43 protein-coding genes and 1 tRNA gene (2 of these 44 running past the window's edge) are annotated in these 57,671 nt (G+C 54.3%); 27 read left to right on the forward strand and 17 right to left on the reverse strand.

Going from position 1 to position 57,671, the window contains the following annotated elements; translation table 11 throughout:
- Together LEPIL_RS12185 and LEPIL_RS12190 are read right to left on the reverse strand one after the other, a co-directional pair.
- On the reverse strand, positions 1-574 hold the beginning of the coding sequence (locus tag LEPIL_RS12185) for a SpoIIE family protein phosphatase (RefSeq protein WP_002772818.1). The gene continues 2,165 nt to the left of window position 1, outside the view; only the first 574 of its 2,739 coding nucleotides appear in the window; its start codon is at positions 572-574; its stop codon lies beyond the left edge, outside the window.
- Complete coding sequence (locus tag LEPIL_RS12190) at positions 571-1,929, reverse strand: tetratricopeptide repeat protein (protein ID WP_002772819.1); 1,359 nt, start codon at positions 1,927-1,929, stop codon at positions 571-573. The genes LEPIL_RS12185 and LEPIL_RS12190 overlap by 4 nt, the downstream gene beginning before the upstream one ends.
- A 148-nt stretch (positions 1,930-2,077) precedes the next feature.
- Between LEPIL_RS12190 and LEPIL_RS12195 the strand changes: the two genes are divergently transcribed.
- From LEPIL_RS12195 to def (LEPIL_RS12205), 3 genes are all read left to right on the forward strand, one after another.
- A tRNA-Ala gene (locus LEPIL_RS12195) sits at positions 2,078-2,150 on the forward strand.
- Between the two features lie 121 nt (positions 2,151-2,271).
- The gene (gene def, locus LEPIL_RS12200; RefSeq protein WP_002772820.1) at positions 2,272-2,802 is read left to right on the forward strand and encodes a peptide deformylase; all 531 of its coding nucleotides are present in this window, start codon (positions 2,272-2,274) and stop codon (positions 2,800-2,802) included.
- A 4-nt stretch (positions 2,803-2,806) separates the two neighbouring features.
- Positions 2,807-3,361 carry a peptide deformylase gene (gene def / locus LEPIL_RS12205; protein ID WP_002772821.1) on the forward strand — a complete coding sequence of 185 codons (555 nt, stop codon included), beginning with the start codon at positions 2,807-2,809 and terminating at the stop codon, positions 3,359-3,361.
- 55 nt (positions 3,362-3,416) lie between these two features.
- Here def (LEPIL_RS12205) and LEPIL_RS12210 read toward each other — a convergent pair whose 3' ends face one another.
- The 6 genes from LEPIL_RS12210 to LEPIL_RS12235 form a co-directional block, all read right to left on the reverse strand.
- Positions 3,417-4,259: an SDR family oxidoreductase gene (locus LEPIL_RS12210; RefSeq protein ID WP_002772823.1), complete on the reverse strand. Its 843-nt coding sequence runs from the start codon at positions 4,257-4,259 to the stop codon at positions 3,417-3,419.
- Positions 4,256-6,073, reverse strand: coding sequence for a DNA repair helicase XPB (locus LEPIL_RS12215; protein WP_078123342.1), 1,818 nt, complete (start codon positions 6,071-6,073; stop codon positions 4,256-4,258). Before LEPIL_RS12215 ends, LEPIL_RS12210 begins: the two co-directional genes overlap by 4 nt.
- Before the next feature lie 253 nt (positions 6,074-6,326).
- Positions 6,327-8,219 carry an AMP-dependent synthetase/ligase gene (locus LEPIL_RS12225; RefSeq protein WP_002772825.1) on the reverse strand — a complete coding sequence of 631 codons (1,893 nt, stop codon included), beginning with the start codon at positions 8,217-8,219 and terminating at the stop codon, positions 6,327-6,329.
- A gap of 79 nt (positions 8,220-8,298) precedes the next feature.
- Positions 8,299-10,230 (reverse strand): AMP-dependent synthetase/ligase, encoded by a 1,932-nt coding sequence (locus LEPIL_RS12230; RefSeq protein WP_002772826.1) that lies wholly within the window; start codon positions 10,228-10,230, stop codon positions 8,299-8,301.
- Between the two features lie 152 nt (positions 10,231-10,382).
- Positions 10,383-10,559 (reverse strand): hypothetical protein, encoded by a 177-nt coding sequence (locus LEPIL_RS23480; RefSeq protein WP_157135070.1) that lies wholly within the window; start codon positions 10,557-10,559, stop codon positions 10,383-10,385.
- 314 nt (positions 10,560-10,873) lie between these two features.
- Positions 10,874-11,881, reverse strand: a complete 1,008-nt coding sequence (locus LEPIL_RS12235) for a hypothetical protein (RefSeq protein ID WP_002772830.1) — start codon at positions 11,879-11,881, stop codon at positions 10,874-10,876.
- Between the two features lie 145 nt (positions 11,882-12,026).
- Between LEPIL_RS12235 and LEPIL_RS12240 the strand changes: the two genes are divergently transcribed.
- Positions 12,027-13,358, forward strand: a complete 1,332-nt coding sequence (locus LEPIL_RS12240) for a hypothetical protein (protein ID WP_002772831.1) — start codon at positions 12,027-12,029, stop codon at positions 13,356-13,358.
- Positions 13,359-13,367: 9 nt separating this feature from the next.
- Here the strand turns inward: LEPIL_RS12240 and LEPIL_RS12245 are convergent, their stop codons facing one another.
- Positions 13,368-13,940 carry an LA_3696 family protein gene (locus LEPIL_RS12245; protein WP_002772832.1) on the reverse strand — a complete coding sequence of 191 codons (573 nt, stop codon included), beginning with the start codon at positions 13,938-13,940 and terminating at the stop codon, positions 13,368-13,370.
- Between the two features lie 208 nt (positions 13,941-14,148).
- Here LEPIL_RS12245 and LEPIL_RS12250 point away from each other — a divergent pair, with 208 nt between their 5' ends.
- Positions 14,149-15,417, forward strand: a complete 1,269-nt coding sequence (locus tag LEPIL_RS12250; RefSeq protein WP_002772833.1) for a THUMP domain-containing class I SAM-dependent RNA methyltransferase — start codon at positions 14,149-14,151, stop codon at positions 15,415-15,417.
- Positions 15,407-16,486 carry a serine/threonine protein kinase gene (locus LEPIL_RS12255; protein ID WP_002772834.1) on the forward strand — a complete coding sequence of 360 codons (1,080 nt, stop codon included), beginning with the start codon at positions 15,407-15,409 and terminating at the stop codon, positions 16,484-16,486. Before LEPIL_RS12250 ends, LEPIL_RS12255 begins: the two co-directional genes overlap by 11 nt.
- Here LEPIL_RS12255 and LEPIL_RS12260 read toward each other — a convergent pair.
- Positions 16,483-17,382 carry a diguanylate cyclase gene (locus tag LEPIL_RS12260; RefSeq protein ID WP_002772836.1) on the reverse strand — a complete coding sequence of 300 codons (900 nt, stop codon included), beginning with the start codon at positions 17,380-17,382 and terminating at the stop codon, positions 16,483-16,485. The two genes, LEPIL_RS12255 and LEPIL_RS12260, sit on opposite strands and share 4 nt — an antisense overlap.
- Before the next feature lie 3 nt (positions 17,383-17,385).
- Entirely contained in the window at positions 17,386-20,658 is a 3,273-nt protein-coding gene (locus LEPIL_RS22140) for a PAS domain-containing hybrid sensor histidine kinase/response regulator (protein WP_002772837.1), read from the reverse strand.
- A 126-nt stretch (positions 20,659-20,784) separates the two neighbouring features.
- Here LEPIL_RS22140 and LEPIL_RS12270 point away from each other — a divergent pair, with 126 nt between their 5' ends.
- The 6 genes from LEPIL_RS12270 to LEPIL_RS12295 all read left to right on the forward strand — a co-directional run bounded on the left by LEPIL_RS12270 (position 20,785) and on the right by LEPIL_RS12295 (position 36,991).
- Positions 20,785-22,206 carry an RNA pyrophosphohydrolase gene (locus LEPIL_RS12270; RefSeq protein ID WP_002772838.1) on the forward strand — a complete coding sequence of 474 codons (1,422 nt, stop codon included), beginning with the start codon at positions 20,785-20,787 and terminating at the stop codon, positions 22,204-22,206.
- Between the two features lie 6 nt (positions 22,207-22,212).
- Entirely contained in the window at positions 22,213-24,675 is a 2,463-nt protein-coding gene (locus tag LEPIL_RS12275) for a response regulator (RefSeq protein WP_002772839.1), read from the forward strand.
- Positions 24,676-24,869: 194 nt separating this feature from the next.
- A complete protein-coding gene (locus LEPIL_RS12280; RefSeq protein ID WP_002772841.1) occupies positions 24,870-25,514 on the forward strand; it encodes a response regulator transcription factor in 645 nt (214 codons plus the stop codon).
- Between the two features lie 362 nt (positions 25,515-25,876).
- Positions 25,877-26,263: a hypothetical protein gene (locus tag LEPIL_RS12285; protein WP_002772842.1), complete on the forward strand. Its 387-nt coding sequence runs from the start codon at positions 25,877-25,879 to the stop codon at positions 26,261-26,263.
- A gap of 69 nt (positions 26,264-26,332) precedes the next feature.
- Entirely contained in the window at positions 26,333-33,070 is a 6,738-nt protein-coding gene (locus LEPIL_RS12290; protein WP_002772843.1) for a hypothetical protein, read from the forward strand.
- Positions 33,071-33,172: 102 nt separating this feature from the next.
- Positions 33,173-36,991: an LA_1737 family protein gene (locus LEPIL_RS12295; protein WP_143464797.1), complete on the forward strand. Its 3,819-nt coding sequence runs from the start codon at positions 33,173-33,175 to the stop codon at positions 36,989-36,991.
- Between the two features lie 5 nt (positions 36,992-36,996).
- On the opposite strand, the gene LEPIL_RS12300 is transcribed toward LEPIL_RS12295, so the two are convergent.
- The gene (locus tag LEPIL_RS12300) at positions 36,997-38,226 is read right to left on the reverse strand and encodes a hypothetical protein (RefSeq protein WP_002772845.1); all 1,230 of its coding nucleotides are present in this window, start codon (positions 38,224-38,226) and stop codon (positions 36,997-36,999) included.
- Positions 38,227-38,289: 63 nt separating this feature from the next.
- Here LEPIL_RS12300 and LEPIL_RS12305 point away from each other — a divergent pair, with 63 nt between their 5' ends.
- From LEPIL_RS12305 to LEPIL_RS12350, 8 genes are all read left to right on the forward strand, one after another.
- Positions 38,290-39,231: a tetratricopeptide repeat protein gene (locus LEPIL_RS12305; RefSeq protein WP_002772846.1), complete on the forward strand. Its 942-nt coding sequence runs from the start codon at positions 38,290-38,292 to the stop codon at positions 39,229-39,231.
- 318 nt (positions 39,232-39,549) lie between these two features.
- Positions 39,550-40,854 carry a 3-hydroxyacyl-CoA dehydrogenase family protein gene (locus LEPIL_RS12315; protein ID WP_002772847.1) on the forward strand — a complete coding sequence of 435 codons (1,305 nt, stop codon included), beginning with the start codon at positions 39,550-39,552 and terminating at the stop codon, positions 40,852-40,854.
- 262 nt (positions 40,855-41,116) lie between these two features.
- Positions 41,117-41,521: a DUF4332 domain-containing protein gene (locus LEPIL_RS12320; RefSeq protein WP_002772848.1), complete on the forward strand. Its 405-nt coding sequence runs from the start codon at positions 41,117-41,119 to the stop codon at positions 41,519-41,521.
- Positions 41,522-41,618: 97 nt separating this feature from the next.
- The gene (locus LEPIL_RS12325; protein WP_002772850.1) at positions 41,619-43,493 is read left to right on the forward strand and encodes a 7TM diverse intracellular signaling domain-containing protein; all 1,875 of its coding nucleotides are present in this window, start codon (positions 41,619-41,621) and stop codon (positions 43,491-43,493) included.
- 53 nt (positions 43,494-43,546) lie between these two features.
- Positions 43,547-44,383 carry a hypothetical protein gene (locus LEPIL_RS12330; RefSeq protein ID WP_143464798.1) on the forward strand — a complete coding sequence of 279 codons (837 nt, stop codon included), beginning with the start codon at positions 43,547-43,549 and terminating at the stop codon, positions 44,381-44,383.
- Positions 44,384-44,720: 337 nt separating this feature from the next.
- Positions 44,721-45,302, forward strand: a complete 582-nt coding sequence (locus tag LEPIL_RS12340; RefSeq protein ID WP_143464799.1) for an RNA polymerase sigma factor — start codon at positions 44,721-44,723, stop codon at positions 45,300-45,302.
- Positions 45,299-46,672, forward strand: a complete 1,374-nt coding sequence (locus LEPIL_RS12345) for a FecR family protein (protein ID WP_002772855.1) — start codon at positions 45,299-45,301, stop codon at positions 46,670-46,672. Before LEPIL_RS12340 ends, LEPIL_RS12345 begins: the two co-directional genes overlap by 4 nt.
- Positions 46,673-46,686: 14 nt before the next feature.
- Positions 46,687-47,262, forward strand: a complete 576-nt coding sequence (locus LEPIL_RS12350) for a phage tail protein (RefSeq protein ID WP_002772856.1) — start codon at positions 46,687-46,689, stop codon at positions 47,260-47,262.
- 420 nt (positions 47,263-47,682) lie between these two features.
- Here LEPIL_RS12350 and LEPIL_RS12355 read toward each other — a convergent pair whose 3' ends face one another.
- The gene (locus LEPIL_RS12355; RefSeq protein WP_002769088.1) at positions 47,683-48,690 is read right to left on the reverse strand and encodes an IS5-like element ISLil2 family transposase; all 1,008 of its coding nucleotides are present in this window, start codon (positions 48,688-48,690) and stop codon (positions 47,683-47,685) included.
- A gap of 236 nt (positions 48,691-48,926) precedes the next feature.
- Between LEPIL_RS12355 and LEPIL_RS12360 the strand changes: the two genes are divergently transcribed.
- Positions 48,927-49,511: a phage tail protein gene (locus tag LEPIL_RS12360; protein ID WP_143464806.1), complete on the forward strand. Its 585-nt coding sequence runs from the start codon at positions 48,927-48,929 to the stop codon at positions 49,509-49,511.
- Between the two features lie 420 nt (positions 49,512-49,931).
- Here LEPIL_RS12360 and LEPIL_RS12365 read toward each other — a convergent pair whose 3' ends face one another.
- Positions 49,932-50,921, reverse strand: coding sequence for an IS5-like element ISLil3 family transposase (locus LEPIL_RS12365; protein WP_002772858.1), 990 nt, complete (start codon positions 50,919-50,921; stop codon positions 49,932-49,934).
- An 87-nt stretch (positions 50,922-51,008) separates the two neighbouring features.
- On the opposite strand from LEPIL_RS12365, the gene LEPIL_RS12370 reads away from it, so the two are divergent.
- Positions 51,009-51,764 (forward strand): phage tail protein, encoded by a 756-nt coding sequence (locus LEPIL_RS12370; RefSeq protein ID WP_002772859.1) that lies wholly within the window; start codon positions 51,009-51,011, stop codon positions 51,762-51,764.
- On the opposite strand, the gene LEPIL_RS12375 is transcribed toward LEPIL_RS12370, so the two are convergent.
- On the reverse strand, positions 51,743-52,609 hold the full coding sequence (locus LEPIL_RS12375) for an MBL fold metallo-hydrolase (protein ID WP_002772860.1): 867 nt from the start codon (positions 52,607-52,609) through the stop codon (positions 51,743-51,745). The genes LEPIL_RS12370 and LEPIL_RS12375 overlap by 22 nt on opposite strands.
- Entirely contained in the window at positions 52,606-53,151 is a 546-nt protein-coding gene (locus tag LEPIL_RS12380) for a hypothetical protein (RefSeq protein ID WP_143464780.1), read from the reverse strand. Before LEPIL_RS12380 ends, LEPIL_RS12375 begins: the two co-directional genes overlap by 4 nt.
- 120 nt (positions 53,152-53,271) lie before the next feature.
- On the opposite strand from LEPIL_RS12380, the gene LEPIL_RS12385 reads away from it, so the two are divergent.
- From LEPIL_RS12385 to LEPIL_RS12405, 5 genes are all read left to right on the forward strand, one after another.
- On the forward strand, positions 53,272-53,874 hold the full coding sequence (locus LEPIL_RS12385) for a D-sedoheptulose-7-phosphate isomerase (protein ID WP_002772863.1): 603 nt from the start codon (positions 53,272-53,274) through the stop codon (positions 53,872-53,874).
- Positions 53,875-53,888: 14 nt separating this feature from the next.
- Positions 53,889-54,875 carry an ROK family protein gene (locus LEPIL_RS12390; protein ID WP_002772865.1) on the forward strand — a complete coding sequence of 329 codons (987 nt, stop codon included), beginning with the start codon at positions 53,889-53,891 and terminating at the stop codon, positions 54,873-54,875.
- A 33-nt stretch (positions 54,876-54,908) separates the two neighbouring features.
- A complete protein-coding gene (locus LEPIL_RS12395; RefSeq protein ID WP_002772866.1) occupies positions 54,909-55,160 on the forward strand; it encodes a hypothetical protein in 252 nt (83 codons plus the stop codon).
- Positions 55,161-55,326: 166 nt separating this feature from the next.
- Complete coding sequence (locus LEPIL_RS12400) at positions 55,327-56,880, forward strand: FHA domain-containing protein (RefSeq protein ID WP_169314813.1); 1,554 nt, start codon at positions 55,327-55,329, stop codon at positions 56,878-56,880.
- A 64-nt stretch (positions 56,881-56,944) separates the two neighbouring features.
- The gene (locus tag LEPIL_RS12405) at positions 56,945-57,145 is read left to right on the forward strand and encodes a hypothetical protein (protein WP_002772868.1); all 201 of its coding nucleotides are present in this window, start codon (positions 56,945-56,947) and stop codon (positions 57,143-57,145) included.
- A 22-nt stretch (positions 57,146-57,167) separates the two neighbouring features.
- Here LEPIL_RS12405 and amt read toward each other — a convergent pair whose 3' ends face one another.
- Positions 57,168-57,671, reverse strand: the end of a protein-coding gene (gene amt, locus LEPIL_RS12410) for an ammonium transporter (protein WP_002772869.1). 1,542 nt of this gene lie beyond the right edge of the window; the window shows 504 of its 2,046 coding nt (coding positions 1,543-2,046); its start codon lies beyond the right edge, outside the window — the gene reads right to left on this strand; its stop codon occupies positions 57,168-57,170.

Consider the following 57,671-nt stretch of genomic DNA (forward strand, 5'->3'; position numbering starts at 1 on the left):
CGGCCCGTAAACGGCCGTCCGATTCACGAGCGCGCTGATTGAGATGCGTGTTCTCAAGCAGCATCATCAGGCTGTTCTCCACTTTCAGGTAAACACCATCGCTCAAGAACAGCGCCCCTCTGAGGATCAGCGCGAAAGAAGCGGCGAGAGAACGAGTCAGATAATACTCGTTATCATAGAAATGATCGACGCCCTCCGCCTTCTGTAAAACGATCACGCCGACGTCGCCTTCAGGAATCGTAAGCAAGATGGCGGCCGATGCCCGACCTATCGGACGGCCGCGCAACTCAGCGCCTGCCCGATAGACGGAGCTCGATCGGGTCTTCAAAGTATGCCGGGCAATACGATGACGATCAGGCTCTTTTCTGTCGCCCGAATCGCTTTCGGATTTCGCCAATCCGGGTAACGATGATCCGACTAACTTTCCTTCTCGGTTATAGCGATAGAGAACGCCGATTTCGGCGCCGCCGATGCGAGCCGCTTCTTCGAGAACGACATGCACAAGCCGATCGACGTTTGAAGTCCATTGAAAGATAACCGAGCGACCTTCTGATTTAACGAGGACGGTATTCAATGAAGCGCTCCCTGGATTATGGGGACCATCGCCGCTCCGTCCATCAGATCGATGGGACGATTCGCCGCATACTCCACCGCCGACGGAGCGAACTCGCCGACGGTCATGAAAACACCTTTTGCAGCGTTCTCGGACTTCATGAGATCATGAAACTCCCGAATCTGATTCTCGTTCACCGAACTCATCTCGCGATAAATGCGAACGACCGTATTCTGGACGCGCATCTTCTGCGAGCTCTGATTGTCGGAACAGATGAGGGTTATTGCGACGTCGCTATGCAATTTCGAGCCGTTGATACGCAGCCCCATGTTCTCGGCGATAGAACGGGCGATCGTCTCAAACTGCATGCGGTTGGCGATGAGAAGCTCTTTGATCTGATCATTCGTGCGGAATTCAGCATATTGCCTGAGCTTGGAGGCCACATCGCGATACTTCGCATCGTGACGCTGGATCACCTCCCAGTGCTCGATCGCCGTTCCCACGTCTTTCAAGCGCTCGGCCGAGGCGGCGATGAGATAATGAAACTGCATCCAGATGTCTGAACCGGCTTCGGCCCAGGCCAGCCCGCGTTCCAGCTCGGTCATTGCCTGCGCATAAGAACCCTGATCGATAAACACAAGGCCTCTTGCCAGGATGGAGCGGGTACGCAGCGACTCGTCTCGCTCGGACTTCTCGAAATTCTCAAGGGCCTTTACATGCTCGCCGAGAAAGCGATGGGCCTGCCCCAGATAATAGAGGTTCTCGCGGTCGCCCGGATCAAGCTCGGCTGCCTTTGAAAGAGCCTCTCTCGCGTCCGAGTAGGCGTTCATCCCGAAATAAGTGCGGCCGAGGCCCGACCACGATCCGAAATGACGCGAGTTCAAGGCGACGGCCTGTTTGTAAAATTTCAGCGCATTGGGAAAGACCTTTCCCTTCTGAAAAAGCCGGGCCGCTTCGTAAAAGTGCGCATAGTTTTGCGGATCAAGTTTGGTCAGGATCAGATATTCGTTCTTCGCCTCGGTGTGATTCCCGGCATGACGCAGGCATTCGGCCAGGTGGTTTCTTACCTGTAGCTCGGTTACATCGTCGCGCCATCGCCCGAACTTCAAGATGCGACGGTACTGCAAGATCGCCGTCTGATAGCCGCCCATCTTCTCATGCACGGTTCCGAGCAGAAAATTGACCTTCGGATTTCTTTCATCCTTTTCGAGGATGGCCTCAAGCCGAGACATGGCATCACGAAAACGACCGCGACCGATCAGCTCCTCTATATCTTCGATCTTCCCCTGATTCAGATGCCCGAGCAGAATATAGCCGCCGAGGAACAGGGCGATCAGCAAGAAGACGCCGACGATGACTAAGACGAGAGGATCCACGACCACAACCTTTCCAGTTATTATCGGAAAGCAAGAAGTTTTATCGCAACGACAGCATCCCATAAAACGCGTGATTATGGAGCGGATGCCTGATGCGAAAAAAGGTTGCCTGAGGCATGGCGATCGGAATGCTGGCCGCAATCCGATCGGGGGCGTAGCTCAGTTGGGAGAGCGTTAGAATGGCATTCTAAAGGTCAGGGGTTCGATCCCCCTCGTCTCCATAGGTTTTTCAAGGGATTTTCGGATTATCCTCAAACTCACAATCATCTCTGTACGATAAGAGATTCAACCGACCGGAGAAAGAGCGGTCGATTCTCGTTGCAGTGATTTCCTTTTCGGATCATGTCCGTTCGTAGAATTCTCAAACTTGGCGACCCCCTTCTGCGCCGTCGCTCCGTCGACGTGCCGCTGACCGAGCTGCGCTCTAAAGAGATTAAGAATCTGATTCGCGATCTGCGAGATACGATGAAAGATGCCGGCGGCATCGGGCTTGCCGCTCCGCAGATCGGCGTTCTCAAGCGCGTCGTCATCGTCGGATTCGAAAAAAGCGAGCGCTATCCCGATCAAAAAGGCATAGAAGAACGCGTACTCATCAATCCTGAAATCGAGGCGCTTGATGGGCCCGGCGAGGGCTTCTGGGAAGGATGCCTTTCGATTCCAGGAATGCGAGGCTTCGTCGAGCGTCCGCGCAAAATCAAGCTATCCTTTTACGATACCGACGAGAACAGGCATGAAGAGATCATCGAAGGCTTTGACGCCGTCGTGTATCAGCATGAATGCGATCACCTCGACGGCATGCTCTATGTTGATCGGCTGAAAGACCCGACGATGTTCGGCTTCGAGCCTGAACTGAAAGAAGCCTCCGGAGGGTAACATCATGGCCGTACGTTCGATACTGAGAGCGGGCAATCCGCTTCTGCGCAAACGCTCGCAGGAATTCACCGAAGAAGAAATCCGCTCCCCTGAAACGGCGGCGCTCATCGCCGATATGTTTGATACGATGGAAAAGGCGCATGGCCAGGGCCTCGCTGCGCCGCAGATCGGCGTGCTCAAACGCCTGGTTATCGTAAGACTCTTTCGCGAAGAGGGTTCGGGACGGGATCGTCAGGAAAGCTTTATCGATCGAGTTCTCTTTAATCCGCAGATCGAAATCCTCGAAGGTTCAAAGCTTGGCTCATGGGAGGGATGCCTTTCCGTTCCGGGCATGGCCGGCTATGTAGAACGCAAACGTCGCATCAGACTGACCTTTCTCGATGAGACGGCCAGGAAGCACGAAGAGCTTGTCGAGGGGTATGATGCCGTCGTCTACCAGCATGAATGCGATCATCTTGACGGAGTGCTTTATGTCGATCGTCTTGCCGATCCGCGGCTCTTTGGCTTCGATGAAGACCTTGATGCAAAGGCCTTGAAGGCGATCGTCGCGGGACGATAGAGTGCGAGAAAGCGCGCTTCAAGACAATAACATCGAGAACAATGACGGCGCTCTATCAGGCAATCTCTTCGTCTTCGGGCCCTTTTAACCAGCGTTCGAGCGACAGGATGCTATGATGCCAGAGCTTCTCTCTGGCCGTCTTATCACGCGCGAGATGAGATACCTCAGAGATCCGTCGCTTTACGAAGTACTGGCCCGTAACATCTTTCAACGAGGGTGAAACGCAGAGAAAGACCGGCGTATCGGCGCCCGACTCCACCGCCGCCCCCGTCATACCGAAATTCTCACGCAGAATCTTCGTATTGATCACTCCCGGATGCAGGCTGTTGACGGTAACGCCCGTTCCGTCTAACCTCTCAGCCAGGGCGTTTGCAAACAGGATGTTGAAAAGCTTCGAATTTGCATAGGCCTGAAAGCCGTCATGCCTTGATGCCTCGGGCGATTCCAATTCAAGCCGACCGTTACTGTGCGCTACTGAACTGACGATGACGATGCGCGCACCTGACGACGCTTTAAGAAGATCAAGCAAAAGCATGACCAGAAGAAAGTGCGCATAGTGATTCACAGCAATCGTTCGCTCGAAGCCGTCGCCGGTGAGATGAAAATCTCGCTCAAAGGTTGCGGCGTTCGCAAGCAAAACGTCAAGAGCCTCATGCTTCTCTTTGATCTGACGAGCGAGCGATCGCACTTCGTCCATCGACGAAAGATCGGCTCTGTATAACTCCACGTCGCAATCCGGACTTTCGGCCTGAAGCGACTTCCTCGCCTCTTCAAGCTTTTCCTGATTGCGACCGTGAAGAAGAAGGCGGCTCTTACGCCGGCAGAGCTCTCGCGCCGCGGCCAGGCCGATGCCGTCCGTCGCTCCGGTGATCAGCACGGTGCGGCGCGAAGCTTTCATCGTCCGGCCAGGCTCTCTTCTTCTTTCTCTTTACGCTGTGAAGATTTTTTGGACGCCTTCTCGGTCTTTTTCGCCTTCTCGGCCTTTTCAGATTCGTCGACGACGATGGGCTTGCGCGGCCCCGGATTCGGAGTCTCGGGATGCATCGAGCAGTATTCGTCGTAGGTATGCAGGTTATACTCGTAACCCTGCTCGGCAAGAAAGAGCTGCCTGTTATGTGCGAAGCGCTCCTCGGTCGTATCGCGGGTTACGACCGTATAAAAGAAGGCCATGTTATCTTCGCCTTTCGGACGCAGAACCCGTCCCAGACGCTGCGCCTCTTCCTGACGCGATCCGAAGGTGCCCGACACCTGAATGGCGACGCGAGCATCGGGAAGGTCGATCGAGAAGTTCGCCACACGCGATACGATGAGACAGGGCTCGCGTCCCTCGCGAAACGCTTTATAAAGACGCTCCCTCTCCATCAGCGGAGTATTGCCGGTAATCATCGGCAGATTGAAGTGCTGCGAGATGACGTCGAGCTGCTGCAGATACTGCCCGATAATCAGGATGTTGTTACTGCCGTGCACGCCCATGATCTTTTCGATGGCATCGAGCTTCGCCGGGTTCTCAGATGCGAGGCGGTATTTCTCGCGGTCGTCAGACACCGAGTATTTGAGGCGCAGCTCTTCATCCATCTCAACGCGGATCTCGATACACTTCGCGTTGGCGATCCAGGATCGCTTCTCGAGTTCCTTCCAGGGGACGTCGTATTTCTTAGGGCCGATCAGCGAAAAGACGTCTTCTTCCAGTCCGTCCTCGCGAACAAGCGTCGCCGTCAGACCGAGGCGTCGCTTCGCCTGAAGCTCCGACGTCATACGAAAGACAGGCGCCGGTAAGAGGTGCACTTCGTCATAAACGACAAGGCCCCAGTTGCCCTCGCCGAAGATGTTGTAATGGGTGAAGGCGCCGCCCTTTTTCTTGCGATGTGTGATGATGTTATACGTGGCGATGGTGATCGGCTTGAGCTCTTTCTTCTCGCCCGAGTACTCGCCGATATCATCTTCTGAGATATCGGTCTTATCAAGAATCTCGCTCTTCCACTGTCGAATAGAAAGCGTGTTCGTCACAAGAATCAGCGTATGAGCGCCGACCAGCTGCATCACGCCGATGCCGACGATCGTCTTACCCGCACCGCAGGGAAGAACGATGACGCCCGATCCACCCTGCCGGCTACCGCCTGCATGAAAGACCTCGACGGCCTTGCGCTGATAGTCGCGCATGACGAAGTTCTTACCGGAAAGAGTCGTGCCGCGAAGATTGAAGCCGTAGGCCGCCCCTTCATCATAACCGGCAAGGTCTTCAACGGGATAGCCGATGCGAATCAGCGCCTGCTTGATATGACCGCGATAATCCTTATTAACAAGAATGCGGCCGACCTGTACGTCCTTGATATATTCCTGCACCGAACGATGATGGGCGATCTCATTCAGGAAGGCCTTTTCTTCGGAGGTGATATAAAGCTCACCGTCTTCTTCACGAACAAGCTTCACCTTGCCATAACGCGAGATCTGTTCACGAATCTCGTGCAAGACGTTCTTGGGCACCGGGTACTTCGAAAAATCCTCCAGAGCGCCGACGATGTCATCGGCCGTCATACGGCTGGAGGCGGCATTCCATAGAGAGAGGGCAGAGATACGATAGGTCTGCATGTATTCCGGGCTTTTTTCAAGCTCGGCAAAGCGTGAGATGACGGCCCGACAGTCTTCGAAGCGATCATTGTCGACTTCGAGAAACATGGTCTTGTCGGATTGTACGATAAGCGGATTATTCAAGTCTGGCATGGGTTCCCCTGTGTCTGTACCCGATGCGACGAGACAGCGGTCAAACGAAAAACCACTGTCTGAAAAAAAGCCGCACCGCCGGCTGCCGGGGCAGCCGTTCAGGCCATCATATAAACAAGAGAACGGCAAAAAGGCCGCTTAAAAAAAGCGGCCTGCATGTTCGGGTTTTTCTGCTCGGAGTCTCTTTAAAACCGCCGAATCAGTAAGTCCTCGATCTCTTTCATACAGAATCCTATCGAGAATCCTATTTGTAGATGCGATCGATCTCGGCTTGAAAGTGATCCTTGATGACCGGACGCTTCATTTTCAGGGTCTTCGTCATCTCGGTCTCCAGGTCAAACGGACGGGGCACGATATAGAACGCATCTTTTGGAACGATCTCGAAGCTTTTGAATCCGGCCTCTCTTGTGAGAAGACGTCCGATCTCATTCTGAAAAAGCGCACGCACCGCAAGGTTTTCATTCCAGCGCTCGCGGGAATCAGGAAGCGAGGGCAGATGCTCTTTCAAGCGATCGAAGGCCGGAACGATGAGCGCCGCCGGATACTTCTTATCATCGCCGACGACCATGACCTGATCGATATAATCGCTGATCAAAAGTCGATCTTCGAGAGGCACCGGCTCGAGATTCTCGCCGCTTGCCAGCACGATCGTATCTTTGGCGCGGCCGGCAAATACAAGCTCTCCGCGATGCGTGAGCATCATCAAATCCCCCGTATCAAAGAAGCCGTCTTTATCAAAGACGATATCGTTAAGCTCCGGACGTCGATAATAACCCTTCATCACCTGAACGCTTTTCACCCAGAGCGTGCCTTTTGCTCCGGGAATATGCTTCACATCGACGCCCTGCTCGTTCTTCAGACGAATCTCATAGCCGTCGAGAGGCTTCCCGATCGTTCCCGAAACGGGCCCTTCGATAAGACGGGCCGAGATCACGGCCGACGTTTCGGTCATACCGTATCCCTCGAGTACGCGAAGACCGACGGCTGAGAGAAAGCGATCGACGACGCCAGGAAGGGCGCTGCCCCCGGACAGGGAGACGCGCATCTGCCCGCCCAGCGCTTCGCGGATGCCTTTAAAGATAACCTTCGAAAGAAGCTTCAGAGGCGACAGTAGAAGAAGCACGAAGAATGCCAGCAGCCGACGCAGAAGCGATGCGATCGCATTGGGCTTCTCGATTTGAAGATCGTAGCCGAAGGCGACGGCATGCCAGCGATGCCAGGTTGCTCCGACTGAAAGGAAGAAGTTGAACACCTTCTGTTTAGCAGTCGACTCCTTCTTCACCTTGCCAATGATACCGTTATACACCGACTCCCAGATGCGCGGAACGGACGGAAAGATCGTCGGCTTGAACTCCTTTAAATCTTCTTTTAAGAGAGAGATATCGGTGATCATGAACTGCAATCCCAGGTACAAAAAGGCGTATTCGATGACCTGCTCGAACACATGCCACGGCGGCAGAAGGCTGATCGCCCGATCCCCTTTGCGAGCCTGGAGCCGCGGGATGACGTTTTCCACACAGGCGATCCAGCCCTGCTGCGTTTGCATCGCCCCTTTAGGAGCGCCCGTCGTTCCCGACGTATAGATGATCATACACAGGCTTTCCGGATCAAGCCGCTTCGCCATGTCGGCGACAAGCTGCGCATTCGCCTTCAGCGCCGCCTCTCCTTTTTTTGTAAGGGCGACGAGGCTATCGTCGCCTGTTAGCAGGTTATGGCCTTCATCCTGCATCACGTGAATCGTTTTCAGCGTGGGGATGCGGTCTTTCAGCTTCTCAAGCCGCTCCTTCGTTTTACGATTCTGCACGATGGCTCGCGTACACTCGGCGTGATTTGCGATGTAAAGAATATCATCTTCGGTGACGTCTGTGGCGCGCGGAACGGTGATCGCGCCTGCCGTAATAATCGCCACGTTCGTGAAAAGCCAGTAGCTCGACGGATCGCAGAGAAAGAGCACGCGATCGCCCCGTTTGAGTCCGTCGTCGGCGAGGCCGGCAACAAGGGCGTCGGTCCACTCTTTCCACTCCGGATAGGTGCGCCCCGAAATAGAGCCGTCGCCCATTCGTCTCAGAAATGTGCGATCGGAAGAGTTAACGCTCGCCGCATGTTCGAGCATCTGATAAAAATTCGCTGGTTTCATACAACTCTCCTTGAGTTTCTACCCGGGCTTCTTACCCGGTTTTTCTATACTCTCTTTCTATTTTGAGGCGCTCCAGAGTCTATGCGCCCGTTCTTGATCGGCCGTACATCTCGTCGATCTCCCGTGCGAAATGATCTTTGATAACGGGCCGCTTCATCTTCAATGTGCGCGTCATCTCAGTTTCCAGATCAAATTGTCGCGGCACGATATAAAAGCAATCCTTTGGAATGTGCTCGAATGCCTTGAAGCCTTTGTTGTGATTGATGAGACGACCGAGCTCGCTCTGAAAAAGCGCACGCACAGCCAGGTTTTCGTTCCAGCGTTCCCGGGAATCGGGAAGCGACGGCAGATGTTCTTTCAGACGATCGAAGGCGGGCACGATCAGAGCGCCCAGGGTTTTGCGCTCATCGCCGACGACCATGACCTGATCGATGAACTCGCTTTCAAGCAGATAGTCTTCGATCGGAACGGGCTCGATATTTTCGCCGCCGGCAAGGGCGATCGTATCTTTCGACCGGCCGGCAAACATCAGCTCGCCGCGATGGGTGAGCAGCATCAGGTCGCCCGTATCAAAGAAGCCTTCTTTATCAAAGACGACCTCGTTCAGCTCCGGACGTCTGTAGTATCCGGTCAAGATCTGATCGCTTTTCACCCAGAGCGTTCCTTTCGCTCCGGGAATATGGCTCACATCGTGTCCCTGCTCGTTTTTCAGCCGGATTGTATAACCCCCGATCGGCGTTCCCACCGTTCCGGGCGTCGGGCGGTTACGGTTACGAATCGAGATCACGGCGGACGTTTCAGTCATACCGTAGCCCTCAAGCACGGTCAGACCGATCGCCGAAAGAAAACGATCGACGACGCCGGGCAGTGCGCTGCCCCCCGAAACCGAGAACTTAATCTGCCCGCCCAGCGCCTGCCGGATCGGACGAAAGATAAGCAGGCTCAACCCGCGCAGAGGCCCCATCACCAGAAGCACGCACCACGCCGCCAGCCTCTCGATCATCGATACGATCGTAGCGGGGCGCTCTATTTGAAGCCTGTAGCCGAAGGCTCTTGCCTTCCAGCGATTATATGAAGCGCCGATACTCAGGCCTGCATTGAAGACCGCCTGCTTCAGAGCCGACTCTTTCTTAACTTTTGCGAGGATGCCGTTGTACACCGATTCCCAGATCCGCGGTACTGACGGAAAGATCGTCGGGCGATGCCACTTCAGATCATCGCGCAGACAGGAGATGTCGCTGACCATAAAGGCAAGGCCGAGATAGACGACGGCATATTCGACGCCGCGCTCGAAGGCATGCCAGGGCGGAAGCAGACTCAGGGCGCGATCGCCTTTTTGAAAACCGGTGCGCGGCAGCGTATTCAGAACGGCCGTTATCCATCCCTTCTGGCTGAGCATCACACCTTTCGGAGCGCCTGTCGTGCCTGACGTATAAATGAGCGTTGCAAGCGCCGATCCATCGACGCCGGCAAGCGTGCGCTGTACCAGGTTTGCATCGGCGGCAAGGGCCTTGACTCCGGCTTGCATCACCGAGGCCAGCGTATCGGGGCCCTCAAGCAGGTTGAAGTTCGCGTCTTCCATTACGATGATGCGCTTTATCGTCGGCAGCTTATCGGCAAGGCGACGCAGCTTCTCGGCCGTCTTCACGGTCTGAACAACGGCAAGAGAGGCCTCAGAATGATTGGCGATATACAGGATGTCGTCGTCGGTAACGTCGGTGGCGCGCGGAACGCTCACCGCTCCGACAGAAAGAATCGACGTATCGGTGACGAACCAGTAGCTTGACGGATCGCAGAGCAGTAGCACCCTGTCGCCGCTTTTCAATCCGGAGCTCACCCATCCGGCAATAAGCTGATCGGTCATCGTCTTCAGCTCGGTGTAGGTATAGGAGTGGAAGGAGTTATCTGAACCTGGACGACGACGCAAGAAGGTCGGTCCGTCGGGATTCGCATGAACGCCACTCTCAAGCAGATCGTAGATGATCTGCGGTTTGTTTGTCTCTTCGGGCATGGCGCATCGGATCACCGATTGACATCTGTGTCAACAAAAAGCTGCACCGGAAAAAAATCGCATCAGCGGTTAAAGAGTCCGATTTTCTATTGTAATCTCGGGCGTCACACCGGTTACATTATAGAAGAATCTCAGTTCAGGGTATTTCATGGTCAAGGCAGATCTTCTCGTTTGATCTGCAGTTCAATCTGCGCTGATTCGGCCAGTTCTCGCTTTATCGCAGCCAGCATGTCGGCCGACTCGAAATAAACCTGCGCATGCGCAACGGCCACGACAACGACAGACGGCAAAGGAAGCATAAGAAGGGGCCAGAAAAGATCCCGATTCATCCACATTGCCCGCAACATAAGCAGCCCGACTAACAAGATGCTCAATCCAAAAAGGACGCAGGCTGTAGAGTAGAAAAATAAGCCCATCCCACTCAGTACAAATCGGATATGATATACCGGCCAATCCCCGGTCCAAAAGCCTTCAGGCACAAAATTTTCCCGTAAGTACTTTTTCCTTCGCAATCGAAAGCCTCTTTTATCCTCAGAGACCTGCACTGACGTAAGCGCCTGGAGATAAGGGCCGATCTGACTTATCTTGCCAGACGACCTCGCTGTAAAAGCAAAGCTCCGATGTGGAGTATATCTGCTTTCACTCATGGCCGCGGTCTATCCTCGGGCCTCATAATAAAGTTCTCGTATAGCTCGGGGTCGTAGGCCTTCATGTATTTTTCTGCACAGCTCAGGACGGCCGGCAGAGATCCGTCGTATTCTCTGCGCATCAAGAAGGCCTTCATCTTTCGAAGAGCGTTATTCATCGAATCACGATGCAGGTCTGGCGGAATCTGCAAAAAATAGTATTCGTCGTAGGGGTACTGCTCCATCTCCAGACTCTCAAAATACTGATATTGATCCAGGCGCCCGGGCGATTGCTGCAAGGCCCTGATAAACTGCGCTGTGTCGCCTGCCAGTGCAGATCGATCATGCAGAAGCAGCTTCAGAATCAGGGCATGCCTCCAGACCGCTTCGCGCAGCACCTCGTCGTAGATTCTCTGCAATGCATAACTGCCTGTCGATTCATCAGGAGAAATAAACATGGCAGAGCAGGCATGCTCGACGACCTCAGGATCATAGTGATTGAGCACCTCGTATGCAGAGAGCCGCTCCTCTTTGCGAATCAGGCTGCGCCCGAAAAGCCGCTTTGAATTTTCAATCATCGCCCGTCTGTTTTCTTTGATGAACCGCCCCATCGCTGCCTCTTCCTGATCGTAAAACAATGTGAGGCCCCGGTCCTCAAGCAGGGCGGTTAACGGTCCTCTGCTCTGACCGGCCCCTTCAAGGCCGGCCCAGGCCGCGACGAACAAAAGCGAGATGTTAAAACGGGCGTCGACGGCCGGAAGAACTCTTCTAGCAATCTTTTGGTCTCTGTAAGAATAGGCAGGCATGAGAATCTGTGAACCGTCATCGGATTCCGGCTCATCCATGGCGATCCAGTCCGCAAGCCCGCGCAGGGCCGTCGCCATGAATCGTCTCTTTGCCGCGGCCGGAACCTCGGTCAGATCAGAGCCTTTCTTTACTCGAGGCGCCGATTCGACCGGTGCCTGCTCGGCGCCGCACGATGCCTGTAGCAGTACGATCAGAATCAGGACGAGAGAACGATACATGACATCAGATCTGCATCATAAGAGAGGCCTCTGTCAAATGTTTTTCCCGGCCTGGATGGATGGATGGTAGAAGAGCGCGGGCGTCGCCTGTAAGGCGCACTCAGAAAGGCTTGACAGGCGATCCGCTTCAGCCGTCAGATAAGACGTGCCCTATTTACAGATACTGCCCGTTTCGGGCGCCCGCTTCATCAACCTCTTTCGCCTTCTTGCTCTGATCGGCCTGCTTTCGTATCCGTTTCAAGGCGAGCTGCGCACGCCGACAGAACGATCGACGATTACGCTGACGGACGGTACGAAAATCACGGGCGTCGTCGAAGAGCACCGTCTGCGCGGTACGCTGTGGGGCTATCAGATCCGCAGCGCCGAATTACCTGAAGGGGCCGCTCCGGAATCGCTCAAGGCCCTTGCAGCGGGCGTCTATATCGTCTCGACTGACGATGTGCGCGACATCGAACCGGTCTATATGTATCAGCTGAAAGGCCTGATCACCTTTCCCTTTCGTTTCTTATTGATCTTCAACCTTGTATGGCTTTTGCATCTGCCGGCGCTTCTGCTCTGGCCCGTCTATGAAGCGGCAGGAGCGGCGGCCTGCCTGTTCAACATGATTCACGCCCTGATCACAGAGCAGAATCATCAGGAGCTGACACGCTTCCTGATGCGCGTGCATCTCTTTCGCTGGAAGCTTCTTCTATCTCTGAACGGAGAGCAGCTGCCTCATGTCGATATTCACGGACGCGAAAAGATGAAGCTGCCTCTTCGCTTCACGGCCAGCATCGATTCGGAGTTCTCGCGCATGCAGGTTCTTGCGCGCCTTTCCGTACCGCTTCTGATGTACGCTCTCTTTACAGCCTGGACTGCCGTGGCGGCCATGTTTTCGGGCCCGCTCTTTCTATATATAACGCTCGGCGTGCTGGGCCTTCTGCTGCTGCCCTTTGCGCTTTTTCTGCCAGGCCAGATCCTTCTCTGGATCTTCCTTGCTCTAAAACGATCTGGCCCGGACTGGCTGCTTGAGATCATGTACCGGCCGCAGCGTTTTGTTCTTCATGTCAGTTGCTGGTGGCAGGGGTTAACCTCCGACAGTCGCTCTATTTCGGCCGGAATAAAAAGCGTCCTCAGCGCGGGGAACGGCAACTTTGACCCGGCGCAGAGCCCGAAGATTGAGATGAATCTGCTTGTGCTGCTGCTACTCGTCCTCTTTTCGGGCGGGCTCTATACGTTGATCTGGACCGGACGCACGGCGCGCCTGATGCAGGACGATCCGTTCACGCTCATCCTTGTTTCTCTGGTCGGCGGCCTGCTGCCGCTTTCGTTTATCATGGCGCGCTATTACCGCCGCGGAGAGATCATGCTCAAGACTCCGCCCTCTTTGCTTGTGGAGATCTTGATGATGCTTCCGGGCGTGAATCTGATTCTGGGCCCCTTTGTGATTCAATACGGCCTGAACCTGTTTGCGAAATCGCAGGCAAAGGCGGAGTAAGAGCCCGCTTTAGAGAAACCGCTGTAGCAGTTGTGAAATGATCGGATAGAGTGTTGCCGCCGCCAGCAATCCGGCCAGGAACCAGCGAGTCTGCGCTGTTATCTCTCGATGCAGACCTGCAATTTGCTTTTGCACATCGGCAAAATCTGCTTTCATCTCTGCCCGTAACTCTGCAATCGAAGTCTGAGTTTCAGCTCGTAGCTCGGTCATCTCGACCCGCAACTCCCCTATGGATGCTTGAGTTTCAGCTCGTAGCTCGGCCATCTCCACGCGCAACCCTGCAATCGATGCCCGGGTTTCTGCTCGTAACTCGGTCATCTCGACTCGTAACTCTGCAATCGATGTCTGAGTTTCGGCCCGTAACTCTGCAATCGATGCTTGAGTTTCAGCCTGTAACTCGTTCATCTCAAGCCTGAGGCCTGTAGTTTCGTCTTTCACGGTCTTTTCAAAAGAAAGGGCAGACATCCGGACTACCTCATCTTTCTGTAAAGAGAAGGTAGAAGTGAGGAAGTCAACAAATTTAGTAGCTGCCGGTCCAAAGACTGAGGCGACTTCTTCCGGAAGCTGAATAAAGTGTGGCATAGCGCACCTCCTACCCTGCAGGGGTGCAAAATCGGGCGAATGCAAAAAGATTTTTCGCGCCTTTCGCATTTTTCACGGTTAAGGGTTTCAAAGCCCGAAAAATGACGCCTTGCAGAAGAAGACAGGTATTGGAATCGTTCTCCGTCCTCTTTACATTCCCCCTGCTAAATCGGTTTACTGCCCGCCCACGACCGAAAAACCGGAGGCGATGTCTGAACTGATGCTTACTGCAACCTGTATGCGCGGCTTTGAAGAGCTGCTTGCCGACGAGATTGAGGATCTCGGCGATGCCGCGCCGATCACGCAGCTGCATGTGGATCGGCAGGCCGTGCGCTTTGCCACCGAGACTGAAAACGGTCCGGCGCTGCTCTATCATGCGAATCTCAGGCTGCGCACAGCCATCGCCGTCCTTGAGCCGCTTGCCTCGTTTCGCGTCTATGATGCCGACGATCTCTACAAGAAGGTTTATGAGCTTCCGTGGGAGCGTTATCTCGATGCACGTCAGACGTTCGCCATCCAGTCATCGGTGCATTCGCGTCTGTTCACGCATTCGCACTTCGTTTCTCTCAAGATGAAGGACGCCGTAGTCGACCGCTTTCGCGACCGCAGCGGCGCTCGTCCTTCGGTCGAGCTGAACCGCCCCGATCTGCGCCTGCATATACGTATCGAAGAGGATCGCTGTACGATTTCGCGCAACAGCTCGGGCGATCCGCTTTTCAAGCGCGGATATCGCTCTCGCGTCGGCGAGGCTCCGCTTAACGAAGCGCTTGCAGCCGGCCTGATCCTGTTAAGCGGATGGAACTGGAAGAATGCAGAGCCGCTTGTCGATCCGATGACGGGAGCGGGCACCATTCCCATCGAGGCGGCGTGGATCGCCCTGAAAGTCGCTCCGGGCCTTTTTCGCGAGCAATTCGGATTCATGAACTGGCCCGATCATCAGGACTCGCTCTTTCAGTCGATTCGCAACGATCTGCTACGCAAGGCCAATAAAAATATCGCCGCCACTCCCGAGCTGCCCATCTTCGCCTCGGATTCTTCGCCTGTGGCCACCGATCTGGCCGCCGAGAACTTCGGCAACGCCGGTCTCGAAGGCAAAATCACGCTGCAAACGAAGCCTTTCGATCAGCTGAAGCTGCCCGTCGATCATGGAACGATCATCATGAATCCGCCCTACGGCGAGCGTATGAAGAAGCATGATATCGATAACTTCTATAAGATGATCGGCGATACGATGAAAAAGAACTTCGCCGGATTCACGGCCTGGATCTTCAGCTCGAACATCGAAGCCCTCAAGCACGTTCATCTGGCCAGCTCGAAACGCATCGCCCTTCGTAATGGACCTCTGGATTGTATGTTCCAGCGATACGAGTTATACATCGGCAGTGCGGAGCAGTCCGACACAGCGCACGATACGGGTGACGACGTACCGACAGAGTCAGGCGACCTGCCATCACAAGAGCAAAGCGATGAGCAGTGATCCCGTCGGCCTGTACGACGACTCATTCTACAAGCTACAGCCCGATGTCGTCCTGAAATCGGTGGAGGCGGCCGGGCTGGCTCCGACCGGGCACTGTCAGCAGCTGAACTCTTACGAGAACCGCGTCTTTGACCTGAAGCTCGAAGACGGATCGCACGTGATTACGAAATTCTATCGCCCGCTTCGCTGGACGGACGAACAGATCCTCGAAGAACATGCCTTTCTTTTTGAGCTGCAGCAGAATGATATTCCGGTTTGTGCTCCGCTTCGCTTTCCTGACGGCAGCACATTGAAATCAATCGAAGGCCTTCGCTTTACCGTATGGCCTCGCACCGGCGGACGATCGGCCGATGAGTTAACCGACTCGCAGTTGCAGCTGATCGGGCGCCTGCTCGGCCGCATCCATAACGTCGGCGCTTCAAAAGAGTCGGCGACACGATGGCGTCTGAACGCCGGACATTTCGCCCTCGCACCGCTTGCCTATCTTGAAGAGCGTGAATTCCTGCCGCCGTCGCTTCTGCCGCGATACCGAAAGGCCGTTCTACATGCCGTCGAACTCTTTGAAGATCTTTCGAAGGGCATACCCGTACATCGCATTCACGGCGACTGTCACATCGGCAACCTGCTCTATTCTCGAGAGCAGGACGACGAGAACTTCTTCTTTCTCGACTTCGACGATTTCTTAACAGGACCGGCGGTGCAGGACTTCTGGATGCTTGCTCCGGCCGTCGATGCAGACGGTCTGCGACAGCGCGCAGTTATGATCGACGCCTACCGTAGCTTTCGCGATTTTGATGATCGGCAGCTACGACTGATCGGTCCTCTTCGCGCCTTTCGCTATATTCACTATGCTGGATGGATCGCTAAACGCTGGTCTGATCCGGCCTTTCCGCTGAGCTTTCCGCATTTCGGCACCGACGAATACTGGGAGAAGGAAACGCAGGATCTGGAACGCCTGCTTCGCGAAATAGACGAGCCGCAAGTCGGCGAAAAAGCTGACGATACACAGACGACTGAGAACTCAGAAGAGCTGACCAACGCCGATTTCTTCTGGGATTGGGAGGGTTAAGCGCAGATGCGGTCTTTGCCGCCTGCCTTCGCCTGATAGAGCTGTTCGTCGGCGGTGCGCACGATGAGCGAAGAAGGAGTCTCGGGCGTCGGTATCATCGTAGCCACGCCGATACTGACCGTAACATGATCGGCGACGCAGAACTGATGCGGGATTTTCAGATCCTTGAGTCCCGTGCGAATCCTTTCGGCGACAAGCAACGCTCCATCTCTGTCGGTTTCGGGCAGGATGCAGGCGAACTCTTCGCCGCCGTAGCGAGCGGCCAGATCAAGTGGACGCTGCATATTCTCCTGTATAACCGTCGCCAGACGACGCAACACCTCGTCTCCTTCGATGTGCCCGTAACGGTCGTTATACGCCTTGAAGCAGTCGATATCCATCATGAGCATCGACAGCATCGTCCCCGTACGGGCGGCGCGACGCCACTCGCGATCCAGCACTTCGTCGAAACGACGGCGGTTTGCCACTCCGGTCAGACCGTCGGTCGCCGAGAGATTCTCAAGAAAGTCGCGGTATCTTTTTAATTCGAGATGATTGCGAATTCTCGCCCTGACGACGGCGGGATGAATCGGCTTCGTGATATAGTCGACGGCGCCCGCTTCAAGCCCTCTGGCCTCTTCGCCCTGCGTATCCATTCCCGTAATAAAGATGACGGGTAACTTTGCCGTCTGTGCATCTTCTTTAAGCCGGGCGAGGACCTGATATCCGTCGACGCCGGGCATCAGAATATCGAGAAGCAGAAGATCAGGGTCCTGCTCTTTACAGATACGCAGAGCTTCCTCTCCTGATAAGGCAAAGAGAATCTCTACGCTATCGCCAAGGACTCGCGCAAGCAACTCGATATTCTCGGGCAGATCGTCGACGATCAGGATGGTCTGTTTCTTCTCGCTTTTCACGTATCATTCCGGTTTTAAATACGGAGCCAGTAATTCCCTGGCCTTCGCATAGTCGAGTCGATCCATCGCCTCGGCCATGCGCGCTGCAAGGCCGGGCCTCAACTGCTCGAGATCGTTACGCAATCGTTCGAGATGCTGCCTTGCACTCAGACTCTGCCTTACAAGCAACGCATCAAAGAGCGGCAGTGATAGCGCTTCATCGGAGCTGAGCAAGGGGCGATCTCTTTCGGGCCTGACGTTCATCAGTGCCTTTTCAATCGATTGCACGGCAAAAATCAGAGAATTCTTCAGCCTTTGCACCAGAGGCTGAAGACGCTGTTCATCCCATCCATGCTCTTCTATAAGACGATCCATTTCGAGAAGGACCGATAGAATTTCCCGAGCGGATAGATTCGAAGAGGCGCCGCGCAAAGTGTGAATGAGCCGTCGCACTCCCTTTTCATCTCCCATCTCAAGGGCTCTCTCTATATGAATCGCATCGTCTCGATGATCGCGGACAAAATACTCAAGAAGGCGCAGAAAAAGATTGATATCTCCATCAAGCCGACGTACCGCCGATGGAACGTCAAACCCCGAAACGTCAAAGGCCTCAGGAATAACCTGCATGCTCTTGCGACGCGTCGGCAGGCTCAGCCAGCGCGAGAGCGTGCGATACAGCAAATCGGGATCGACCGGTTTTGGAATATGATCGTTCATACCGGCGGCAAGGCATCGTTTCTTTTCAGATTCAAGGGCATGGGCCGTCATGGCCAGGATGGGCGTTTCAATATGGCGCTGCCGTATCTGTCGCGACGCCTCGTACCCGTCCATCTCGGGCATCTGAAGATCCATGAGAATGGCCTGATACTCTCCCGACGTAGCCTTGCGCACGCCTTCGACGCCGTTGCGAGCCACATCGACGGAAAGTCCAAACGAATGGAGCAGCTCCCGTGCCACCTGCAAGTTGATCTCGTTATCCTCTACGACAAGAATCCTTCCCGGAAGCGGAAGCTTCGTATCCCCGATCGCTTTTTCTGAATCGAAGGCATCGGTGTTGTAACGATCCTCGTCGATGGCGGGCATGTCGGCGACTTGCTCTCCGCTTTTCGGAATAGAAAACGGCAGAGTAAAATAAAAACGGCTACCACCGACGAACGAGTCGTCAAGGCCGATGCCGCCTCCCATCTGATCGACAAGCTGCCTGCAGATAGCAAGACCGAGGCCCGTACCGCCGTATCGCCGCGTCATCGAACCGTCCGCCTGTCGAAAGGGTTCGAAGAGATGCGGCCTGAGCGCTGAAGGTACGCCCGGTCCCGTGTCGAGAATAGAGAATTCAAGCTGCAGCGAAGAGTTATCCGATTCGGCCTTTTTCACAAGAAGAGTCACCGATCCGGTATCGGTAAACTTCACAGCATTGCCGGCAAGATTGATCAAAATCTGACGCAGTCGCATCGGATCGCCGACGATGTGAAGAGGTACGTCCTCTGCGATGTCGATGCTGAGCTGCAGGTTCTTCTCGGCGGCGCGAACAGAAACAAGATCGAGCACGGAATCAAGCAGGCGATCGAGGTGAAAAGGAACGGACTCCAGCTCGATACGTCCGGCCTCCATCTTTGAAAAATCGAGAAGATCGTTGAGAAGACCGAGCAGATCGCGCGCCGCTCCTCTGATCTTTGACAGATACTCGCGCTGCCGCGGATTCAGATCCGTCCCCAGCGCAAGATGCGTTAGCCCGAGCACGGCGTTCATCGGCGTGCGTAGCTCATGGCTGACGTTTGCGAGGAATTCATTTCGTGCGACGGTCGCCGCTTCGGCGATCTGAAGAGCGCCACGCAGCTCTTCGGTTCGTTCGCGCACCATCTCTTCGAGCTCGTCTCTGTAAGCGGCCAGCTCAAGCTCCGTTCGCTTCTTCTCGGTGATATCTTCGACGATGGCGATCGCATAAGACTGCCGCGAATGATCGGCGGATCGCACAAGCGATACGGTTAACCTTGCCCAGACGACGGTCCCGTTCTTTCGAATATAACGTTTATCCAGGACGTATCGCTCTCGCTTTCCTTCGAGCAGTTCACCGTACATTTGAACGTCCGTATCGAGATCGTCCGGATGCGTGAAATCTCTGAAGTTCAGTTCGATCAATTCGTCGGCCGAAAATCCCGTGAGATCCGTCAGCGCCTGATTGCAACTGAGAATTCTCCCCTCCGGATCGACAAGAGCGATACCGGCGCCGGCGCTTTCGAAGGTTATTCGAAACCGCTCCTCGCTTGCTCGCAGCGCGGCTTCCGCCGAATAACGCTCCGAGATATCTTCTACGATACCGAGGTAGGCCGACGGTTGTCCGGCCGAATTGCGAAGCAACGAAACGGTGACGCTGACTGGCAAAAGCGTTCCATCTTTGCGAATATATCGCTTCTCCAGCGTATAGCTGCGTCGCAGGCCTGCCGTCACCTCTTTGACGCGCGCCACCTCGGCGGGCACGTCGTCTTCATGCGAAAAATCCGCGAAGTGCAGGCCTTCCAGCTCGGCGGCGCTGTAGCCAAGCATGCGACAGAAGGCGTCGTTTACGCTGAAAAGCCTGCCGTCAAGATCGGCCATGGCGACGCCGAGGTCGGTTTGGTCGTAGATGGCCCGAAACCGCTCCTCGCTCTCGACAAGATTTTCTTCGGCCTTTCGTCTTTCAGAAAGGATCTCAGCCGATCGATGGAAGGCCCGTCGCAGACTGCGAACGGAATAGGATTGCAGAAGCATCACGGTGATGAGATAAAAGCCGTTCACAAACCACTGCGAAATCGGAGTTCGGTTCGCTATCGGTGGGATGCGGTCGGCAAAGAGAACAAGAACGAGCTCGGTAACAAGCGAAAGAACGCCAACGAGCAAACCATAGCGAACGCCGCCCAGAAGCCCGGCCATAAAGGTGACGATCAGATAGCCCTGCGTGATCATCGCATAAATACCGCCGCCCGTCGCCGACATCACAGTCACAAAGAGCCAGAGCAGCGATACAAGAGAAACGCCGACGACGTTCACATATCCTCTGCGCAGCATGAAAAGCAGCGGAACCGTGATTGCGACCGTCGTCACCAGCCCCATCCACCACCGATGGCTTGAGGCAGGCAGGTAGACGAGGTCGATAGCGAAAAGACCGACACCAAGAACAAGCAGCATCCACAGAATGGCCCGGAGAAGTCGCGCCCGATCCACCTCGTCTCCCTCGCCGGGCAAAAAAAAGCTCAACCCAAAGGCCTTTGCTCGCGACCGCAGCGCCTGAAGTCCGTTTCGCTTTTTCTTTCCTTCCATAACTTCCTTCAAGCCACACAGTGAGAGTCCGCTCTCTTCCTGAACAGACTTTTTCTTCTTCGCATCATCATCAGACGGACGAAAATCACTTGTTCTTAAACTCCACCTGCATCGAATCATCCTGTGATGGAGCAGGAAAAGCCCTACAGAGAAAATGTCGGTATGGTCGTCTTTAATAGCGAGGGTTATGTCCTTGCCGGCGATCGCATTCAGTATCCGGGCAGCTTTCAGTTCCCCCAGGGCGGAATTGATGCCGGCGAGTCGCCGCTTGCAGCTGCCAGGCGCGAGCTTTTCGAAGAGATCGGATTGGCGGTCACCGAACCGGCCGGCGAGATCGGCGAATGGCTGACCTACGAATTCCCTGAAGACATTCCCGAACACCTCAAGAAGTTCCGCGGCCAGAAGCAGAAGTGGTTTTTCTTCCGCTGGGATGGGAATCCGGCCGATCTACAACTTGATCTGCATGAGCGTGAGTTCCATTCTCTCAAATGGATGAAGATGGAAGATCTTGCAAAGGAAGTGGTCTCCTTCAAAAGGCCAACCTATGACAGGATCGCCCGCGAAGCGGCCCGGTTTTTAACCGACACCAGTAAGCCCGTTCTCGAATACCGCCGCTTTGGAATCGGTCTCGACGGGTATCGGCTCTGCGAAGAGGTTTCGATCTTTCTCAAGCCGGGCGAGATACTCGGGTTGATCGGCGAGTCGGGCTGCGGTAAATCCATCACGGCTCTGGCCGCAACGGGAACGCTGCCCGAGCCCGGCGGATATGCCGCTGGCGAAGTGCTGTTTAACGGTCGATCGATTTTCGCGATGAAGCCCGACGAGCTGCGCAGGCTTCGCGGAGCGGAGGTCGGCGTCATTTTTCAGGAGCCCGCTCAGGCGCTTAACCCTCTTCTGACGATCGGCAGGCAATTAAACGAAGTCTTTGAATTTCACGCGGAGCAGGCCGCCGAGCGCGGACTGAAAGCGTCGCAGCGAATCCCTGCTCTTCTTGAGCGTGTCGGATTCGCCGATCCCGATCGATTGCTCTCTACCTATCCGCATGAACTGTCGGGCGGGATGCTTCAGCGCGTCGTCATCGTCATGGCGCTACTTCTCAAACCCTCGCTCATTATCGCCGACGAGCCGACGACGGCCCTTGACGTGACGGTGCAGGCCCAGATCATGAAGCTGCTCGTCGAGCTGAAAACCGAGGAGCAGTGCGGCGTTCTTCTGATCACGCATAATATGGGGCTTGTCGCTCAGTACGCCGATCGACTCGCCGTCATGTATGCAGGCAAGGTCATTGAAGAATCGCCTGTCGACGTCTTTCTGTCAGAACCCGCCCATCCTTACAGTCGGGGATTGCTTGATGCGATTCCAGATCTTGAACGCAAACACGAACTGAAGGCCATTCCAGGACAGGTGCCGGCGCCGGCTCAGTACGACGACGGATGCCGTTTTCGCAACCGATGCCCGAAGGCCTTTGATGCCTGCGATAAACCGGTGCCCGTCACGGCGATGGGAAGAGATCATCGCGTTCAGTGCTGGCTTTTCTCCCGTCCCTGATGTGCCATGAAGCCCGAAACGGAAAAGAAACCGGCCTTCACGACCGTTCTGTCCCGACTTTCAGTCATCGTTAGCTTCATAAGTCCGCCTGCTTCCCGCGAAGCCGAAAGAGTCTATGAACAGTCGATTCGAGGAGCGCAATTCCTTGGAACGGTTCTGCTGCTTTCTTTTTCCTACAGCCTGTGGCTTGAATATCATTCCGGGACTCCGGCTAACGTTCAACTCACGCTGGCACAATGGATCGCCGCTTTTCTCATCATCGTGCAACCGCTACTGTTCAGGTGGTCGAATATACAGATTTTTTCGCGGCGATTCCTGAAGATGCAGGGCATGACGATAGTGTCGCGCTCTTTCGGACTGCTCATGGGAATCATCACAATCCTGGAAATGGAGACCCAGTTCCATGACGTGAATATCGATTACTCCGATGCGCGATCCTGGCTTGCCAACCTTGCTCTTATGGCCGCTTTTTCTTTTTTTCATATCGGCCCTCCGATTCAGTTCATCGCCGTATGGATGTTGGCATTTCTATACTATTTCGCGCGCATCATTATCATAAATCAACATGAAATCCCGGTACCGCTCGTTTCTATGGCCAGCACGATCGTTCCGTTATCGGCGATCTGGATCATCGTCAACGCCTGGTGGTTTCGCATCCGTCTGCAATATACGGAGGCCAGCGAGAACCTCAAAGCCGCAAATGCCAGGCTCACAGAAATCGATCGATTCCGGTCGAACTTCTTTGCCGGCATCTCGCATGAATTCCGCACGCCGCTCACGCTTATCCTGTCGCCTCTGCAGTCTTTTCTTGAAAAAGCCGAAGACGAAGAGTTAGCCAACTATCTGCAAAGCGTCAGGAAGAACGGTAATAGATTGCTCACGCTCGTAAACAACCTCATAGACCTGGCCCGGCTCGATTCGGGGCGTATGGATCTGCATCTCGAAGCCGTGGATCTATGCGAACTCGTGCGTGGAATCCTTGCCATCTTCGATCAATCCTTTCGCAGTCGCGGTCTCAGCCTGCGATCTGAGCTACCGCTGCAACTGCTGACGCGCCTCGACATCGAAAAAACCGAGACCATACTCATCAATCTGCTTGCAAACGCCCTTAAATTCACCGACGAGGGCGGAGCCATGGTCAGGGTGAAGCAGCAATCTCACCTGATTGCGATCTCGGTCGAAGATACCGGCCCGGGGATTGAGGCCGATCATCGTCAGTCCCTTTTTGAGCGATTTGGCGCCGTTCGCACATCGCGTAGCGGCAGCGGACTGGGTCTTGCTCTCTCGCGAGAACTCGCGCGCTTTATGAACGGCGACCTGACGCTGCGTTCGGGTAACGGTGCGGGTTCAAGCTTTGATCTCACGCTGCCCCTTTATCCGATTCTCTTCAGAGAAAAGCAATCAGCGCGGATCACATCAAGCTTCTCGATGCCCGAAGAGATTTCGGCTCTACCTGTACCGGCCCTTGAACGCGAAACCGACAGACCTCTTGTTTGCATCGTAGAAGACGACGACGAGCTGCGTCAGTATCTGCATAGAATCATCGGCATGCGGTTCCGCGTCATTACGGCGTCCGATGGCGCAGAGGCCTTTGATCTGGCTATCGATCATCCGCCCGATGCCGTAATTACAGATATCGTGATGCCATCGATGGATGGGTTCGACCTTTTGCAGCGGTTTCGCTCCAGCCGGGAACTGCGCGGCATTCCCTTTTTATTCCTGACGGCGCGGGCCGGCCTCGAAGATCGCCTCGAAGGCCTTCGCCTCGGAGGAGACGATTACCTTGTGAAACCGTTTGATCCGCCCGAGCTGCTTGAAAAGGCCTCCGTGCTCATTCGAAGAAAGCAGCGCGAAGAAGAGGGCCTGCGGTCGGAACGCCAGTCTCTCGTCGGCGATCTTCACGACATGGTCGGATCAGATCTTACCGATCTCTTGATCGTGCTTGGCTCGATGCAACCCGACGTACCTCCAGGAGACAGCGTGGAAAGCGCCCGACGCCTGGCGCGCAACGTCCTCGGAGCGTTGCGCGACCGCATCCATGAAAGAGAAGATATGCAGCTGATCCAGGATAACTTCATGCACGGCGTGAAGGTTATCCTGAACCGACGCTACGCCGCCGTCGGCAGAGGGATTCGTTTTCGATTCGATACCGACGAAGAAGAAAGCTTCGTTGATCACCTCGATTTGCATCAACGACATGCTCTCTATGCAGTCTTTCTTGAGATCAGCACGAACGACCTCAAATACGGACAGGGCATCTCTACATGGGAGCTCTCCTATCGGGGCGGCACCTTTCGCGCTACGTTCCAGGCACAATCCGCTCAGGAGACCGTCGGTCGGCTTTCCTTTATTAAAAGGCTCCGAGACGAAGGAGGAGTCTGTTCTGAAAAAAATGAACGAGGATTCTATATCTTTCGTCTCAAGATGAAGCTAACCGGTCAGCGAAGTCGGCCATCGATGCTTCCTTGAATTCTGGTTGATACACCCTCAATGCGAATGTTGCCCTGCACGTGTATCTCCGGTAGATTTGTATGGAATCAATCCCTCTGGGCGATCCTGAGATTCTATCGAAAAAGGGCTGACGATCGACGCTCAGTGCTTTTATTTGAATTCTGCCGGCAAATGAGCCCATTCAATCCCATAGATCCGGCGTCAGAAATTCTGTGAACGAAGAAGCGACAGCATCGGGAATCCGCATCGGCATCGTTGAGAACGATGCCCTGTTCTGTCAGTCCTTTGCCGAACAGATGAAACAGCTACCGGGCGTTTCTGACGTGTATACCTGGCAGAGTGCAGAAGCGGCCTACCACGATCTGCAGAATATCACCCTTGATCTGATCTTCATCGATATCGGCCTGCCCGGCATGAGTGGAAGCGATCTGGTATCGGTGCTTGCCGATGAGAATACTGAGATGCGCATCCTCATGCTTACGTCGATTCGCACAGACGACGAGATCATGCGCTGCCTGAAACGCGGCGCCATCGGATATTTGCTCAAAGGAGAGCCGATCGATCTGCCCGAAGCCGTACGCAGCGTCATGGATGGAGGCGCCATCATGACGCCCTCCATCGCCGCGCGGGTGCTTCACCTCTTTCGCGGCCCGGACCGCACGCCGGTTTCTCTGACTCCCCGCGAAACACAGGTTCTTGAAGAGATCATCAGCGGCTATTCGGCGGCAGAGATCGCCCGCACCCTTGGAACGGCCGAGGGAACGGTCCGACAGCAGATCAAAAGCATCTATAGTAAACTTCAGGTGAGATCACGGGTACAGCTGATGCGCAAAGCCCGGGACCTCGGCTTTCTATAAAAAGCCATTTGTAATCCTGTAAACGGGCCGCCTCTGAAGCCGATTGAGACTCATTTACAGCCATAGTTGCCCGAACTTTTACTTTTTATACCATATTGGATATAGACCGACCGGACCTTTCCGGGTAGTATTTCGGGGACTCTGCGATTGCGGGATTTCCCGCCAATCCGCACCTCACTCGGATCCCCTCAGCTCCGGACATGCGTCCGGGGCGCTTTTCCGCTCTACCTTCCGGGCACATGCAACGAGAGCGCATCATTTCCCGAGACCCGGTCATGACTCTCCTAACAGGCAGCTATGGGTCTCAGGACCGATTTTTAAAGAAAAGATTGTCATTCAGATGACATCTCACACGATGAACTATGGAAACGCCGTCCATACTTTCCGCTATCATACTGACAGCCATCCTTTCGAGCATTCTCAGCGGTGTGATGACCTCGGTCGCCCTTTACCTGTATTTCAAATATCTCGAACGCACGAAACTGAACGCCGCACTCGATGAGTACATCGAGATCGTGAAGCAGCGGCTGAAAGAAGGCTTCGAAGAATCGGGTCGAGAGCTTCTTCCCGAATTCAAAGAAGAGGTACGCAAGGGCTTTAAAGAAGGAATGGCCGACGTGCTGCGCGGAGAACTCATCGACCAGACGGCCCGCTCCATCGCTCGCAGCGGTGTCGATATCGTAGAATCCGGCTTCAACCTTCTAAAAGGCGCCTGGCCGAAGAACGAGGATAATCAACCGAATCCGTAGGTTCCCTTGTCTGCTCGCCGACGAATAGAATTCCCTCGATCCCTGAGCCCGCTGCTTACGGCGCTCGCCATGCTGCTTCTGGCATTGCGACCTTCGTTGCCGCTGCACGGCGAGGTATGGTCAGACCTTGAAGAGCCCGAATACTCCGGTAGCGAGGCCGAAGGGCACTATCCGTTTAACCTCGGCTACCTGGCCTACTACGAAAGCTGGACGAACGAACAGGGCAAGTCGCTGAAGTCAATAAACGTCTTTCATCTATGGAAGTTTACGTACTATCCGAAATATACGTCGGTGCGCTTCTTTCCGCTCTATTACAGCCAGCATTCGACGATAGACAGCCGCAGGCGGCGGCTTATCTTCCCTCTGTACTACGATCAGGTTTCGCGTGACGGAAAGGGATCCATGTCCTTCCTTCTTCCCGTCTATTATAATGAGTATAAGGATGAGCAGAATTCCCTTTTCCTATCTCTACTGTATGGCTCACGCTACCAGAATGGGGATGTGACGCGCTGGATCGGTCCTGTCTACTGGGGCAAAGATTCGAGCAAAGATGTGGCAAGAGGGGGGCTTTTTCCTATCATACAGTATCGTCGAGAGGGAAGGCAGAAAGAGCTTTTGCTTCATCCGCTACTCGGCCACTTCGAATGGGGTCCAGAACGTTCCGTTCATCTGTTCCCGCTCCTCCCGCTCTTACACTATTACTCCCGGGACCAACAGGCGGATGAAACTACGTTCTACTTCATTCCTTTCTATCGAAGTAAAAAGTCTGACGAACGCTCCCGATTCCATATTCTTCCTGTTTATTTTTCGGGAGCAGACCGATCTCTTGACATGCAGACAGACTTCCAACTATTATTACCGCTTTTTTATTTATCATCCCGGGAGTCAAAATCTGCAAAGGATAAAAAAGCGCTCGCTCCGGTTATCCCGCTGCTATTCTACTATTCGAGAGGGCATAACCAGTACCGATCCTATGATACACTCTGGGTTCCCGGATACTTCTCGTATAACGATCAATATGCCGATGCCGACGCCTACTCTCGAGGACGCTTTATTCCCGGAATTTACTATTCCAGCGAAGAGAAAGATCGCTCCGGCAGACAGAGCTCTTACACTAATATGGCGCTCCTGTATAACCGCTCCAAATCAACCGACCCCGAGTCCGGTGCCGCATCGTCATCCTACTCTGTTCTGCCATTCTTTTACTCGGGAGAAGGAAAAGACAGAGCGGGCAACACATACGACTCGCTCTGGGTTACGGGTTACTACTCCTGGAACAATAAAAGTACCGTTAATGACACAGAATCATCCGGCTGGCTCATTCCACTGCTCTTCTACAACTCAAGCTCAACAGACAAACAGGGCAGACAGAGTTCTTACCGCAATATCGCACTCCTGTACAACCGCTCCACATCAAAAGATCCAGAGTCCGGCGCCGCATCCTCATCCTACTCCGTCCTGCCCTTCTTTTATTCCGCAGAAGGAAAAGACAGAGCGGGCAACACATACGACTCGCTCTGGGCTACGGGCTACTACTCCTGGGACAACAAAAGCGCCGTCTACAATACGACATCATCCGGCTGGCTCATTCCACTGCTCTTCTACAACTCAAGCTCAACAGACAAGCATGGCAGAGAGAGCTTTTACAGCAATATCGCCCTCCTGTATAACCGCTCCAAATCAAGCGATCCAGAGTCAGGCGCCGCATCGTCATCCTACTCCGTTCTGCCTTTCTTTTATTCCACAGAAGGAAAAGACAGAGCGGGAAATACATACGACTCGCTCTGGGCTACGGGCTACTACTCCTGGGACAACAAAAGCGCCGCTAACGACACAGCATCATCCGGCTGGCTCTTCCCACTGCTCTTCTACAACTCAAGCTCAACAGACAAGCATGGCAGAGAGAGCTCTTACAGAAATATCGCGCTCCTGTACAACCGCTCCACATCAAAAGACCCCGAGTCCGGCGCCGCATCGTCATCCTACTCCGTTCTGCCTTTCTTTTATTCCACAGAAGGAAAAGACAGAGCGGGTAACACATACGACTCGCTCTGGGCTACGGGCTACTACTCCTGGGACAACAAAAACGCCGTCTACAATACGACATCATCCGGAAATTTCATCCCGCTGTTCTTCTACAACACAAGCTCAACAGACAAGCATGGCAGAGAGAGCTCTTACAGAAATATCGCGCTCCTGTACAACCGCTCCACATCAAAAGACCCCGAGTCCGGCGCCGCATCCTCATCCTACTCCGTCCTGCCCTTCTTTTATTCCACAGAAGGAAAAGACAGAGCGGGAAATACATACGACTCGCTCTGGGCTACGGGCTACTACTCCTGGGACAACAAAAGCGCCGCTAACGACACAGCATCATCCGGCTGGCTCTTCCCACTGCTCTTCTACAACTCAAGCTCAACAGACAAGCATGGCAGAGAGAGCTCTTACAGAAATATCGCGCTCCTGTACAACCGCTCCACATCAAAAGATCCAGAATCAGGCGCCGCATCCTCATCCTACTCTGTTCTGCCCTTCTTTTATTCCACAGAAGGAAAAGACAGAGCGGGCAACACATACGACTCGCTCTGGGCTACGGGCTACTACTCCTGGGACAACAAAAGCACCGCTAACGACACAGCATCATCCGGCTGGCTCTTCCCGCTGCTCTATTACAGTTCGAACGACCGAGATAAAAACGGCAAAGAGAGCTCTTACAGCAATATTGCGCTTCTCTGGAATTCCTCATCATCTCAGGAACGCGAGAGCGGTCATTTCACTCAAACGCAACACTTCCTTCCCCTGTACTTTTACAGTAAACAGGACGGTATAACCGGATCCAGAGAAAGGCTGTGGGCGCTGTCTTTCTATCAATGGGATCTGAATTCACAAACGGAAGAGAGGTCGACCGGATCATTCCTTCTGCCGTTCTACTATCATTCAGAGAAGAAGGATTCTTCTTTCTGGATGCTCAGTCCTCTTTACTGGTCTTCGACGAATCCCGAAACATCTGAAGCCTATCGCCTCAGCCCGATCCACTACGGACATCAATGGCGAGAGGGCGACTCTGAGCGTTATACAAACTGGACGCTTCTGTTTTTCAACTGGAGCCACGAAGAAAGCGAAGGCGCGACCATTTTCCCATTTTATTATCGCTTCAAAGACGAAGAAAAAGAGTGGGAGCTTTACGCCATGGGAGCCGTCACAACGGCCGACGCAATGCTCCGCATAAGAGGAGACTCCATCTATCTCGACACCGATACATATGTGGGTTACGGACTGGTCGGCTGGTCTTCTCGTCTTCCCGTGTACGATAGCGGGGCGTTTCAACGCTGGATGAGAAAGACGGAACAAACGACCGAAACGAATGAGACGACCGTGGTCGGCGAAAGAAGCGAGACGGGTGAAAGCGCTGATACCACGCCTCAAATACATAACGACCGCCTGGCCTCGTTCGATCGCGAGAATACATCGAGCTATTCTAAATTCCAGATGCTCTTCGGATGGGTTACAAAGATCCAGGCAGATACGCGACACCACTTTCGCTTTCTGCCGCTTGCATGGGTCTCCTGGGACGACGCAAACAAAAACGAGTATTTAAAGTATTATCCTTTTCTTGGCCTGGATTACAGCACGCCGGAAGAACAGTACACCGCCCTTTTTCCGCTCTTTATACCAGTTTACGGCCGCCACACGAAAGGCGAGAGCTTTACGGTCTCCTACGGTGGGCCATTCTATATTCGCAGCTACGATGCAGAAAAAGATGAACACGACCTGTACGCACCCTGGCCCTTCTTTAATAGATACAGCGATCCGACGAAGAGCGGCACAAGGCTGATCCCTCTTTTCGCCTATCGTAAATGGAAGGATGAAGAGGGGCGGCATTCGCGATGGATCACGCTGCTATCTTATCACCGCACGACAGAAAACGGAGATTCAACCTCTTATCTGACGATGAGTCCGGTATATTTGAGCTCCACGCAATTCGAACATGAAGATGATCCGCAGCGAAAAAGCGGCAAAGGCTGGACGTTCATTCTGCCGGCCATCACAAAAACCTTCGATCAAAAGGGATCTTCCTGGAACGCGCTCTTTGTTGCCGGAGGCTCCGGCACGTATGACGACAGCGAATCCTTTCACTATTTCTTTCCTATCTACTCTTACTTTCGAGATAGAAAGGAACGCAGTTTTCGCTACATCTGGCCGCTGGGTCGTATCTACGCAGAAGGCCTGAGCGAAGACGGATCGGCGGCGGATAACGGCTCTTACTTCTTTCCACTCTATGCTCAGAGGAGCTGGAAAGAAAGCGACGGACAGCACAATCGCTCGTTCTCGCTTTTGCACTACCATCACTCCTCTGAGAAAGAAAAGACGACATTCCTGCTTCCACTGCTCTACTACAGCGACGCAGACACATCGGGCTCATCCTGGAATATCGCTCTGCTGACCGGAGGCAGCGAGAGAACGAACGGCGACAGAGGATTCTACCTGTTCCCGTTTTACTCCTATTCCAGAGACGTTAACAGAAAAGAAACAAGCCATAGCTTCCTCTGGCCGCTCGGTCGCATCTACAGAGCCGGTACAGGCGAAAACGAATCACCGGCCGATAGCGGGTGGTACCTGTTTCCACTCTATGCTCAGAGGAGCTGGAAAGAAAGCGACGGACAGCACAATCGCTCGTTCTCGCTTTTGCACTACCATCACTCCTCTGAGAAAGAAAAGACGACATTCCTGCTTCCACTGCTCTACTACAGCGACGCAGACACATCGGGCTCATCCTGGAATATCGCTCTGCTGACCGGAGGCAGCGAGAGAACGAACGGCGACAGAGGATTCTACCTGTTCCCGTTTTACTCCTATTCAAGAGACGTTAACAGAAAAGAAACAAGCTATAGCTTCCTCTGGCCGCTCGGCCGCATCTACAGCACCGGTACAGGCGAAAACGAATCACCCTCCGATAGCGGGTGGTACCTGTTTCCTCTCTATGCACAGAGAAGCTGGAACGCAAACGACGGACAGCACAATCGCTCGTTCTCGCTTTTGCACTACCATCACGTGTCGGATCGCGAAAGCAGTACCTTCGTGCTACCGCTTCTTTATTACAGGGAATCCAATGCGACGTCGTCGGTATGGAATTTCGCCCTGTTTTCAGGAGGATCATCAGACAGGGACGGCAGTTCTTCTCTCTTCCTCTTCCCTGTGTACAGTTATACGAGAGATGAGAAAAAAAAAGAAACCGACCACACGATGCTCTGGTTCTTCGGCCGTGCCTACAGCTACGGAGCCGCTGAGAAAGAAGACAGCGGTTTCTATCTCTTTCCGGTTTTCGCACAGAGAGAGTATTCGGACCGAGAAGGCCGGCATAATCGCTCCTTCTCGCTGCTGCATTATTGGCGCCGCAGCTCGCACGATGAAGGGAAGCGATCCAGCTATTTCCTCAGTCCGCTCTATGCCTATGAAAGCGACGAAAGCGGTTCGTCGTCCTGGAGGTTCGCCCTTCTATTCAGCGGAAATTCATCGGCAGACGGTCGGGAATCCGACATTTCCTTCTTCCCGCTTTATTCAAACAGGCGAACACAGAAAGCAGAGAACAGTGAGACATCGAGCTACTTCCTCTTCCCGCTCTGGAAAAGTTATACATCTGAAACGAAGCAGAGAAGCGAGACCGACCGCTTCGTGCTCTGGCCTTTCTTTCGCTACAACAAAGAGTCGGCCTCAGGATTGAACACGACCCGATTGCGTTTTTATCCACTATTCTATTATACGAAAGAAGCGGGTTCGTGCGAAAACTGCGACAACAGCTATACGACGCTGTTCCCGCTCTACTTCAGAGGACGTGAAAAGAAGGCAGACGGCATAGAGTCGACGGATTTTGTTCTCGGATTCTACAGACACAGTACGGCGCAGACGGCATATCATAACTTCTTCTATCTTTATGAATACGAAAGCGAACCGGCGTATTCAAAGCTGAACCTGCTTCTTGGCATGTACCATCAGGAGTCATCGCAGCGAAAAAACCAGGACATATTCCGCATACAGATGCTCTACGGCCTTCTTGCGGATGCCGACTGGTACGGCAGTACGTCGGGCTATGCGGGCGGATACGACACGCGCTGGCTGCTCTATTATCAGAGGAACAATGCTCCTGGCGAGAGAGATGCCTTTACCAGCGCCCTCTTTCCGCTCTGGCGCTATCACAGCAATCGAGAGGAATCGTCCTTTCTCTTTGTTCCGACGCTCAGCTATCATACGCGCACAGGCGACAGTGCCTTCGACTGCGACATCGTCTGCCTCAGCTGGGGACGCATAAAAGAGCGAGATTCCCATACCTTCTGGCTCCTTGGCGGGCTGCTCTATCTCAAACAGGGTCGAACGGAGCGCGATTGGCTGAACGACGAGAGCGATTGGAATCTGCTCGGAAGGTATCCGCGCGAGGGCGAAACGGACTACTCCCGCTTCAGTCTGCTTGGCGGCCTGTACGGACGATCCAGGATAGAATCTGAGGGCTACAAACGTGACCTCTATCTATGGGGAGTGCTTTATGGCCGGGAGTCCGACAGAACGGAGGGCTTCGATAAACACAGCTTCCTCTGGGGCGCCCTCTACGGCAGCGAAAGCCGGGCAAACGGATACCGACGCCAGAGTGTGCTCTGGGGACTGCTCTTCGAGGATCTCGAAGACCCCGATAAAGCATATAAAAGCTGGAGTATTCTTCAGGGGATCATCTATTCAAATGTCGATAATGGTCGTACGAACATCAACTACCGGCGCATCCTCGGCCTTCAGATCCTGAAAGGACCGGGGCGATAGAAAGCGCATGGATCGGAGCCCGGGGCCGGATTCGCCGACAGGATTTTTCTTTCGCGATTTAAAAGAATGAAACAGTGCCGCTATTCGATCGTCTTAACTAAAATGAGCCCGTTCCGTCCAGTACTATCTGTTCTGCTTGCCCTGCTTGTTCTGGTCACTGCGCTTTCGGCCTTCTCTGATCTGTCGGCTCGCACCTGGGCCGACCTTAAAGAGCCCGAGCTTCTCGGCAGCGCAAAAGAAGGCCGGATGACGGGCTTCGTTCTTGGGTCATACGAAAACTGGACAAACGAAAAGCGCCAGAAGCGAACGGCGCTCAGCCTCTTCTTCATCTTCAATGCGACGTGGTATCCGAAATACGATTCGGTCACTTTTTTCCCGCTCTATCATCGGCTGGCGAGTAAGATCGACGATCGCCGCGAAACGATCTTTTTCCCGCTTTTCTGGCGGCAGTATGAAAACGCTGAAAACGACTTCCTGTTAACGCCACTCACCTACTACGATAAAGAGGACGGCGACACGACGACCGTCATCGGTCCCTATCTCGCCTGGTGGAAAAACTACGAGACGCAGGATCGACCGAGCTACAGGGGATTCGGTCTTTTCCCTCTCTTTCATCTTGGTACGGATTATGGCTGGCAGAACGGAAAGACGACCGTAGAAGAACGATCGCTCTATCTCTTCCCGCTCTTCAGCTATTTCGAATGGAGCGAAAACCGATCGCTTCACCTCTTCCCGGCAATTCCATTCATCTACTATCATAAATCCAACGACAGCCACTACGGAAACGGTCGCTTCACCGCGAACCGAAAGACGTTCTTGATCCCCTTCTATTCGTCGTCTTACGCCACGGAGGATGGATCGTCGTGGAGCTTCAATATCCTGCCGTTTATCTACTCCTCGGGTCGTTCGTTCGGACGTGAGGATCGCGGGTTTTTCACACATCTCTTTCCGTTTTTCTACTACGACTCCGAAGAGGACGCCGATCATTACTCTCGATCCATCCTCTTTCCGAGTATTCCCTTTCTCTTTTATAGCAAGAGCATGGAATCGAAAGATACGGCCTCTTCGACGTTATTCATTCTGCCGTTCTATCGTTCCAGCTACTGGAGAAAGGATGGCGCATCTTTCGAAGAAGAAAGCGCCCATGCCTTCATTCCTCTCTACTCTTACAGCTCGCGCAACGACCGGTCAAGGCTGTGGGTCTTTCCCGTCTTCTTCTATAAAAACGGAGGCGAAAGCAGCACAACGTCATACATGCTTTTTCCGTTCTTCTTTAAGTCCTATACGCCGCCCACTGCCGATTCCGAAGAAGAGACGGCTCTGTGGGCCATTCCCTTCTACAAATGGAAGGATAGCGTCAGCCACGGATCGCACTTCGTGCCTCTTTACTGGTATGAACGTGGAGGCGAATCTGACCTGACGATGCTGACGCCGCTCTACTGGAACTGGCGCAACGGCGATACGCATAAACAGGCCGGCCCTTTATTCTACACATCACGCTGGAAAGAGGATGTCGTTCTGACTGACGAGCCCCATAAAGGACTCAAAGAGCGACGTGAATACAGCACCACGTGGCTTTTCAACTACTACTCCTGGAATCATCGCAAAAGCGAGGGTTATCTCTTTTTCCCTCTGCGCTATCGCGCGAGCGATCGTCTGAAAGAATATGATCTGTACATTCCGCTTACCTTTTCGACCAATCAAAGCCTTGCGAAGATAGAGAACGGCGGACTGTATCTTGACTCCGACTATTCGATCGGCTACGACGTATTCTCGGTATCGACGCGACTGCCGATCATCGATCGTCGCATTCCCGATCAGTTCAAAAGAACGGACAGCCCTGAACTCTTCGACCCGGACGTGGCTAACGACACGACGTCAAAGACGACCGAGCCTGTTGAAACGGCCGAAGGACCGACCGTCACAAGAGGCAAGGATATCGACCCGTTTGATCGCACGAACACAAGCGCCTACATGGGCTGGCGCGCCCTGTTCGGATGGACGAGCTACGTGCGCGCAGACTCCCGCCGGCATTTTCGCATTCTGCCGCTTGCCTGGCTGTCATGGAACGAGGCCGACGAGAACGAGAAGATGACCTTTCTTTTTCCGCTCTATCTGAATTATAAAAGCGAAGAAGAGCAGTACATGGCCTTTTTTCCCGCTCTGCTGCCCGTTTATGGCGCCTACAACAAAGGAGAAAGCTTTGTTCGCGTCTACGGCGGTCCTCTGTATATCACCAGTTACGATGAAGAATTAAAGGAATCCGAGACCTCGATCCTCTGGCCTTTTTTCAAGCGTTATTCGTCGCCCGAAGAATCGGGGCATCGTCTTTTTCCCGTTTACAGCGCAAGGACTGAAAGGACCGAGGATGGCGAGCGTTTCAGAACCTTTTCCTGGCTGCATTATGGAAGCGGCAAGACTGTGGCTACAGCGGACGAAACCCGAACGACATCTTCTTTCTTCAGTCCGCTCTATCTGAGCAGCGCAACACGCTACCAGCGCAAAGGTGAAGAGGCCCACCGCAGCGCCTTTCATTTCTTTCCGGTCCCAGTATTCACATATCTTGAAGATGACGCACGGGACGATTACAACATGCTGCTGCTTTTCGGTCTGGGCAACAGCGAAGACGGATCGTACAATTCCTTCTACGCGCTTCCACTGTTCTACAATTCAAGGGAGGCGACAGAAAAAGGAGATCGCACCAACACATGGATCGCCAACCTGTTTCATTCGTATAACGATCCGGAAGAGCAGTACAGAGAGCAGGATGTGATCTGGCCGATCTTTCATTCTTATAGCGCACCCGACCGGGAAGGCTGGAGGGTGTTCCCTCTTTTTGCCCATCACAGAACGACACAGCCCGATACACAAACCGTGACCCACTACTCGCCTTTGCACTACTCCACACAGCGTTCGGTGACAGGAGAGTATGCAAGCGAATCCAGATCGTTCTGGCTGCTGAACCTGTATCACAGTGAAACCTACGATAGTCGCACTCGCAAGGAAGACGACCGCTGGCTGATCTGGCCGCTTTTCCGCCGCTACAGAGAGGTCGGTCGCTATTCGGCGGGTTGCGACGATGTAGAAACCGATTACCGCCTTTATCCCGTCGTTTATTATACATACGAAAGCAAGGTCGGCAGCTGCAAGCCCGAAACGGAACATACCTTCTTCATGTTGCCCGCCATCTATATGAATCGCACAGAAACGACGAGCACGGATTTTCTGCTCGGCTACTATCGCGATTCGGGCAAGGGCTACGGATTCCATAACCTGCTCTACCTCGCAGACTTTGAATACGATGCCGATTCCGCGGAGTTCGGGCTCGCTTTTCATGCCGTAGAATACCGAAGCAGCAAAAGAGGTCACAGCTTTGAGTTGCTCTGGGGGCTGGCCGCCGACTGGCAGACGTATAACGCAACGACAGGACAATACGCCCGCCCAGGCGGCTATGATTTCAGATTCCTGAATTACTTTCAGCGCAATAACAGCCACGAACACGGTCGCGAGTTCAAGACGGCGTTCTGGCCCGTTTACAGCTATTACAGCGACGAGAACGAGACGTCGTTCTGGTTTCTGCCGACGCTCAGTTACCATGAACGAAAGAAAGGCTACGCCTTTGACTCTGATCTGGCCTATCTTCTCTGGTTTCGTGAAAAAGACGAACAGCGTCGTATCGACGACAACTACATACTTGCCGGAACGATCTACCGCCAGTACCGAAAAGACGAACAGGGATATAAAAGCCGCGGCTCGTTCTGGGGATGGCTCTGGGAATATGAGACCGAAGACGATACGGGCTACGAGAAGTTCTCAATCCTTAAAGGACTGATCTACAGATCGGTCGAGCATCCGGCAGGGAATCGGCGATATGCGAAGGCCCTGATCTTCATTCCTCTCTATGATAAAGAAATGCGTTAGGCATCTCAGAAGAATCGCGAGAAGGCCAGCATCCACAACAGTGTCTGCATGACGGCAAGAAGAGCGGCCCAGGCCGCTCGAGCACTCCACAATCTCTCGGTTAACAGCGCCAGCGGTATCGAAAGAGAGAAGATCAGATCGAAGTCCCAGAAGAATCCGAGATCGAAGTTCCAGAGCGTTATAAAGCCGATGAAGGCGCCCGTTAACAGAAGCAGTGCCGCATCGGCGGGGCTCATAACATCTCTCAGTAACGGCGGTGGCATGCGCAGCATCCGAACTGTGCGCATCACAAGCATCGGCAGAAGCAGCGGCGCTGCATAAACGAGAATCGAAAAGACGGCGACGATATGATTCCATGATCCAAACGTATAGGCGATAAACGGATTGTCTGCATCTTCCGTAAAAGACACAAAGGCTTTACCATCCCCCCCACCCGAGGCGTTCATCCAGTCGAGTTCGAGGCCGGCCAGTCGAATCAGACCAAGACCTACGGCATACATAAGAGCGACGATAACGACAGAGATCAACGAAAGCGATAAAATGCGCCCGACCGTCAGCGAATCGGGTAAACGAATCTTGAAAATACGACAGAGCCAGGGTAGAAGAGGAAGCACGGGAAGCCAGAAGAAATACACGCCATGCACAAGAACGGCCAGACCGAGCGCCATTGATGCGATGATGACGTTGCGTGGAGTCGGACGATCTGCTGCGCGAAAGAGTGCGTGCAGAAAGAGCAATCCGGCAGGGACGGTGATCATCATCGTCTCGATATAGCCGCGATAAAAGACCATCTGTAACGGTATCGCCGTGATAAGCATCCCCCTCACCGATAGATCTCGGGCATCGTGTTTCAGAGGCGCTTCGGGGCGGGCCATAAGCGTTTTTATGTCGGGCAGTTGCAACCACAGCCAGACAGAAAGGCCTCCCATAAGCGGGGGCAGAAAGAGACGCAGCGTCTGCGGCGCGATCGTCTGCGTTAACAGAAGATGTGTGAGCGGCTCGGAGGCCCAGATGCGTCGTTCCGCCTTCTCATACATGCCCTGCAAGAAGGCGGCATCGCCAAGGGCGGGCAGGTTCTGTAGCGCGTAGAAGGCCATGCTTGCAACGACGACGGGCCAGACCTTCCCTCGTTTCGCGTAATAGAAGACGACACCGGCGTAGAACAACCACCGAAGGAAGGCGAAAAGCGGCAATGCGTTCTCAAACGAAAGCTGCAAAGAGGCGGCCGGACTCACCGCTCCATCTGAAGAAGGGGGGTCAACCGCGCAAGCGATTCGGGCGATACTGTGAGGGTGAGGATGATCGCCATCGCTTTTCTGTTACTGCCGATTCCGATGATGGCGCAGGAATTTCCCGAGCTGCTTCTTGATGAAGACGATCCGCCTCCGCTTTTCGAAAAGATACCGGCAGGCACCTTTGTGCGCATTGACGGCGACTGGATTCTCTGCCGCGGCCAGCTCGGTCAGGGAGACGGTCCGCCCGGCCCGAACTTTCGCCTCGACTACAGAGGCCGCGCCTACACAAGTATCGCCGTCTTTAATAACGAGGCCGTCGAACTTGCTCTGCAAGGCGCCACGAATCCGGGGGCACTGATCGAAGCCGAGGCCATGTGGAAGGCCGGATACGCCGATGATCCGCATTTCTTCGCCTTCAACTATAACCTTGCAAGGGTCTCTGTTCTGAGGCGAGATTTCAAGCAGGCTCTTTTCTTTGCCGAGCGCTCCGCTGCGATGATGAAGAAGGATTATCGCCTCGATCTATTACTCGCCTCTCTCTACGAACGGCTGCAACACGATGTGGCCGCGCATCTGCATTACAAAGAAGCCGTGCGAAAGAATCCGTTCAGCGCGACGGCACTGGTCGCCCTGGCCGGTTATTACGCCCGCACCGAACGCGAGTCACTGGCCGAAGATTTGCTGCGACGCGGCATGGATCGCTTTGAAACCGATCGCCAGCTTCGCCTCGGCCTTGCGGAGCTGCGCTACCGTCAATATCGCCTGAACCAGGCGCGCATCCTTGTCGAGTCCATCGACGTTCCGAAAACAGAGCGCAGCTCGTTTGCCCTGCGCCGCCTGCTACTCATGGCCCGGCTTTACGACCGCATCGGCGATTATAGACGGGCCACCGCCTCGTATGATGAGCTGCTTACAAGCACCGCCGAACCGTTCTTCCTCGATCACAGCATCGAGGCGCTCCGGCGAGAACGCAGCCGTGTAGAACGACTGTCAAAAGTGGATTAAAAAGCGTCGCCTTTTTGCCACACCTCATCGCATGAGCCATGCACTCGCTTCAACGATCGTCAAATTCATGACCGATCGCTCCGCTCCGACCATCCTGGTGTTTTTTTGATTCCCATTTGACGGTGTGATTTTTGCCAGAACTCTGACACAAAATTTTTCTCGAACGGACCCTGACGAAAAAATCAAGGTCTTTTCGAGAAAAAACTGCCTCAGGCATGGATCGCGAGCCGCCGATGCTACGCTGAAATCGAGGGTTCGCAGCAAGAATCAGGAAGAGACGGTTTCCGGACTGATGTACGGAAACGCAGGAGTAGAGACGTGAGAGAAATGAAAACGGTTACCCTTCTCGGGGCAAATGGAACGATGGGAGCCGGCAGCGCCGCCATCCTGGCATCGTTTGGTGGAATGAAAGTGCATATGCTTGCACGCACTGTTGAAAAAGCACAGGAAGGGATCGACAAGGCCGTCGCCTCTGTTCGCTCAGGTATCATCAAAGACCGCATGATTCCCGGCACCTACGACGATCTGGAAAAGTGCGTCGCCGAGAGCGACTGGGTTTTCGAGCTCGTCGCCGAGAACTACGAGACGAAGCTTCCGATCAACGAACGCATCGCTAAATCCCGCCGTCCCGGCACGCTTGTTTCGACGGTTAGCTCGGGCCTTTCCATCGAAAAACTGGCTTCAGTGTTCGACGAAGACGGAAAGAAACACTACTACGGAACGCACTTCTTTAACCCTCCTTACAAACTGGTACTGTGCGAACTGATCACGCATCCGGCAAACGACCCGGCCTATACAAAAGAGCTCGGCCGTTACCTTGAAGAGACGCTTGTGCGTCATGTCATCTACTGTAACGATCGCCCCGGCTTCGCAGGCAACCGCATCGGCTTCCAGTTCATGAACGAAGCGGCCATCTTCGCCGAGAAGAACCAGGACCGCGGCGGCATCTACTGGATCGATCAGATGCTATCGGGATACACCGGCCGCGCTATGAGCCCGCTTGCGACGGCAGACCTTGTCGGTCTCGACGTTCACAAGGCCATCGTTGACAACATCTATGAGTTCACGAAAGACGCAGCCCATGAAACCTTCAAGCTGCCGGCTTACATGCAGAAGCTGATCGACAAAGGCCAGCTCGGCAATAAGTCAGGCAAGGGCCTGTATATGCGTGAGAAGAACGCCGAAGGCCGCACGGTCGTTAAGGTCTACAACATCGCAAAAGACGAGTACGAAGCCGCTCCGCAGCTGGATCTCAGCTTCAAGAAGCAGGCCGCCGCTTTCATTCAGGAGGCGAACTACCGCGGATACGCCGACCATCTGAAAAACGCTCCCGGCGCCGACGCCGATCTCGTGCGTTACTTCATCGGTCGCTATATCTCGTATTCGCTGTCGCTTGTTCCCGACGTAACCGACGTAGCCGGCGCCGACGGAGCGATGGGCTTCGGATTTAACTGGGTTCCTGCATCGGCATGGATCGATCTGCTGGGCGGCGTCGACGAGACGAAGCGCTTTATCGAAAAGACCGGTCTGGCCGTTCCCGATCACATGAAGTCGCTTTCCGGTAAGTCGGTCTACTCGCTGAAAGGCAAACTCGATTTCCGTCAGCTGTTCCGTGCAAGCTGAGAAGTTGTAACTCTCGTAAGAGAGACGGGCGGGCTGAAAGGCCCGCCTTTTCTATTTCAGAAGCCTGCCTTAGCAGGCTGCTGAAATAGCTGCCTGTTAGAATACGTCGAGAAATGGTAGCAACGCTACCGTTTCTCTCACACCTTATGCTTTTCCGAGTCGGACTTACAGCCACCAATCCTTCACCTTTGAAAAAATTGTTTTACATCCTGTCGGTGTTTTGCGTCTGATACGACAATTGCCTCTAAAGGAGTACAAACGCATGGCCAGACTTGAAATGGTAGAAGGTATCGGTGATAAATACGCGACGAAACTGCGCGAAGCAGGGGTTCGCTCAACGGGCGATCTTCTGAAAAAAGGCGGCACGCCGGCAGGACGCAAAGAGATCGCTAAGAAATCGGGCATCAGCGAGAAGCTCGTTCTCGAATGGGTCAATCATGTCGATCTGTTTCGCATCAAAGGCGTCGGCGAAGAATATGCCGATCTGCTTGAAGAGGCGGGTGTCGATACCGTTGTTGAACTCTCCAAACGCAAGGCCGATGCTCTGACCGAAACGCTCAAGACGACAAACGATAAAAAGAAGCTCGTGCGTCAGGTTCCGGCTGCTTCTCAGGTAAAGGCCTGGATCGATCAGGCAAAATCGCTTCCGCGCGCGATTAGCTACTGAGAAAGATCCGTCCGTGGAGCGATCCGCGGACGATTTACCTCTTAGTTTTCGCGCTTTTTGCCTTGCTCTTCCCTTCGATTCAGATAAGCTGCCAGCTGTGCGCCGGTGGCTTTTTCTTGTTCTGCTGTGTCCGATTCAACACCTCTTCGCCGAGTCGGGGATTGAAATTCGCCCTGCGCTGGACTTATACACCGAACCGACCGAGCTTCAGATCGAAGAGATTCTGAAAGGAAGCGGTAGCTTTCACCGTTCTGACGAAGTCGCTCCCAATCTTGGAGTTCTGCGTCACCCGGTCTGGGTACGATTCACTCTTGAAAAAGGACTTCCCCCGCGACTGTTCCTGAGCGTCGAATTGCCCTCAATCGACCAGATCGACCTGTATACCGAAAAAGACGGCGTCCTGCATCATACAAAGACCGGACGCACCGTTCCGGCAACGCTGCGCGAACAGGAGGATCGTCATCATACCTTCTCCCTGCCCTATGCAACCGATCGAGAAAACGTCTATTATCTGAAAGTGGCAAGCGAGATCGGCATCGCCCTGCCCGTCGTCGTTCGTGACGAAGAGGCGTATTACCGGAATGCGCGCCGCGATACGATCGTTCAGGGCTTTTATTTCGGATGGATCGCCGTCATGATCCTCTATAATCTCTTTCTCTTTGCGACGACAGGCGAGAAAGGACATCTGCTTTACGCCGTTACGCTCTTTTTCTCGAACCTGCTCTTTCAGCTTTCTCTAAACGGCTTCCTGGCCCTTTATCTTTTTCCGTCGCTGCCGGCGGTTTCGCGCGAGCTGCATAACTATATCTATATCTTCAGCCTGATATCGTCGAGCGCCCTTGCCATCCATCTACTTGCCACAAAGCGGCATACTCCGCGGCTGCACCGTTCTCTTCAGATAGGCATCGCCCTCGCCTGTATTATCCTGCTCTTCTCGCTCTTTCTGCCGTTCCGCATGATTAACCAGGCCCTCGATCATCTTGCCGCCGTGATGCTTCTGCTCTTCTTCTCAAGCGGCTTCATGTGCGCCCGCGCCGGCTATCGTCCGGCCGTTTATTTCTTCGTCGGCTTCGGCGCCGTCATGGTCGGAGCGCTGCTCTCGCTTCTGCAGGCGATGGGGTATCTTCCCGTAAACGCCGTCACACGCTACGCCTTTCAGTTCACTCAATCGATCGAGGTCATCCTGGTCGGATTCGCCGTCGCCGATCGCTACAATCTTCTTAAAACGGAATCGGAGCGCGCCTGGAGTCGGGCCAGGGTGCAGGAAGAGCGCATCCGCGCCCTCAGACAGGAACTCAGCCTTGCCGGCCGCATTCAGGGTCGGCTGCTACAGACAAAGCTGCCCGAGAACGTCGCCGTGCGTCACCTGCCCTCCGCCGTCATCGGAGGCGATCTCTATCACGGACATCGCAACGAACGCGGCCATCTCACCCTGCTCCTGGCCGACGTCGCCGGTCACGGTCTGCCGGCCGCCCTTGAGGCGTCGATGCTCTTCGTCGCTTTTCGCGAGGCACGAGGCGGAACACCGGCACAGATTCTCCGCGGCATTCATGAGATCCTCTCTCCGGTTCTTCCCGATCTATTTATCACGGCTCTGATCGTCGAGATACAGGAAAAGCGGATGATTTGTGCCAGCGCCGGTCATCCGCATTGCCTGATCCTCAGCCGTGATCAGAATCTGGTGTTACGGCCGCCCGTTCGTGGACGACCTCTTGGCGTCGGCGAACGCTGGTCAGAAACGATCATCGATCTCAAGCCGATGGATCGTATCTTGCTTTTTACGGACGGCCTGATCGAGACGGTGGCCCGCGACTCCGACGAGCAGTTCGGTACGGATCGTCTGCGTGCAGAGCTGGCAAGAACGGCATCTATGGATTTACAGAGCGCCGCTGACCGCTTGCTCACTTCTTTTATCCTTTACGCACAGAGCGAACCCGAGGACGATGCGACATTCCTGCTCATCGATCCCTGACGATGTATGGCTTAAATCTGAAATCAACACAGGCTGTCGCCTTTACCGTATCAATGATATGGTTAGTCATACCGCAAAATATCATACTGGCAGACCGGGTCGCCTTGAAATCGGGCATGGTCTACCACGACGTTAAGGCCGAGCCGACGGGCAATGCTCATCGCATCAGCTTTTCGAATGGAATGATCAAATTCATTCCTAACTCGCAGATTCGTTCGGTCCGCCCCGGTCCGCTCACCTGGCAATTCCCCTACAGGCCGCCCGTTCAAAAGCCGCATCTTTTACCCGAAAAAAAGCCCGAGAATACGCCGGTGGAGACTCCCGAAACACAAATCCGAAAGCGGCCCGACGAGTTGCGCAAGCCTCCCGAAGCGACGCCGGAGGAAACGTGGCATCCCGGCAAAGGCTGGGGGCCCGTTTTAAAGTCGGCCATCCTGCCTGGGTGGGGGCAGTATTCGATCGGTGAGAAGCGAAACGGTACTCTCTTTGCTGCAAGCAGCCTTATTGTCTTCTATCGCTACTGGACGCTGCGTCAGCAACATGCCGCCGCCGAGGCCGACTATAACGATCCCGTGCCTGTTGCCGCCATCGCCGCGCAAAGCCAGACCGGAGCCTTCACCGTGCTCGATGTTACGGCCATGAACCTCTTCTATCTTTCAGAAAAAGAGCGCCGGGTGTACCGGCTACAGAACGAAGGGAACACCATGCTCGGGCTTTTCACGTTTTTATGGGGCTGGAACATGCTTGACATTAGCTGTCGCGGACCTCTGATGGAGCGGTGTCGCAGGCCATTCTCACGAACAGGCGAGCAGAGCCGTCTTCCCGACTTTGTTCCGGGCTTTTACTGGTACAGAGACACGGTTTCGGCGTCGGTCACTTTTTTTCTGTAGCTGCGTGAGGGAGCATCATGAGAGGTCTCGCAAAGAAAATACGACCGCTTCTGGCCCTGATCCTGCTCTCACTGAGTGGCTGTATCGTTTCTGACCTCAGTAATAGCTTTGATCCGAAGAGTCCGGCCGGATTGCTGCTCAACCTAACTGGCGGCTCAATCTCCTCATCTGGCACTAATTCCGGACCATCGGGCCCGAAAACCTGCGTCTTTGATACATCAAAGTTCGATTCTTGCACACTTGGTCCGTAACGCATGAGATTAAACGGAAAGTTCATTTTTCCTTGTTTGATCCATGTTTTTTTGAGAGAAATCCTCTCCATGTGCGTATTCTATATGTGCTCGTCGCGATGTACATACCGGGCGGTGGCTGGATGACGGCGACCGAGATGATGACCGAGGAGGATCTGCATCAGTTCCTCTTCGAGCATGGAGACCGTATTTATACCTATCTCTGTATCCTCTGCCGGGATGACGATGCCGCCTCTGAAGCGTTACAGAACGCCTACGTGAAGTTCATCGAACAGGTGCGCCGTCAGAAGGTGCGCCGCGAAAGCGCCGCCCAGTATCTCATGACGATTGCGCGCAACGACCACTTTTCGCAGCGCCGGCGAGATGGTCGCTCCGTCGTTCTGCCCGACGATACGATCGATACGGCCTATCAGGAGCGAGCCTCGCGAGAAGAACTGGCGCGTGAGCTACAGCTTGTGCTGCTTGATACGATCGAAGATCCGTCTCTGCCCGAAGACATACGACTTGTGATTCGATTGCGTTTTATAGAAGAGGTCGGCGTCGATGTGATCTGCAAAGAGACGGGCCGATCTCAGGCAACAGTGTATCGTTTAATGGAAAAGGCACTGAGCATCCTGGCCGATGCCTGCCGCAAGGCAGGACTGAATCTTGAGGAGGTGGGACTGTGAGCGAACAGCGTTTCGAAGATCTTGCACGCCGCATCCTCGACGAGCCATCCTCAAGCTGGCCCGAAGAATTGAAGGGACTGCGTACTCAGAAGAAAGCCATGCCCGAGGGTCTGCGTCTGCGCCTGCAGGCGATGAATGAAGCCGCCCTGCAAGAAAAACGACAGGACGATGCAAAAGAAGCGGCCCTCGAATCGGACGGTACATCATCGGCCGACGGCAAACCGGCAGACGGTCGCGTTCTCCAGATGAAACGATTCCGTCGTATAGCAGCCTTTAGCTCTTTACCGGCTGCAGCTGCGGCGGCCGTGCTGATCTACTTCGGCTTTATCTACTCCGGCCCCGACAGGATTCCGACCACGCTGAGTTATGCAGACGGGCCCGTACAGCTCAATGCACAGACGACAGAGAAGGGCCAGGACCTCATTGAAGGCGACGTGCTTTCCGTGCCCGCAGAGGCGCTTGCCAGTGTGGAAGCTCCGACGGTGGGCGTAACGCTGCGTCTGCATGGCAACACATCTCTCCTGATGGCACGACTTCGACCTGAACGACTGCAATTCCGTCTCGATCAAGGCTCTGCTCTTGCAAGACTGCAACGCGACGATAGCCAGACGGCAAAACCCGGCCTGGCCATCGTCACCGAAACCGGCGAGGCATCGGTCATCGGAACCGTCTTCTCCGTAGAAAAAGACACGCAGCAGACAAGACTGACCACCTATGAAGGTACCGTCAGCTATCGTCGCCGCTGGTCTGATCTCGAGGATCTTCCGGAATCGCTGATTACCGAAAGCGAACTGCTGACGAGAGCTCGAAGGGTTTTTCTCGAAGCAAAGGCCAGCGTCGATAAAGGTAAAGAATCCGTTATCTCGGCCAGCGACTTCCAGACGCGTCTTGCACTTATTCCGGCACTGAATCAGGCACTGAACCTGCCGGCAGTATCCGCTTTGAGAAACAAGGAATCCATTTCTAAAGAACAGATGGATGCCGCTTTGAAAGCGATAGAGGAATCTTTGAAGAATGAAAGCACCGATACGATCGTCGCAGGCGTGCAGGAGGCGTTCGGCCAGCCGCCCGAGGTCACTTCTCTCGATGGCGATAGCCTCGCCGGTCGGCGCCAGACAATGGAAGCGCTCAGTGTCGAAGAGCGTAACCGCCGCTTCAAAGAGATGATGTCAAAGGGCGGCCTCGATAAAGAGACGTTCCGCAAACAGGCGACCGAGCTTCTTGGAAAGGCACCACAGGAAATCATCCTCGTAAACGGAGAGTACATCTTCGGCACGATCTTCGGCGAAAACGGCAAATACACTGTCTACACGGCCTCAGGCGTGCGCATCATCTCGCCCGAAGAGATCGAAGAAATCCTCTTTGAATAGGGGTGTCCAGATCTATGCAACCAAAACCGGCCATTCTCACCCTGGTACGCAGCGGATTCTTTAAAGGAGTCGGCTTCTCGCTCGGCATGATGACTACGGGACTTTTTGCCGCCGCAGCGGCAATGAACGTCTTCTCACCCGGCGAGGTCATCAGCTCGGCCGAGATCAACCAGAACTTCGCCATCGCCGCCCCTGAAGGCGCCATCATGGCCTTCTATCTTGCAGAATGCCCTGAAGGATGGGCAGCGGCCGATGGTGACAATGGCACGCCCGATCTGCGCGGACGTTTTATTCGCGGCATGGATAACATGGGTGTCGGAGCGGCAAACGTTGACCCGCAATCAGCGATACGCACTCTCGGCCACGAACAGCTGGATGCGTTCCAGGGGCATCGGCACTCCCCGCTGGGGCAGTCTTTCTGGGGCCATAACGGGGGAGGTGCAGCCGGACCGGCACTCGGATCAATCGCCTGGGCACCCTATTCCACCACAGGCGACCCAACTGCTGATGCTTCAGGCATCGCGCCCCGCACATCCACAGAAACCCGCCCGCGTAACGTAGCGCTGATTTACTGCATGCGTAAAAACTGAGAGACGGAAAAAATCGTCGAACTCTAAGGGAGGTGCCACGCCTCCCTTTTTCTTTTCGTGGAAAAGGGCAGAGGCCATTGAACCGCAGAGGGCACCGGGGGCGCGGAGAAAACCACAGAGAGCAAACGCTGCGTCCGGGGCGCCTCTTCTGTTCGGTGGACTGTTGGAATGCCCGCGTGAGTATTCTTTATTGAATTCGGATCGGAATTTTCGCGTATTTCGCGCTTTTCGCGGTAAAGAACCTTCTGACTGCACAATGAGCGAGCATAGAGGGGACTCTACGGTGCTATCAATGCAGCGAAGCTACAATGCCCTCTGCTCGGGCGCGACATAATCTCATTATTTGCACATTGGCTTTGTTGTATTGAAACGGTCAGTAGAGTGCGAACTTCCATGCTCAGTCGTTTTAACATTGAGTCTTCAGGTTTTTATCGGAACAGAAACGGGCTTGCCGAGCTGATTGAGCTTGTTCAACAACCGGCTTCTCAAGAGAACTTCGGCTTGCTGGTTTGGGAAATTACGAGCGGCCATCCTTTCTCCGAATACTGTTTTGTAACGAAAGAAAGTCATTTCTACGAGTGATCGCTTATGATAGTCGCTTTCCTTCTTCCATGCTGCTCGGGTCTTCTCTCTCACAGCCCTGATAGTATCATCCCTCTGCCAGGATATCTTGAACCTTTCCGCATTTGAATACTTTTCATCGAGCGTCACTGCATGTTCGCGGGGTGGAACGATCACATTGATTCCGTTGATGCGGGCGGTATTGTAAACAGCATGAGTATCATAGGCTCCGTCGCCCCTGAACGACTTTATTTTCACGCCTGACGAAATCAAATCTCGCATCGCCTTTACCGCTTCTTTGCTGTCGCCGCTATCCTCATTATTGCTTGTTAACTCGGCATAAACTATCTCGCCGGAATTAACGTCGATTCCGATATGCAGTTTTCGCCACGTACGACGTTTTGAGGGACCATGCTTTCTGGTCATCCATTCACCGTCGCCATAGACTTTCAGCCCCGTCGAATCCATAACCAGATCCACGCCTTTTTTCATAGCCTTTGAGGCATTGATCGGCTTCATCTTGATCCCCGCCTGTCTTCTGCAAACCTGTGAATAATCGGGCACTTGCAGATCCAGCTTTAGCATCGTGAATAGCGACCTTACAAAACCGGTGGTCTGGCGAAGAGGGAATTTGAACAGGCCCCGGAGAGTCAGCATGAACTCAATTGCCTGGTCCGAATAAACAGGCTGATGGCCGCGTCCTCTATGACGGTATTCCGCTGCCCAGGTCGTGCTGATATCATCTGAGATCCATACGGTCAGGCTTCCCCGGTTCACGAGGGCCTGGTTATATTCCCGCCAGTTCTTTACACGATAACGTGTTTTCTCTTTTGCTTCGGTCTGTGTTTCAGCTTTTTTCCGGGCCATGCGTTCAGTTTATACGACTCATTGCAGGGTACAAGCATTTTCAGTACAACAAAGCCTAACGCTCCCATAATTATCTTATGTCACTGACCGCAGACGATCAAGATCCCCGATACAGTGAGGCTTACAGGACTCCGCACATCCAGCGGCCTATGCCGCATAAAAAGCGGTCGACTGGACGCTCGCCTTCGCAGTAGCCTTCTTGTAGCCGCTGCCTGATGCGGGGCAAAGAGAAGGCCATGATAGAACGTTCTACTCTTAAATCATTCAAGCAAGGCGTGGCGAGAGGCCTTGGAATCGGCATCGGTATCAGCATCGCCCTTGCCACAACGACGCTCTTTGCCGCAGCCGCTGCCATGAAGGTCTTCTCAGCCGGCGAGGTGATCAGCGCCGCCGAACTCAATCGCAATTTTACGATGGCAGCACCGGAGGGTGAGGTTTCGGCTTTCTATCTCTCTGATTGCCCCGAAGGCTGGACCATCGCCGACGGCACAAACGGCACGCCCGATCTGCGAGGACGCTTTATTCGCGGTATGGATAACATGGGCGTTGGAGCGGCTAACGTTGACCCGCAATCAGCGATACGCACACTCGGTCACGAACAGATGGATGCGTTTCAGGGGCACCGTCATTCGCCCCTGGGAGGTTCTTTTTGGGGGCACACTGCTCCTGGATCTTATGGACCTGCCAGTGGTGCCTATTATTGGGGATCGTCTTCCAAGACAGGTGACCCAACTGCTGATGCTTCAGGCATCGCACCCCGCACATCTACAGAAACCCGCCCGCGTAACGTAGCGCTGATCTACTGCATGCGCCAGAACTGAGAGACGGAAAATCGTCGAACTCTAGGGGAGGCGCCATGCCTCCCTTTTTCTTTGTGGGCCAAGGGCCAGAAAGCATTGAACCGCAGAGGGCACCGAGGGCGCGGAGAAGTCAGGGAGAGACGACGCAGCTTTTTAGGTGTTTGCCTTTTCCTGTTCACAGGATAGCCGCAATCGCCGCCTGACTTTGCTCTCCTGAATTCGGATCGAAACTTTCGCGTAGTTCGCGCTTTTCGCGGTCAAAAAACTTCTTTTTGCACGGAGAGCGAACATAGGGGGGCGAACATTACGTGGTATCAATGAAACGAAACTACAATGCCCTCTGTTCGGGCGCGACATAATCTCATTATTTTCACATCAGACTTTGTTGCGCAAAGATTATCCGAGCCAATAGCCTCCCGGATTTCAATTCCAGAACGTTTATTACCTGATCCGCTTCTCTGTTTTCGGTTTAGCCGTCTTGATCATTTTGTTAAGCATAGAGGCCCGCAAAGCGACCTCTACCCGCTGGTTCTCAAGGTTACGAGCGCTCAGGCGGTCACCGAACGTTCGCTTGTAGCGATAGATTGCCATTTCTACAAGTGATCGTTTGAAATATCCGCTCTCTGTCTTCCAACCTCCTTTTCCGATTTCCCGAATTCTTTTCACGATTTCATCGCGTGGCCAGGTATTATCCATGGCATTCTCGTATTTTTCGCTTGATAGAATGGCTCCTTCCCTGCTTGGAATAATGGCTTTGATTCCATGCTGCAAGCATGTCAGAAACACTCTATGAGCATCGTACGCTCCATCCCCGCGAAAATCCTTTATGTCATAGCCTTGCTTTACGAGTGATCGAATGATATCGGGTGCGGGCTCCGCATCGTGAGTATCACGCTGGGTTAGTAACGCAGTCAGTATCTGTCCGCTACCTGCATCAATGGCAAGATGAAGCTTGCGCCATGTCCTTCGTTTCCCCGCACCGTGCTCGCGAACTTTCCATTCGCCTTCGCCGAAAACCTTGAGCCCCGTTCCGTCGAGTACAAGATGAATTGGTTTTGATCGGATTCCCTTCGGCAATTTGATAGAAGGGGAGAGCCGACCCTGTCTGCGTGAGATTCGACTGTAATCCGGTACTTCCAGATCCAATCCGGAGAGCTTGAAAAGCGATGCCAGCAGCCCCGTTGTTTGCCGTAGAGGCAGCCCGAAGAGACTCTTCAAAACGAGAACGCATTCAATAGCAGCATCAGAGTATTTATCTCTTCTTCCCCGGCGATTCGGTGTTTCCACGGAATACCAGCGATCCTCAATTCCATCCTCTATCCAGAGACAGAGATCCCCTCGCTTAACGAGCCCTCTGTTGTAATCTCTCCAGTTCAGAACTCGATAGGGAACCTTTGGATCTTGCTTTCCCTTTATCCGCAATGCGCTCATAATATCGTTATGTCGCTAGGGCCGCAAAGTACAAGCCTTTTTTGCGCAACAAAGCCTTCACATCACTAACGCTCCCCGGATTTTGATATGTCGCTGATTGCCGACGATCAAAATTCCAGCGATAGAGAGCTCGCCGGACTCCTCTCATCAAGCGGCCACCGACGCATAAAAAGCGATCGACCGGACGCCCACCTTCGCTGTAGCCTTCTTGGAGCCACTGGCTCGATGCAGGGCAAAGAGAAAGCCATGACAGACCGTTCTACTCTTAAAACATTCAAACAGGGACTTGTAAAAGGCCTCGGTATTGGCGCCGGTGTCAGCATCGCCCTTGTCACAACAACACTCTTTGCCGCCGCCGCTGCCATGAAGGTCTTCTCAGCCGGCGAGGTAATCAGTGCCGCCGACCTCAATCGCAATTTTACGATGGCAGCGCCGGAAGGAGCCGTGATGGCGTTTTATCTGGGCTCTTGCCCCGATGGGTGGACGCCGGCCGATGGATCGCCGGGGACTCCCGACCTGAGAGGACGTTTTATTCGCGGACTGAACGACTTCGGATCAGGCGCTGCCACGGTCGATCCACAGGGTACACGGGCGTTAGGCAGCGTGCAAACGGACGCCTTTCAGGGGCATAAGCATAATGTGCTTCTGACGGCCGGTGCAGTTGATGGTAACGGAGGAAACCCCTTTAGCGGTCTTGCCGCCCCTACTGCTCTTGCCAGTGTCGGCCTGAGCCAACTTGGCGAAACAGGTACACCTCTGGATGCTTTCTATGGATTACCTCGCATCGCCAACGAAACCCGTCCTGTTAACGTCGGATTAATCTATTGTGTTCGTAAGAACTGATTCCCGTCGAAACGGTACACGCCCACACCACCGACAGGACCCGAACGGTCATGCATTGTGAAGATCCGGGCGCCATCGTGGTTTTGATATTCTCTTCCCATGCGATCGATAGCCGCCCTATTCTTCTCTCTCGAATAACAGGCTTCTTCCGGGAGTCCGATTCCTGCCAGACAGAGGTCCGTCGTATAGCATTCGTCTCCCGAGAAACGCCACAGGCGTTCTGTGTCTCGATAGAGCGCCGTTAGCGATCCGATGGTGTGCCCGCCTGATTCTTCCAGTAAAAGGGATGTGTCGGGCACAGAAAACGGATCGGCGCCGATGAGACGCAGACGCCCCTGAGCGAAAAGCGCGGTCATGGTCTCGCGTATAACTGCGTCGCGCTTCACAGCCTGAAACCCGCGCCATTCTTTCTCGCTTATATAGACGATGGCCTCACTCTGAAGAAAATCTGGAAGCGATCCGGCATGGTCGAAATGCGAATGTGTGAGTATGATGCCTGTGATATCCGATGGCGCAAATCCGGCCCGGGCAAGCAGGTCGACGGGCTCGCCATATTCGGTTAATCGGAACATCTCCCTGTAGCCGGGAAGATACTGCTCCGAAAAGCCGGTGTCGATCAGGATGACCTGATCCCCCTGCCTGATGAGATAGAAATCCCAGGCGAACGGGATCATCTGGCCGCGGCCGCCTTCGCGAATGCGATTCTCGGGATAGTCGCTTATACCGTAGCGCAGAAGAAGCAGCTCGGGCTCGCCGGAGGGGATGCGCAGGCATGCGAGGCTGATCGTCGCGGCGAGAGCGAAACAACAGGCAAGACAACAGATAGAGATAAGGCGGCGGATCAAATCCCCTCTGCCTCTCGCCAGAAATCATCGGAGTCTATCTCGCCTTTTAAGAGCTGTCCGAGAAGTGCTCGATGGCGCGGCGAGAAGGCGCTCCAGTAGCGCTGCACCCAGTCCGGCGAGGCGCGCTTCAGCTCGCTCTGTTCGTCGGCGGGCATGCGTCCGACGGAATAGCGTATAAACTGATCGAGCATGGAGATGCGCAGCTCACGCGGCAGCTCAAGGCCTTCGTTGCGCCTCTGCGCTTCGTCGGGCACAAACTGATCGAGCATGGCCTGTAGCTCTTCGTCGCTGATGTTCGGATACTGCTGTAGAATCATCTCGACGACAAGCCGCTTTGACATGCCTTTCACGTCGAAGTCGAGGCTATGGCCGAGCTTGCCCGCCATCTGCGAGGCCATCTTCTGAAAATCGAGATCGGCGACTCCGGCCGGCTGCTCGGAGCGGCGACGGTCCAGGGCCATCTCAATGCCTTTTATCTCTTCTACGTTCGCTCGATTGAGAATATAATCGAGCACCTTCATGTATTCCGATCGTCGATCCACGCTTCAATATCGGACCGACAGCCCGACGGGCAAATCATATTCGCCCGGATTGTTTCCTCTTTCTGACCACCGATTTTCGATTGCCTCGACTGACAGCCTGCCGAATCTGCATTCGCAGCTATGAACAACCACGATCTGATCGTCCGACACATCCAGGATTCCATTGCGGTAAAACAGCGAGTGATCGAAAGCTGCCTGCCGGCTACGGAAAAGGCCGGTCAGATCCTCTCTGAGGCGCTGAAACAGGGCGGCAAGGTGCTGATCTGTGGAAACGGCGGCTCGGCCGCCGACGCCCAGCATCTGGCGACGGAGCTTGTCATCCGCTACCGATCCGGCCACGAACGCCGCTCTCTGCCGGCGATGTCTCTGGCCGCCGATTCGAGCGCCCTGACGGCCTGTGCCAACGACTACGGCTTTGATCGCGTCTTTGCCCGTCAGGTAGAAGGACATGGCGCCGCGGGCGACGTGCTCTGGGGCATCACGACGTCGGGCAACTCCGAGAACATCTTACAGGCCTTTATCGAAGCGAAGCAGCGTGGGATGAAGACGATTCTATTTACGGGATCGACAGGCGGGCGTATCATGAAACATGCCTCTGATCGTGTGGATGCAGCGATCTGTATTCCCTCTGAAGATACGGCGCGCATCCAGGAATGCCATATTATGATCGGCCAGATCCTCTGCGCCGTCATCGAAAAAGAACTCTTTCAGTTAATCAGTTAACGCGGAGGACGGCGATGAAACAGGCCTGTTTGGGAATGGATCTTGGCGGCTCGAATCTCTTCTCGGTCGCCTACGACACGACTTCAGGCGAGCCCGTCCTTGAATCGAAGATCGACACCGAGGCCCGAAGCGGGTATGCTCATGTCATCGCCCGTATCGCATCGCAGATCACTGAAATCGAACGACGTCTGCAAGACACCGGTTATACAGTCACCGCCATCGGACTCGGCGTTCCTGGAGCCGTTGATGCCGATCATGGACTCATCCATATCGCACCGAACCTGGACTGGCATGGCGTTCACCTTGTCGCCGACCTGCCCGTCACAGACGAGATACGCAAAAAGATACGGTTGATCAACGACGTGAACGCCGGGTTATTCGGCGAGCTGCGCGAGATAAACCCCGTTCCGGCATGTGCGGTCGCCTATTTCTGCGGCACCGGCATCGGCGGCGCCATCGCCTTTCACGGGCAGCTGCTTACCGGCGTCGGCGGATCGGCGGGCGAGGTCGGGCACATGGTGATTCGCAAAGGCGGCAAGCGCTGTCAGTGCGGGCGCCGGGGATGCCTTGAGGCCTACATCGGCAAATGGGCTCTGAATGCTCGCATCCAGCGAGCCCTGATCAAGAACAAAGCGACGTCGCTCAAACAGATGATCGATTACGATCTTACAAAGATACCGATCAAGTCGGCCACTTTGAAAAAGGCCTACGCCAAACGAGACTCGTTCACACGCAAACTGCTCGAACGCCACTATGCCGCTTATCTCGCCGCCGGCATCAGTCAGACGGTGAACCTTCTCTCGCCCGACGTCGTTATCCTCGGAGGCGGCGTGATGGAGGCGCTTGGCGACGCCCTGCTGCCGGCCGTCTATGATCGCCTCGAAAAACACTGCCTTGCCTCGGTGCCGACGCTGCGCCTGGCCACGCTGGGCGACTATGCCGGAACAAAAGGAGCGGCGTATTATGCCGCCGGGCAGATGGCTGCATCCGGTGTGGTTTGACAGGCCGGCCGAGTCGAAAAACCTCAACCTGCCATGACCTACGCACTGTTCTACGGTATTGCCGGCCTTTATCTAATGCTTATGTCTTTCGGCATTCTGCATCGGCGCTATATGGCCGGATGGGATGGGCCGCGCATACTGGCTCTGCAGATCGCCGCCGGCGGTCTGATCGTGCTCTCGTTCTATTATGGCTGGCAGGCGTGGTTCCTTACCACCGAAGAAGGAAAGCAGATCATTGAGATGCAGGAGCGTATGAGACGCCAGTACATGCAGGATCAGAGATAGCGCGCCAGGAAAAGCCTTCAAAATCTGCGTGCTCTGCCGATAGTCGGAATGGATGAAGGCGCGCATTTCGGTTTCTTTTCTTATTGTATGGGCTCTGTTTACCTTACCGGTAGCAGCACAGCCAGCGGAGTCTGCCGGGCCACAGCCGGTGAGCTCGCCGGCTCTCGTGCGTGGTGACGGATTTCCCGAGCCCGTATTTGAGCTGCCGGCCTCGGCGCTGACCTTTCAGCCGGCAGCCGACAGCATCCGCTTCACAGTTCGAGAAAGCGACGGCGGCGAGACGTTTTATCCGGCGCGGATCAAATCCGTGCAGGTACCCACCATTCAGCTGAAGAAGCCCGACAGTACACGACTCTATGCCGTCGTCATTGATGCCACAAAATCCGTCCCCGAGAAGCAGTTCAAAGAAAGCATTGCGGCCGCTCGCTCGCTCGTCGAAGCCATGCCCGATGATGCAAGCATGGCGGTGTTTCGTATCAACGGCAAACCGTCCCGGCTGCGCAATTTCACCTCCAATGAAAAAGACCTGCTCTCCACATTAAAAAAGGTTAAGCGCACAGGCAAGGTGACGCGTATCTACGATTCGCTGTTCTTTGCCCTGAAAGAAACGTCCGCCTATGCGAAGAAACGTGACCTCCCCGTCGGCGGACTTGTTCTGTTCACCGACGGGCGCGACGAAGGTTCTTATCTTACGGAAGAAGACTGCATCGAAATCGCAGCAAAGGGACAGGATCTACAGATTCCTATCTTCGTCGTATTGAACGGAGCGGCAAAGAATGAAAGATTATTTAAGCGCATGGCGCTCAGGTCTGGAGGCGAGCTGTTCCAAAAAACGGTGCGCTTCGAAGATCTGACACAGTCCGAAGAGGCTACTGAAGAAACCGCTACGCCCGAGCCCTCCAGCGATAAGCTACAGATTCGTTACGCCTCACTCATGCCCTTCTGGAAGGCATGGCCTGGCTCGACGATTCACGTTCAGGCCTATTATGACGATCAGCTGCTTGGCGGCGCCAGCTATGAGGTGCCCGGTCTGCAAGCGTTTATTGCCGCCCATCCCGTGCTCTTTTTGCTCTTCTTCGTCGTCCTGGCCGGTGTGCTCGCCTCTCTCGTCTGGCTCTTTTTATCAGTGAGGCGCAAACAACAGGCCGAGTCCGCAGAAGAGCCGCGACAGGAAGAGCGGCTGAACATCCCCGACGCCTATGGCGACGTCTTTATTGATATGCGTGATCCGCGTAACAACCCGCCTGCCGAACCGGGGCGCATGATCGAAAGCGAAGACCTTCCGCTTGATGAAAGCGATGATCCTTCATCTGTTAAAGGACGACGCCGGTTTGAAAAAGAGGCCATGACTCTTAACATGAAAGAGAAGGCCTATGTCGTCTTGCAGATGGCCTTGAAAGAAGCGCCCGCCTATGATCTCGGTGTGTTGATCAAGAAGCAGCGCGATCTGAACCGACTCGATCATCGTTACGATCTCTTTCTTGACGAAACCTATATCGGAAACAGCCCCTCGGCAACGCTACCCGTGAAGGATCACGCCCTTTCCAATCTACACGCCAAGGTGAAGCGTTTCGACAAAAAATACGTCATCTTCGATCTGGGCGGTCGAGCCGGCACATTCCTCAACGGTAAGAAGCTGCTCAAGCCCATGCCGCTGCGTTCCGGCGATGAGATTCGCATGGGGCATACGATGTTCATATTCAAGGGAGAACGCGGATAAGAGTGCTGGCAAGATTTCGTGCGGGAAAGTGTGGACGCTGAAGAAGGTTTCCTGCTCTTTATCTATGATGCAAGACTCCGAAATCCATCTATTGAAACGCATGCAGAAGGCCTGCGAAGAGGCCGTCCTTGAGGGCTATGAAGACGCCAAGCTCTCGGGACTCTGCCACGAAGGGGCCTGGGAATGCGCCGTTGAACGGTTGCGAGGACTCAAGCCCGCTGAGCTGCTTAAAGAGTGGCAGGCAGATGAAGTTCACCCCTCTTGAAACAGCCTCTCGGCTTGAGGAATCAGCCCTCCCGCCGGCCGCGCACAAGAAAGGCGCGGCGTTCTCCGATGCCTTTCAAATCAAGCAGGCCTCTTTCTTCGATCGCGAAACGATTCTCAAGCAACCTGGCCGTCTCTTCTGAGATCTGCACCTCACCGGGCAAACCAGCCGATTCCATACGGCTCGCAAGATTGACCGTCTCGCCCCACAGATCATAGATGAAACGCTTCGTTCCGATGATACCGGCCACGACAGGCCCCGAAGATATACCGACGCGCATCTCAATGATCGAGTCGTCGCGAAAGCGGAATTTCTTCATGATCTCCTGTATACGCAGAGCAAACTCGACGACGACAGCCGCATGATCGGGTCTCTCGTTGGGTAGACCGGCCACCGCCATATAAGAATCGCCGATCGTTTTGATCTTCTCAAGCCCGAGTCGATCGAGAGTGGCATCAAAGGCCGAGAAGATGCGGTTCAACATCCGCACAAGTACCTCGGGGCTGTACTTCGATGCAAGCTGTGT

The organism is Leptonema illini DSM 21528, assembly GCF_000243335.1.
GTDB lineage: Bacteria > Spirochaetota > Leptospiria > Leptospirales > Leptonemataceae > Leptonema > Leptonema illini.

Excerpts from the sequence above, each read along its gene's own strand:
- LEPIL_RS12270 (WP_002772838.1), top strand. The coding sequence starts at position 20,785 with ATGGAGCAGGAAAAGCCCTACAGAGAAAATGTCGGTATGGTCGTCTTT.
- LEPIL_RS12230 (WP_002772826.1), bottom strand. The coding sequence starts at position 10,230 with ATGCCCGAAGAGACAAACAAACCGCAGATCATCTACGATCTGCTTGAG.
- LEPIL_RS12330 (WP_143464798.1), top strand. The coding sequence starts at position 43,547 with ATGATATGGTTAGTCATACCGCAAAATATCATACTGGCAGACCGGGTC.
- LEPIL_RS12305 (WP_002772846.1), top strand. The coding sequence starts at position 38,290 with ATGATCGCCATCGCTTTTCTGTTACTGCCGATTCCGATGATGGCGCAG.
- LEPIL_RS12295 (WP_143464797.1), top strand. The coding sequence starts at position 33,173 with ATGAGCCCGTTCCGTCCAGTACTATCTGTTCTGCTTGCCCTGCTTGTT.
- LEPIL_RS12365 (WP_002772858.1), bottom strand. The coding sequence starts at position 50,921 with ATGAGCGCATTGCGGATAAAGGGAAAGCAAGATCCAAAGGTTCCCTAT.
- LEPIL_RS12285 (WP_002772842.1), top strand. The coding sequence starts at position 25,877 with ATGGAAACGCCGTCCATACTTTCCGCTATCATACTGACAGCCATCCTT.
- LEPIL_RS12250 (WP_002772833.1), top strand. The coding sequence starts at position 14,149 with ATGTCTGAACTGATGCTTACTGCAACCTGTATGCGCGGCTTTGAAGAG.
- LEPIL_RS12255 (WP_002772834.1), top strand. The coding sequence starts at position 15,407 with ATGAGCAGTGATCCCGTCGGCCTGTACGACGACTCATTCTACAAGCTA.
- LEPIL_RS12360 (WP_143464806.1), top strand. The coding sequence starts at position 48,927 with ATGATAGAACGTTCTACTCTTAAATCATTCAAGCAAGGCGTGGCGAGA.
- LEPIL_RS12235 (WP_002772830.1), bottom strand. The coding sequence starts at position 11,881 with ATGTATCGTTCTCTCGTCCTGATTCTGATCGTACTGCTACAGGCATCG.
- LEPIL_RS22140 (WP_002772837.1), bottom strand. The coding sequence starts at position 20,658 with ATGGAAGGAAAGAAAAAGCGAAACGGACTTCAGGCGCTGCGGTCGCGA.
- def (WP_002772821.1), top strand. The coding sequence starts at position 2,807 with ATGGCCGTACGTTCGATACTGAGAGCGGGCAATCCGCTTCTGCGCAAA.
- def (WP_002772820.1), top strand. The coding sequence starts at position 2,272 with ATGTCCGTTCGTAGAATTCTCAAACTTGGCGACCCCCTTCTGCGCCGT.
- LEPIL_RS12275 (WP_002772839.1), top strand. The coding sequence starts at position 22,213 with ATGAAGCCCGAAACGGAAAAGAAACCGGCCTTCACGACCGTTCTGTCC.
- LEPIL_RS23480 (WP_157135070.1), bottom strand. The coding sequence starts at position 10,559 with ATGAATCGGGATCTTTTCTGGCCCCTTCTTATGCTTCCTTTGCCGTCT.
- LEPIL_RS12385 (WP_002772863.1), top strand. The coding sequence starts at position 53,272 with ATGAACAACCACGATCTGATCGTCCGACACATCCAGGATTCCATTGCG.
- LEPIL_RS12210 (WP_002772823.1), bottom strand. The coding sequence starts at position 4,259 with ATGAAAGCTTCGCGCCGCACCGTGCTGATCACCGGAGCGACGGACGGC.
- LEPIL_RS12350 (WP_002772856.1), top strand. The coding sequence starts at position 46,687 with ATGCAACCAAAACCGGCCATTCTCACCCTGGTACGCAGCGGATTCTTT.
- LEPIL_RS12290 (WP_002772843.1), top strand. The coding sequence starts at position 26,333 with ATGCTGCTTCTGGCATTGCGACCTTCGTTGCCGCTGCACGGCGAGGTA.
- LEPIL_RS12320 (WP_002772848.1), top strand. The coding sequence starts at position 41,117 with ATGGCCAGACTTGAAATGGTAGAAGGTATCGGTGATAAATACGCGACG.
- LEPIL_RS12355 (WP_002769088.1), bottom strand. The coding sequence starts at position 48,690 with ATGGCCCGGAAAAAAGCTGAAACACAGACCGAAGCAAAAGAGAAAACA.
- LEPIL_RS12370 (WP_002772859.1), top strand. The coding sequence starts at position 51,009 with ATGTCGCTGATTGCCGACGATCAAAATTCCAGCGATAGAGAGCTCGCC.
- LEPIL_RS12245 (WP_002772832.1), bottom strand. The coding sequence starts at position 13,940 with ATGCCACACTTTATTCAGCTTCCGGAAGAAGTCGCCTCAGTCTTTGGA.
- LEPIL_RS12390 (WP_002772865.1), top strand. The coding sequence starts at position 53,889 with ATGAAACAGGCCTGTTTGGGAATGGATCTTGGCGGCTCGAATCTCTTC.
- LEPIL_RS12225 (WP_002772825.1), bottom strand. The coding sequence starts at position 8,219 with ATGAAACCAGCGAATTTTTATCAGATGCTCGAACATGCGGCGAGCGTT.
- LEPIL_RS12405 (WP_002772868.1), top strand. The coding sequence starts at position 56,945 with ATGATGCAAGACTCCGAAATCCATCTATTGAAACGCATGCAGAAGGCC.
- LEPIL_RS12395 (WP_002772866.1), top strand. The coding sequence starts at position 54,909 with ATGACCTACGCACTGTTCTACGGTATTGCCGGCCTTTATCTAATGCTT.